The sequence below is a fragment of the Bacillus norwichensis genome (assembly GCF_014836955.1).
Classification (GTDB): domain Bacteria; phylum Bacillota; class Bacilli; order Bacillales; family Bacillaceae_C; genus Siminovitchia; species Siminovitchia norwichensis.
In genome coordinates this window covers 1-57,671 of the sequence record NZ_JACSPV010000027.1, presented here as the reverse complement: position 1 = coordinate 57,671, position 57,671 = coordinate 1, and the positions used below count along the sequence as shown (strand labels likewise).

General features: G+C 40.3%; 45 protein-coding genes. 30 read left to right on the top strand and 15 right to left on the bottom strand.

Annotated elements, in window-relative coordinates; genetic code table 11:
* Nucleotides 1-101: 101 nt before the first annotated feature.
* From H9631_RS14640 to H9631_RS14630, 3 genes are read right to left on the bottom strand one after another with little or no spacing between them, the layout of a single operon-like run.
* Nucleotides 102-2,294, bottom strand: coding sequence for a carboxypeptidase regulatory-like domain-containing protein (locus H9631_RS14640; protein ID WP_191814038.1), 2,193 nt, complete (start codon nucleotides 2,292-2,294; stop codon nucleotides 102-104).
* Nucleotides 2,284-2,604, bottom strand: coding sequence for a hypothetical protein (locus H9631_RS14635; protein ID WP_191814036.1), 321 nt, complete (start codon nucleotides 2,602-2,604; stop codon nucleotides 2,284-2,286). The genes H9631_RS14640 and H9631_RS14635 overlap by 11 nt, the downstream gene beginning before the upstream one ends.
* Nucleotides 2,564-3,145 carry a sigma-70 family RNA polymerase sigma factor gene (locus H9631_RS14630; protein WP_191814034.1) on the bottom strand — a complete coding sequence of 194 codons (582 nt, stop codon included), beginning with the start codon at nucleotides 3,143-3,145 and terminating at the stop codon, nucleotides 2,564-2,566. The genes H9631_RS14635 and H9631_RS14630 overlap by 41 nt, the downstream gene beginning before the upstream one ends.
* A 275-nt stretch (nucleotides 3,146-3,420) precedes the next feature.
* Here H9631_RS14630 and H9631_RS14625 point away from each other — a divergent pair, with 275 nt between their 5' ends.
* Entirely contained in the window at nucleotides 3,421-3,996 is a 576-nt protein-coding gene (locus H9631_RS14625; protein ID WP_191814032.1) for a TetR/AcrR family transcriptional regulator, read from the top strand.
* 102 nt (nucleotides 3,997-4,098) lie between these two features.
* Nucleotides 4,099-6,627: a YhgE/Pip domain-containing protein gene (locus tag H9631_RS14620; protein WP_191814030.1), complete on the top strand. Its 2,529-nt coding sequence runs from the start codon at nucleotides 4,099-4,101 to the stop codon at nucleotides 6,625-6,627.
* A 70-nt stretch (nucleotides 6,628-6,697) separates the two neighbouring features.
* Here H9631_RS14620 and H9631_RS14615 read toward each other — a convergent pair whose 3' ends face one another.
* Nucleotides 6,698-7,483 (bottom strand): HAD family hydrolase, encoded by a 786-nt coding sequence (locus H9631_RS14615; protein ID WP_191814028.1) that lies wholly within the window; start codon nucleotides 7,481-7,483, stop codon nucleotides 6,698-6,700.
* Nucleotides 7,484-7,878: 395 nt separating this feature from the next.
* Here H9631_RS14615 and H9631_RS14610 point away from each other — a divergent pair, with 395 nt between their 5' ends.
* The 10 genes from H9631_RS14610 (at nucleotide 7,879) to dpsA (ending at nucleotide 18,333) form a co-directional block, all read left to right on the top strand.
* Nucleotides 7,879-8,547 carry an aspartate/glutamate racemase family protein gene (locus H9631_RS14610; RefSeq protein WP_191814027.1) on the top strand — a complete coding sequence of 223 codons (669 nt, stop codon included), beginning with the start codon at nucleotides 7,879-7,881 and terminating at the stop codon, nucleotides 8,545-8,547.
* Between the two features lie 91 nt (nucleotides 8,548-8,638).
* Nucleotides 8,639-9,991, top strand: a complete 1,353-nt coding sequence (locus H9631_RS14605) for a TRAP transporter large permease subunit (RefSeq protein ID WP_191814024.1) — start codon at nucleotides 8,639-8,641, stop codon at nucleotides 9,989-9,991.
* A gap of 188 nt (nucleotides 9,992-10,179) precedes the next feature.
* Nucleotides 10,180-11,097, top strand: coding sequence for a hypothetical protein (locus tag H9631_RS14600; protein WP_191814023.1), 918 nt, complete (start codon nucleotides 10,180-10,182; stop codon nucleotides 11,095-11,097).
* Between the two features lie 260 nt (nucleotides 11,098-11,357).
* Nucleotides 11,358-12,509, top strand: coding sequence for an NAD(P)/FAD-dependent oxidoreductase (locus H9631_RS14595; protein ID WP_191814021.1), 1,152 nt, complete (start codon nucleotides 11,358-11,360; stop codon nucleotides 12,507-12,509).
* A gap of 32 nt (nucleotides 12,510-12,541) precedes the next feature.
* Nucleotides 12,542-12,847, top strand: coding sequence for a (2Fe-2S)-binding protein (locus H9631_RS14590; RefSeq protein WP_191814019.1), 306 nt, complete (start codon nucleotides 12,542-12,544; stop codon nucleotides 12,845-12,847).
* Nucleotides 12,837-14,048 (top strand): NAD(P)/FAD-dependent oxidoreductase, encoded by a 1,212-nt coding sequence (locus H9631_RS14585; protein WP_191814017.1) that lies wholly within the window; start codon nucleotides 12,837-12,839, stop codon nucleotides 14,046-14,048. Before H9631_RS14590 ends, H9631_RS14585 begins: the two co-directional genes overlap by 11 nt.
* On the top strand, nucleotides 14,045-14,299 hold the full coding sequence (locus tag H9631_RS14580) for a (2Fe-2S)-binding protein (protein ID WP_191814015.1): 255 nt from the start codon (nucleotides 14,045-14,047) through the stop codon (nucleotides 14,297-14,299). The genes H9631_RS14585 and H9631_RS14580 overlap by 4 nt, the downstream gene beginning before the upstream one ends.
* 23 nt (nucleotides 14,300-14,322) lie before the next feature.
* On the top strand, nucleotides 14,323-15,642 hold the full coding sequence (gene lysA / locus H9631_RS14575; RefSeq protein WP_191814013.1) for a diaminopimelate decarboxylase: 1,320 nt from the start codon (nucleotides 14,323-14,325) through the stop codon (nucleotides 15,640-15,642).
* Nucleotides 15,643-15,722: 80 nt separating this feature from the next.
* The gene (locus tag H9631_RS14570; RefSeq protein ID WP_191814011.1) at nucleotides 15,723-17,429 is read left to right on the top strand and encodes a sigma-54 interaction domain-containing protein; all 1,707 of its coding nucleotides are present in this window, start codon (nucleotides 15,723-15,725) and stop codon (nucleotides 17,427-17,429) included.
* Nucleotides 17,430-17,433: 4 nt separating this feature from the next.
* Nucleotides 17,434-18,333, top strand: a complete 900-nt coding sequence (gene dpsA / locus H9631_RS14565; RefSeq protein ID WP_404801747.1) for a dipicolinate synthase subunit DpsA — start codon at nucleotides 17,434-17,436, stop codon at nucleotides 18,331-18,333.
* 174 nt (nucleotides 18,334-18,507) lie between these two features.
* Here the strand turns inward: dpsA and H9631_RS14560 are convergent, their stop codons facing one another.
* The 4 genes from H9631_RS14560 to H9631_RS14545 form a co-directional block, all read right to left on the bottom strand.
* Nucleotides 18,508-19,833, bottom strand: a complete 1,326-nt coding sequence (locus H9631_RS14560) for a CitMHS family transporter (protein WP_191814009.1) — start codon at nucleotides 19,831-19,833, stop codon at nucleotides 18,508-18,510.
* Between the two features lie 109 nt (nucleotides 19,834-19,942).
* Nucleotides 19,943-20,677 carry a response regulator gene (locus H9631_RS14555; RefSeq protein ID WP_191814007.1) on the bottom strand — a complete coding sequence of 245 codons (735 nt, stop codon included), beginning with the start codon at nucleotides 20,675-20,677 and terminating at the stop codon, nucleotides 19,943-19,945.
* 2 nt (nucleotides 20,678-20,679) lie between these two features.
* Nucleotides 20,680-22,287 (bottom strand): ATP-binding protein, encoded by a 1,608-nt coding sequence (locus H9631_RS14550; protein WP_225221058.1) that lies wholly within the window; start codon nucleotides 22,285-22,287, stop codon nucleotides 20,680-20,682.
* Between the two features lie 762 nt (nucleotides 22,288-23,049).
* Complete coding sequence (locus tag H9631_RS14545; protein ID WP_191814005.1) at nucleotides 23,050-23,874, bottom strand: TetR/AcrR family transcriptional regulator; 825 nt, start codon at nucleotides 23,872-23,874, stop codon at nucleotides 23,050-23,052.
* 97 nt (nucleotides 23,875-23,971) lie between these two features.
* On the opposite strand from H9631_RS14545, the gene H9631_RS14540 reads away from it, so the two are divergent.
* On the top strand, nucleotides 23,972-27,055 hold the full coding sequence (locus H9631_RS14540) for an efflux RND transporter permease subunit (RefSeq protein ID WP_191814003.1): 3,084 nt from the start codon (nucleotides 23,972-23,974) through the stop codon (nucleotides 27,053-27,055).
* 108 nt (nucleotides 27,056-27,163) lie between these two features.
* On the opposite strand, the gene H9631_RS14535 is transcribed toward H9631_RS14540, so the two are convergent.
* The 3 genes from H9631_RS14535 to H9631_RS14525 form a co-directional block, all read right to left on the bottom strand.
* Nucleotides 27,164-29,062 carry an acyltransferase family protein gene (locus H9631_RS14535; RefSeq protein WP_191814002.1) on the bottom strand — a complete coding sequence of 633 codons (1,899 nt, stop codon included), beginning with the start codon at nucleotides 29,060-29,062 and terminating at the stop codon, nucleotides 27,164-27,166.
* A gap of 366 nt (nucleotides 29,063-29,428) precedes the next feature.
* Nucleotides 29,429-30,286 (bottom strand): DUF3298 and DUF4163 domain-containing protein, encoded by an 858-nt coding sequence (locus H9631_RS14530; RefSeq protein WP_191814000.1) that lies wholly within the window; start codon nucleotides 30,284-30,286, stop codon nucleotides 29,429-29,431.
* Nucleotides 30,286-30,783: an RNA polymerase sigma factor gene (locus H9631_RS14525; RefSeq protein ID WP_191813998.1), complete on the bottom strand. Its 498-nt coding sequence runs from the start codon at nucleotides 30,781-30,783 to the stop codon at nucleotides 30,286-30,288. Before H9631_RS14525 ends, H9631_RS14530 begins: the two co-directional genes overlap by 1 nt.
* 668 nt (nucleotides 30,784-31,451) lie before the next feature.
* Between H9631_RS14525 and H9631_RS14520 the strand changes: the two genes are divergently transcribed.
* From H9631_RS14520 to H9631_RS14510, 3 genes are all read left to right on the top strand, one after another.
* Complete coding sequence (locus tag H9631_RS14520; protein WP_191813996.1) at nucleotides 31,452-32,441, top strand: CobW family GTP-binding protein; 990 nt, start codon at nucleotides 31,452-31,454, stop codon at nucleotides 32,439-32,441.
* Nucleotides 32,442-32,481: 40 nt separating this feature from the next.
* Nucleotides 32,482-33,027, top strand: a complete 546-nt coding sequence (dcd, locus tag H9631_RS14515; protein WP_191813994.1) for a dCTP deaminase — start codon at nucleotides 32,482-32,484, stop codon at nucleotides 33,025-33,027.
* Nucleotides 33,028-33,173: 146 nt separating this feature from the next.
* Nucleotides 33,174-34,634, top strand: a complete 1,461-nt coding sequence (locus H9631_RS14510) for a protein adenylyltransferase SelO (protein WP_191813992.1) — start codon at nucleotides 33,174-33,176, stop codon at nucleotides 34,632-34,634.
* Between the two features lie 56 nt (nucleotides 34,635-34,690).
* On the opposite strand, the gene pgeF is transcribed toward H9631_RS14510, so the two are convergent.
* Entirely contained in the window at nucleotides 34,691-35,452 is a 762-nt protein-coding gene (gene pgeF / locus H9631_RS14505; RefSeq protein ID WP_191813991.1) for a peptidoglycan editing factor PgeF, read from the bottom strand.
* Nucleotides 35,453-35,641: 189 nt separating this feature from the next.
* Between pgeF and H9631_RS14500 the strand changes: the two genes are divergently transcribed.
* From H9631_RS14500 to H9631_RS14470, 8 genes are all read left to right on the top strand, one after another.
* The gene (locus tag H9631_RS14500; RefSeq protein ID WP_191813989.1) at nucleotides 35,642-37,744 is read left to right on the top strand and encodes a GAF domain-containing protein; all 2,103 of its coding nucleotides are present in this window, start codon (nucleotides 35,642-35,644) and stop codon (nucleotides 37,742-37,744) included.
* A gap of 24 nt (nucleotides 37,745-37,768) precedes the next feature.
* Nucleotides 37,769-38,152, top strand: coding sequence for a VOC family protein (locus H9631_RS14495; protein ID WP_191813987.1), 384 nt, complete (start codon nucleotides 37,769-37,771; stop codon nucleotides 38,150-38,152).
* Nucleotides 38,153-38,568: 416 nt separating this feature from the next.
* A complete protein-coding gene (locus H9631_RS14490; protein ID WP_191813985.1) occupies nucleotides 38,569-40,041 on the top strand; it encodes an aldehyde dehydrogenase family protein in 1,473 nt (490 codons plus the stop codon).
* Between the two features lie 108 nt (nucleotides 40,042-40,149).
* The gene (locus tag H9631_RS14485) at nucleotides 40,150-41,922 is read left to right on the top strand and encodes a sigma-54 interaction domain-containing protein (protein ID WP_191813983.1); all 1,773 of its coding nucleotides are present in this window, start codon (nucleotides 40,150-40,152) and stop codon (nucleotides 41,920-41,922) included.
* A 159-nt stretch (nucleotides 41,923-42,081) separates the two neighbouring features.
* A complete protein-coding gene (locus H9631_RS22395; RefSeq protein ID WP_225221057.1) occupies nucleotides 42,082-42,222 on the top strand; it encodes a hypothetical protein in 141 nt (46 codons plus the stop codon).
* Between the two features lie 178 nt (nucleotides 42,223-42,400).
* On the top strand, nucleotides 42,401-43,768 hold the full coding sequence (locus H9631_RS14480; protein WP_191813981.1) for an aspartate aminotransferase family protein: 1,368 nt from the start codon (nucleotides 42,401-42,403) through the stop codon (nucleotides 43,766-43,768).
* A 214-nt stretch (nucleotides 43,769-43,982) separates the two neighbouring features.
* Complete coding sequence (nhaC, locus tag H9631_RS14475) at nucleotides 43,983-45,401, top strand: Na+/H+ antiporter NhaC (RefSeq protein ID WP_191813979.1); 1,419 nt, start codon at nucleotides 43,983-43,985, stop codon at nucleotides 45,399-45,401.
* Nucleotides 45,402-45,565: 164 nt separating this feature from the next.
* Complete coding sequence (locus H9631_RS14470) at nucleotides 45,566-46,054, top strand: metallophosphoesterase family protein (protein WP_318246816.1); 489 nt, start codon at nucleotides 45,566-45,568, stop codon at nucleotides 46,052-46,054.
* A 140-nt stretch (nucleotides 46,055-46,194) separates the two neighbouring features.
* Here H9631_RS14470 and H9631_RS14465 read toward each other — a convergent pair whose 3' ends face one another.
* Nucleotides 46,195-47,010 carry a carbon-nitrogen hydrolase family protein gene (locus tag H9631_RS14465; RefSeq protein WP_191813976.1) on the bottom strand — a complete coding sequence of 272 codons (816 nt, stop codon included), beginning with the start codon at nucleotides 47,008-47,010 and terminating at the stop codon, nucleotides 46,195-46,197.
* On the bottom strand, nucleotides 47,011-48,240 hold the full coding sequence (locus H9631_RS14460) for a sigma-54 interaction domain-containing protein (protein ID WP_318246815.1): 1,230 nt from the start codon (nucleotides 48,238-48,240) through the stop codon (nucleotides 47,011-47,013).
* A 204-nt stretch (nucleotides 48,241-48,444) separates the two neighbouring features.
* On the opposite strand from H9631_RS14460, the gene H9631_RS14455 reads away from it, so the two are divergent.
* Nucleotides 48,445-49,557, top strand: a complete 1,113-nt coding sequence (locus H9631_RS14455) for a class II histone deacetylase (protein WP_191813974.1) — start codon at nucleotides 48,445-48,447, stop codon at nucleotides 49,555-49,557.
* A gap of 214 nt (nucleotides 49,558-49,771) precedes the next feature.
* Nucleotides 49,772-51,265, top strand: a complete 1,494-nt coding sequence (locus H9631_RS14450) for a sodium:solute symporter family protein (RefSeq protein ID WP_191813973.1) — start codon at nucleotides 49,772-49,774, stop codon at nucleotides 51,263-51,265.
* A 359-nt stretch (nucleotides 51,266-51,624) separates the two neighbouring features.
* On the opposite strand, the gene H9631_RS14445 is transcribed toward H9631_RS14450, so the two are convergent.
* Nucleotides 51,625-52,398: an alpha/beta hydrolase gene (locus H9631_RS14445; protein ID WP_191813971.1), complete on the bottom strand. Its 774-nt coding sequence runs from the start codon at nucleotides 52,396-52,398 to the stop codon at nucleotides 51,625-51,627.
* A gap of 339 nt (nucleotides 52,399-52,737) precedes the next feature.
* On the opposite strand from H9631_RS14445, the gene H9631_RS14440 reads away from it, so the two are divergent.
* The 4 genes from H9631_RS14440 to H9631_RS14425 all read left to right on the top strand — a co-directional run bounded on the left by H9631_RS14440 (nucleotide 52,738) and on the right by H9631_RS14425 (nucleotide 57,494).
* Nucleotides 52,738-53,784, top strand: coding sequence for an NAD(P)/FAD-dependent oxidoreductase (locus tag H9631_RS14440; protein WP_191813969.1), 1,047 nt, complete (start codon nucleotides 52,738-52,740; stop codon nucleotides 53,782-53,784).
* 227 nt (nucleotides 53,785-54,011) lie between these two features.
* Nucleotides 54,012-55,811: a DUF4153 domain-containing protein gene (locus H9631_RS14435; RefSeq protein ID WP_225221056.1), complete on the top strand. Its 1,800-nt coding sequence runs from the start codon at nucleotides 54,012-54,014 to the stop codon at nucleotides 55,809-55,811.
* Nucleotides 55,812-55,998: 187 nt separating this feature from the next.
* The gene (locus H9631_RS14430) at nucleotides 55,999-56,340 is read left to right on the top strand and encodes a zinc ribbon domain-containing protein YjdM (RefSeq protein ID WP_191813965.1); all 342 of its coding nucleotides are present in this window, start codon (nucleotides 55,999-56,001) and stop codon (nucleotides 56,338-56,340) included.
* 104 nt (nucleotides 56,341-56,444) lie between these two features.
* Complete coding sequence (locus H9631_RS14425; protein ID WP_191813963.1) at nucleotides 56,445-57,494, top strand: LLM class flavin-dependent oxidoreductase; 1,050 nt, start codon at nucleotides 56,445-56,447, stop codon at nucleotides 57,492-57,494.
* Nucleotides 57,495-57,671: the final 177 nt, after the last annotated feature.

Genomic DNA, 57,671 nt, shown 5'->3' with positions numbered 1-57,671 from the left:
AATGAATGGGTATTTAATTATTCTACTTATAAAAAATGAACTGTGGAGCAAGAGCTGTATGTTTCTCTCGCTGACACAGTTCATCAAGCCTAAAGCGTTCTCTAACGTACGTCCTTCACCGCGGCAATAAATTTCTTCATCGCTGGTTTATCAGTTGTTTGCATCCAATGGGACAGTCCTTCATGTTCATTTTTAAAATAGAGATCAAGTCCTTCTTTCAGTTCCTTTCGATAGTGGGGATCTGTTTTACTTTCCTCTTGAAGTGCCTGAACCATTTGAAACCAATCTCTTTTTTCATCGGAAAAAGGGCGTTCCGGGTAGTCTCTGGCTATGGTGAGGGCATGTTCGAATGTCTTTCCGTCATATAATTCCACCGCCAGCCAGCTTCCGACAAAGCGATGGCTTTTATCCAGTTCCATTACTTGTTTAAAACGTTCACTCGCTTCCTTTACTTTGCCTTGCTTCATTAATGCACTGGCATAAATGGCTTGATCGTATTCATCAAGGCGGTTACCAACTGCTGCCTCATACGTATTAAACCATTTGTGAAAGGAATCCCATTGCTGTTTTTCATAATAATAGTCAATAAGACTGAATAGGGCCTGCGTGGAATTCGTCTTTTCCGCATACGCTTGTAAATAAGGAATACTTTCTTCATTCTCCGTTGCATTTGCATCAGATTCGGCACCTATCAATCGAATAATCATACGTAAACTGTGAATGTCATCTGGATCCTTTTCATAATTAGATTGATAGGCCGCCAGTGCTTTTTTCAATTTTTTACTGAGCAATAGGCGGTCTGCTTTCGTCAAGTTGCGCTCCTTTAGGTAAAAGAATGGTAGATTTCCAATCGTATCTTCGTCCAACCGGTAACCGCTGCTGCTTGTGAGCCGCTCCCCATTAGCACGATAAGCGTCAACAGACCAATAAAACTGGCTATTCGTATTTGTAAATGCCAACAGTGATTTGGGGCTTATCGTAGACAAATTATCACCAGAAAATATTACTCCAAGCGGATGATTATACACCTCTTCTATCGGTATATTGATTTGATTGTCTGTAATATACGATTTAAACACGGTACTGACTGAGCCGGAATCAATATCTGCTCCCAAGCTTAATTGGTAATAGTCTGCGCCCTCCACTTTTTCCCAGGAAAAGAGAATGTGTTTATCAGTTATTTTTTGTTGGTTGACCGGAGAGTTAAGTTTGATTAATTTTTGCAAGGTGATGTTATAAGTGATTGTTTTCTTTTCTCCGACATCAAGCCATTCATCCATATTAACCGGCCATGTCCAGCCATTGATTTGATCGAAGCTTAATCCTAAAGCGACTTGATAGCTTCCGGACAGCACCTTAGGAATATTAAAATATCCATCTGTATCTGTTGTGACTTGATATGCTTCCCCTGGTCCAACACTTCTGGAGACTTTTTCTTCTGACCGTAAAAAGACACCTGCGTTTGATACAGGGGAACCATCACTGTATACAATTCTTCCTTTTACTGTATGAATCACATTCCCGCGCTTATCTAACGCGTTTTGTAAACTGTTTTTCATGGATAAAAGCTGTTCATATACATCTTCGTCTATTTGCTTTGCTTTGTATTCTGTTAATGTATTTTTTACTTCTTTGTATGCTTTTTGCAAATGACCTTGGTATATTTCCATTTCTATTTTCTTTTGGTCGATTTCTGCTTGGAGATAGTAATCATCGGGGTTGCTTTTTTCACTTACTTTTTGTAAAAGCTGCTCTGCAGCTGAATAATCGGCTTGTTCCATCATCATTTGTATTTGATCTAATTGAAGCCTTTCTCTAACCCACGAATCTTCCACGCTGGTTCGCTCAATGGCTGATTGTAAAATATCATATGCCTGATCAAGTTGACCGATGCTTTTATAATGGAAAGCGAGAAGTTTGGTCGCAGAAGCATAATCATCATCAATCGGGCTCTTTTTGACATATCTGTTCAAATGTGGAAGCATTTCATCCCAAGTAAACGTTACAGCATGGTCAGGAGGGTTATAATGGGAAAATGAGGGCCCGATGTATACATCAAATTGGTTGGTTATGTGATTTTTAAGCATATAATCTTGAATGATTTTTTGTTTTTGCGAGTCCAAAATCATTTTGCTGTTAAGAGATTTTAACAGTTTTACCTTGGCAGCGGGCTGCCAGTACTCCGCTTGCTTTTTCGCAATATATAGTTGAAGTTGAGGGTTTATGACAAAAGCTATGAATGAGATACTTATCAAAATAAAGACAAGATGCTTCACTTTTATTTTAATTTTCATAGCGAGTCACCATCTTTTCCAAATCATCTTTCCAATATCTATACTCATCTATCTCTACCATTTTGTCCTTTGTCTGTGCCACGTTATCAGGAGTGACATCATTATATTTTATTCCAAATGATAGAATGACTACCACAATGGCAAGCAATGGAAGGAGTGGGAGTTCAATTCCTTTATTCCAAATCAACAGGGCTTTTTGCTTGAAAGAGACTGGATGGAGACGGTTGATGACTTCCTGCTGTTTGGAAAACGTGATATGATTCATTTCCTTATCGAGCTGTTTCTTTAGGGCTTCCTGCTGGTTTTTCATTGGAAATCTCTCCTTTCGTTAACAGACCTTTCAATAACGACCGACCTCGTTTGAGTCTTGATTTGACTGTGTTTTCATTCGTCTTTGTTTGTATGGCAATTTCAGAGATTTTCATTTCATTAAAATAATACAATGTTATCGCTTCGCGGTATTTATAGTTCAATTGTTGAATGGCTTCACTTAAATTGTGATCCAATGCCATTGCAAGCAATGATTCTTCAGGACCTCGAATGGTATCGTCAGCTCTCATTTTTTCCACTTTATCAAAACGAAGAAAAATATTTTTCCAATGCCATTTTCGCATCCGGGAGCGGCATTGATTCAGAACAATGGTGGTAAGCCAACTTTTAAGTTTGTTGGGGTCCTCCAATTGATGAATCTTTTCAAAGATGGTAATAAACGTATCTTGAACAGCTTCTTCAGCTGTGTGATAATCTTTCACAAGCAAATAAGCAGTACGTAATAAATAATCCCCGTATTGATGCATGACTTCCATTAAAGCGTGCTCATCTTTTTCTTTTAATTGATCAACAAGATCCAATTCGGCCGGCCCCCTTCCCAAATGAATTATAATACTTAGATGCCATAGGGGAGGAAAAGGTTGCATAAAAAGTAAAAAACTTTTTTGGGGTTTCAATGTTTGGCTTGCTATGGAAAATTTGGTGTTGCTTTCCTTAGCACCTGTATGTTAGTATGATGAATGTACGAATGACCATAACATTCAAACGGTCATTCTCTTCGTATAAGTTCATTTTAAGAGACGTTCTATATATTTCGGAGTGACAGGCACCTCCCAAAAAAAGAAGGTGAAAAAAATTGACTATTGACCGGAAGCAGCAAATTTTAGAAGCTGCCACAAATTCTTTCTCTTTATTTGGTTATAAGGCTACGACCATGGATCAAATCGCTAAATTAGCCAATGTTGGTAAGGGAACGATTTACACTTTTTACAAGAACAAAGAAGAATTATTTCATGAAATCATTTCTTCATTAATTTATGAAATGAAATTGTCGGTTGAAAAAACGGTAAGTGAAGAGTCTTCTTTTTACGAGAAAGTGGACAGTGCGCTTTTTGCGTTATTGGAATTCCGAACGGATCATCAATTGATGATAAAACTCATTCAGGAAGAAAAGGAAATGGGAACCCCAGCGGTTAAGGATGTGATCCAAAAGATAGAAAATGCGATTGTCCAATATGTGGGGAAAATCGTGCAAAAAGCGGTGGACAAAGGTGAAATCAAGCCATGCAACCCAGAAATCACAGCCTTTGTTATTATAAAGATGTATATCGCGCTCATCTTCGACTGGGAAAAAGCCCATAAACCGCTGGAGAAAGATGAAATATCAAGATTGTTTAAATTGTACTTGTTAAATGGGTTATCCAATAGATAATCCTATATTTTTGGACGTGATTGACCAAGTGAATAAAGTGGTCATAATGGTTTGTTCAAAATGTATATGGGTTAATTGTATTGAAGGGAGAGTATAATCTTTATGGAGAAATCAAGCTTTATATCGGAATGGAAGCAAATTCTAACGAATAAAAGGGTGCTTATTCCCATTATTGCTGTCGCTTTTGTTCCGTTATTATATGCAGGGATGTTTCTTTGGGCATTTTGGGATCCCTATAAATATTTAAGTGATTTACCTGTTGCGGTGGTGAATGAAGATGGCGGAGCCGACTATGAGGGAGACCATTTGGAATTGGGAGAGGAACTTGTCGATAAGTTAAAGGACAATGATGAATTTCAGTTTCATTTTGTGCCCAAAAAGGAAGGTTACCGAGATTTAGAAAACCGAAAATATTATATGCTGATCGAAATTCCGAAGAATTTTTCGGAAAATGCTACTACTTTAATGGATGAAAAGCCGAAGAAATTGGAACTGAAATATGTACCTAATGAGGCTTATAACTTCCTTTCTTCTCAGATTGGGGAAACCGCGGCAAGAGAAATCAGAGCGGAAGTTTCCAAAGCGGTCACATCCACGTACGCCGAAACGATGTTTGATAAGGTTGAAGATGTCGCTGAGGGACTTGAAAAAGCAAGTGATGGCAGTAAAAAATTGGATGATGGGGCAAAAGAACTTGCGGATGGATCTAAAGAGTTAAAGGATAACTTGGAGGTTTTAGCATCCAGTTCCATTGAATTTGAAAATGGAGTGACAAAAGCAAAGTCCGGTTCTGGTGAGCTAGCCGATGGATCCCATGATCTGGCCGATGGAATGAATCAATTGACAGACGCCAGCGGAAAGCTAACCGGTGCATCAAAAGATGTTCAAACAGGTTCTCAGGCGCTCAATTCAGGTATTTCGCAGGTGAACAATGGCCTGCAAGAGATTAATGGGAAAGTGCCGGATTTAGTAGCAGGTACAAGCAAGGTGCAGGATGGTTTGAACCAGCTTCAAAACCAATTGCCGCAGCAGATGGCCGATTCCATCGGCGCAAAAATCGAGGCAAGCAGTGGAGAGATGAATGCCGGATTGGATCAACTGAATCAAGGGATTAATACTAGTTTAAAAAACGAACTAGCCCCTAAGTTATCTTCGGGTGTGTCGTCTGCGGTCTCTTCACAAATTTCATCTGAGGTAGGAGCGGCGGTGGACCAGCTGGAAGGAACCATCGCTGAAATGCAGAAACAACAAATGGAAACACTCTATGCTTCGTTGTTAAAAAATGGTGTTCCTAAAGAAACAGTGGATGGGGTCTTTTCGCAAATGGCGGCAGAATCTCCGTCAACAGAAGCGATTAAGGGACAGCTGCAGACAAAGCTGGGCAATATGGAGGGACAGATCAAAGCAGGCGTGGAAGCAGGTGTTCAGCAAGGAATTGATCAAGCCACTGCCGGAATAAATGAAGGTTTCAACCAATATAAGAGTGAAGTAAATAAAAAACTTGAAGGCTCAACTGCCGGATTAGGTAAAGAAATCCAACAAGCGATTGATCCGGTATTTGATCAATTGTCAAATGGTCTTGGAACTATCCAATCAGGCCAGATTGCACTTCAGGAAGGCGTCCAGAAATTATCAAATGGAACTAAAGATCTGCAAGATGGATCTTCAAAATTAAGCAGCGGCCAAAAAGAATATGTAAATAACATGGAAGTATTTAACCAAAAAATAAAAGAAGCAAATTCTGGCGCCCATCAGCTCTCGGACGGTGCCCATGAGTTAAGTAGTGGAATGGGACAGTTGGCAGACGGCTCATCCAAAATCAAAGACGGGTCGCAAAGATTAGCCGAAGGTTCCGGCAAGCTTTCTGACGGTACAACCGAGCTACAAGATGGAACGACGGAATTACATGAGAAGCTAAGTGAGGCAGCAGATGAAGCAGGGTCTGTCGAGGCTAATGATGATACGTACGATATGATGGGAAGCCCTGTCGATGTGGATAAGGAAGAAGTGAACCCAGTTCCGAACTACGGTACAGGTTTTGCACCATACTTTATTTCATTGGGATTATTTGTAGGTGCATTGCTGATGACAATTGTCTTTAATTTGAGGGATCCGGCAGTAAATCCGCGCAATGGTATTACCTGGTTCCTTGGCAAATTCGGGGTTGTGGCTATCACAGGGGTAATCCAAGCATTATTGGTAGATGCCATCCTTTTATTTGGATTGGGTATTGAAGTAAGGAGTATCCCATTGTTCATTTTTGTATCGATTATTACGAGTCTAGCCTTTATGACTCTAATACAACTTCTGGTTACAACTTTGGGAGACCCAGGTCGTTTTATAGCGATTATTATTCTCATTTTACAGCTGACAACAAGTGCAGGGACATTCCCGCTGGAGTTAATTCCAAGATTTATCCAGCCGCTCAATAGCTTATTACCGATGACATACTCTGTTCAGGCATTCAAGGCAGTCATTTCAAGCGGAGATTACTCATTTATGTGGCAGAATGTAGGAATCCTAGGACTCTATATGCTGGGCTGTGCAGCATTAACGATGGCTTTCTTTATTGTCAAAAATAATGTCAATCATAAAAAAGCACTCCATCAGAATGCAGATGCGTCTATATAAGATTGAAGAGCAGGTATTACAAAATAGTAATACCTGCTCTTTTTAAATGGAAATTAGAATCCAATTAGGCCTATCTCATTTTTTCCAGAACATCATAAAGATCGCTTAATTCACGGATCTCATATGTAGGTTCTACCTCGCTCCGCTCTTTTTCTTCTCTGTTGATCCAAACAGATTTGATACCAGCACGATTGGCTCCAAGGATATCCGTATTTAAGTTATCGCCCACCATAATCGCTTCGTCTTTATCTAATGACATCAGTGACAGGGCATGTTCAAAAATTCCTTTGTCAGGCTTTCCTTTTCCGTAGCCGCCGGAAATGACAATGTGGTCAAAGTATGGCACGAGTTCTGGAGTAATGGTCAGCTTTGTATTTTGCAAATCTGGTGATCCGTTTGTAATGAGCACCAGGCGGTAATCTTTTTTCAATTTGTCGAGCACTTGGAATGTGTCCTCATAAACAAATGGGACTTTTCGACGGTTCTTTGGAAAAAGTTCACTCAACTCAGAGCCGAAATCTGAATCGTCTACGCCCAATTGCTTCAATCCCAATGTCCAAGCGTTTTTGCGATATTCCGGAACAATTTTGCTCAGCTTTTCAAAATCCTCTGTCTCATCAAGGAATTCTCCCCACAGACCTTCAAAAGGATTGATACCAATCATTTGGGTAAAGGGATAAGTTTCATAGGATGAATAGAGCTTTCTAGCATTCTCACGAACTGCTTCTTCCAATTCATCCGGATTTAATCCGCAGTGTTCCTCAGCCGCTCTACATGTAGCAGCAAATGCTTCTTTTACACTTTTTTTATCCCATAAAAGTGTATCGTCTAAATCGAAAAAAATGGCTTTGATCATTATTTTCCCCACTTTGAAATAGTAATAAAATCTACTATCCATTTTACCCATAGAAAAGGTTAAATTCTAGTCCTCCATAAAGATTAAGGTGCAAGTTTATTTTATATTATATAATTTAAAATAATATTTTTTGTAATTTTATAATTCTGGCTATTGTTTTCGAGTTTATTGCTTTGTTTTTTATATGGCAGGGAGTGGCGTGATTTTTGCATATAAAAAATGAAAGAAAAAATGTAATCGTTTTCTTTTCCGATGCATGCCAGGATAAATGGGGCTTACATATTTACGTATTAATTTAAAAGAACAGCAATATCGTAGTGTCAACAACCTATAAATATAACTTGGAGGTGAAGCTGTACCACTCAATGAGTTGTTCGGTTGCGTGGTGTCATAACATGGCTAATGCAAAAATTGGAGTATTAATGCTAGATACACAGTTTCATAGACCTTTAGGGGATGTGGGCAATCCAGATACTTTCTCTTTTCCGGTCATATATAAAAAAGTGAAAGGAGCGAGTATTTCCAGAGTTGTCAGGGAAGGAGACGCTGCATTGATCCGACCGTTTGTTCAAGCTGCAAAAGAGCTTGAGGAGGAAGGGATTAAAGCCATTACGACAAGCTGCGGGTTTTTGGCATTATATCAAAAAGAAATCCAACAGCAATTAAATGTTCCTTTTTTCTCCTCTAGTTTATTACAAATACCATTGGCAGCCATCATTGCAGGTGAGCCGATTGGTGTGTTGACTGCGTCGAAATCTAGTTTAACAGAATCCCATTTAAAAGGAGTGGATGCTCATCAATACCGGACCATTATCAAGGGGATGGACGAGATGCCGGCGTTCTCGGGTGCGATTATAAAAGAAGAGATTGAGTTGGATGAAGAGGTTGTTGCAAAAGAAATGAAACAGATAACGGCTCAATGGATTGCAGAGCATCCGGAATTAAAAGCGATTGTTTTGGAATGTACCAATATGCCACCATACAAAGAGGAGATTAGAAAAGTAACTAATTTACCAATATTTGATATTACGACACTAATGAATTATATCCAGTTGACTATATAGTGTTTGGAATTACATTCCGAAGAAATACTTTGAAAATGCGTTTTTTACAAAAATGAACTGGGTTCGTTCCTATTAAAAAGGGGATAGTCATATGCTTGAAATCGTAATACCGCTGTTGTTGTTATTTATCATCGCCTTGGTAAAGAAAATACCAAAAATCGGAGGGAATATAAAGGTAGCCTTACTTGTTGCGGCTATTTCCTCGGCCGTTATTTCCGGGCTAGGGCCAGGCGAGACCCTGCTGGCGTTTATAGATGGTGTCGATCGTTTGTCTTGGGTAATCATGCTGTCCATTTTTGGTTCATTGTATGCTGAGTCGCAGGTTAAGTTGGGAGCGATGGATACAACATTAAGCAGTCTCCGAGCTATATTCGGAAACTCGCCTAAAGGTTTGATTGCAGCCATCTTCATTACCTTAATCATAGCCGGATCACTGCTTGGAGATGCGATTGCAGCTGCAACGGTTATAGGGTTTTTAGTGATCAATTCTCTTTATGAATTAAAAGTAAAGCCGGAACAGATTGGTATGATTATTTTAGTAGGCGCATCGATCGGGTCCATCATGCCGCCTATCACACAAGGGGTTTTTCTTTCATCTTCTTTAGTCGGCATTGACCCCAGCCCGGTCATTAACATTGCTTATATTACAGTCGGCATTGGCGGCGTGTTGGCTATTTTGGAGTCATTCAGGTTTGTCCGTGGAAAAAAGATGCCCGATCATTTAATGGCGACAAAGTCTGTTTTTGGAATCTTAAAAGAAAAGTGGATGACGTTAGTGCCGCTTGCTGTTCTAGTTGCAATCGTGATTGCCAATACACTTTTTGAGTACAATATTTTTGAAGAATGGATCGTCTTTTCTGCTATTTTGAAGCCGCTGAAGGAAATTCCCATTTTACAAGGAGTTACCTTTCAAGTAGTTTCAGCGATCATTATTGCGATTATTGTCAGTTTTCTATTCCCATCTGTTTGGAAAGAGTCAAAAGAAGTGTTTAAAGGAGGACTATCAAAAGTCAGCCAAACTGTGCAAATCCAGCTTTGCGCTGGAATCATGGTCGGCGTGTTTTACGCTTCAGGGCTGATTGATAAGGTCGCACAAATGACTGAAGGTCTGGCTGCTTCCATGGTGAAAATCGGAGGTGCTTTATCCATCGTAGTTGTTGGAATGCTGACAGGATCGCAGACGACAGCCCAGTCGGTAAATGTCACTTTTCTGGCGCCGATTTTGAAAAACATGGATGTAGACCCAACTTTAATAGCGTTGGGAGCTTCTCATATCGCTGCTGCTGGTCAGAACATGCCTCCGGTTGGACTAACCGCATTCGTCGTTTGCGGGTTGATTGGGGGAATTTTAAACAAAGAAGTAGATCCAATCAAGGTAATGGGGCTGGCTTTGCCGAACTCCTTTTACTTTTTAATTGTTGGGTTAATCGCATGGTTTATTTAACTTCATTCAGCAGAAGTAAGATGAATGCATATTGGTATTCCTATTCAGTGGGGGTTCAAACCCCGGCTGAATAAAGTCAAAGCCTCCGGCGGATGCCACAGATTTTCAGAGGAAATTTATCGAGCGAAAGCTCGATAAAATCTGGGCGCAAATACGCCAAGGCGCATTTGATTCAAAAGCCAAACCTTTTGTATTTGTTAATTACAGGCCTCTTTTCACTGATCGGACCGATTACAAACCTCGGATCTTTGTATATCGTTCATGCCATGATGAAGAAAGTGAAACTGCCAAATGAGTTGCTTGGAAGAGTTTATGTTCGGGGTTTTACGTCAGTTCACACATGGTCACCGTATTTTGCTTCTGTTTTCTTAGTTGTTTACTCACTTAACATACCCATTCATCAATATTTACCGTATGGATTGATATTGAGCTTTTTTCAGATATTGATTGCATACTATTTATTTAGATATATTGAGATGCGGCACATAGAACTGGGCTTTATTGAAAGTGACCGGTATATTAATTATAAAAAATTGTATGAGCTCTTTGCTGTGCTCCTATTGCTAACAGGTTTTATTTTTGTATTTGAGCCATTTGTGACGTTAAATGCAAGTGTTCTTATTTCAATCAGCGTTCTTGTTTTTGCTTTTCTTTGGACGGTTTATTTGAAAATCCCGAAGGAATTTTTAAAAGAAATCAATGAATATCGAAAAAATATTTTTCCCCATAAGGCCAATGAAGTGAGTTTCCTATTAACAGCGGGATTTTTTGGAGTGGTATTGTCCAATACCTCCATATCTGGCTATATCCGTAATGTTTGGGTAAGTTTGGCTCACACTTCAGTGCTTCTTTTGATTTTTATGACAATCTTGATCATTACCTTGCTTTCTTTTGTTGGCGTCCATCAAATGGTGACAATCAGTGCGATTGTAGCAACCATTTCATACGATGAATTGGGTATCCATGCCATGGTGATGGCAATGATGCTGTTAAGTGCGTGGGCTGTTGGAACAACGATTTCTCCAATATCACCAGTAACTACAGCTGTTTCAAGTCTTCTGCAAGAGAATATTTTTAAAATTACAGTACGGTGGAATTTGCTTTAGGCAGTGGTGTTATTATTCATCCACACGATCGTTATATATTGCATTCATATATTTTTACTCAGTTAATGAAGCCCTGCTATTCTCAGGTTGTGGAGATAATAGGGGCTCTTTTTTTACAAAAATTATAATGATGACCTTTGAAAATTACATTTTTTATAAAAAAGAGATGTTAACTCTTTTTATAAGAGGGAAAAACTCTTGGTATGACTTTTGCATAATACACTTAAAATCTTTACAAACCATTTTGAAGGAGGGAGTCAGTGAGCTATAAGGTTATCGTTGCAGGCGGTGGTCTGATTGGGACTTCTACAGCTTACTACCTTGCTAAAGAAGGTGCGGATGTGACTCTGCTTGACTCGAAAGATATTGCTTCCGGCACATCAGGAGCTTGCGACCGAGCCATCATGCTTCAATCAAAAAAGCCCGGTCCAACGCTAGATTTGGCAAAAGAAAGTGCAAAGCTATATGCAAGTCTTGAAGAAGAATTGGAAGCCGATCTGGAATATAGAAAAGACGGCGGAATGATCATTATTGAAACAATGGAAGAAATGAAGGCCATGGAGGATATGATTAAGCGTCAACAGGAAGCGGGTATAGATGTACGATTGATATCTGGTGATGAAGCCCGCGAGCGCCAGCCAGGCTTATCTAAAGAGTTGCTTGGTTCGACTTGGTGGGAGCATGACGCGGAAGTCAACCCATTAAATGTCTCATTTGCCATGGCAAGAGCCGCTCAACGATTGGGAGCCGAAATAAAATTACAATCTCCGGTCACGGGATTGATAGTTGAAAATAACCGTGTCATTGGTGTCCGTATCTCCGAAGAGAAGATATATGCTGATGCGGTTGTGATTGCCATGGGAGTGTGGACGCCGATGCTGTTAGAACAGATAGGAGTAAATGTTCCCATTATTCCAAGACGAGGCCAGATTCTTGTTTCGGAAAGGTTAGACCCATTCCTTAAAAGTAATATACTGAGTGCATCATATATTGCAAACAAATTAAAGAGAAATCATCATGAGGAATATGCCGATCCTTTAGGGATTGGTTTAGCTATAGGGCAAACCTATAGCGGAACATTACTGATCGGTGGATCGCGGCAATTTGCGGGCTATAATACGGAAACATCTTCTGAGATTACTCAGAAAATTGGTGAAGCAGCAGTGCGGGCTTTTCCTGAATTAGCTCAGGTGAGGATTATCAGGGCATTTGCGGGTCTTCGTCCTTATACGCCTGATGGCATGCCTATATTGAGTTCAATAAATGGCCTGGATGGTATTTTTATAGCCGCTGGACATGAGGGAGACGGTGTGGCACTTGCACCGATTTCTGGAAAAATAATGGCACGGGTTGTATGCGGTGCCAATCCAGGTGTAGATATTCGGCCGTTTTCATTGAGCCGTTTCGATTAGTATAACTCTTGTACAGAGGGAGTGAATGCAAGTTGTCCAGTTCCTTTCGCATAAACAGCTTTGAAAAATCAAAAGAAATTGAATTTTATTTTAATAATAAGAAATTAACTGGCTATGAAGGGGAGCCGATTGCGGCTTCTTTACTGGCCCACGGTATTAAGACGCTTCGGACATGTGAAATCACCGGAGAGACTCGCGGAATATTTTGTGGAATCGGCCACTGTTATGAATGTCGGGCAGATGTTGATGGTATCTCAAATATTCGTACTTGTTTGACGCCAAATAGGCAAGGAACAAAGGTTTTTTCACCAAGGGAGAAGTTAAAAGATGAAAGTTGATGCAGTCATCATTGGAGCCGGGCCTTCAGGTCTTACTGCAGCCATAGAATTAGTCCAAAACGGTTTATCTGTTGCTGTCATTGATGAGTATTACCGTACAGGTGGTAGATTGCTCGGACAGCACTACGAAGATCCAAAGGCTCTGCCTAATGAGAGGATTTGGAATGGAAGGGAAATCGCGGAACAATTGGAGAAAAAAGCACGGGATCTAGGAGTGTATATTTTTACCGGTGTGACAGCATGGGCTGTCAGTGGAAAATGGCAAATAAATGTAACGGGGACAAAGGTGAACACGATTACCTCCAAAGTACTATTATTAGCCACTGGTTCAATTGAAAAAGCTCTGCCTATTCCTGGATGGACACTTCCAGGAGCAATGAGCATAGGTGCTGCTCAGACTTTTACCAATCTGCATCATGTAGCGGTTGGAAAAAGAGTAATCATTGTGGGAATTGACCCGCTCTCATTGTCTGTCATGATGGAGATGAAAAATGCGGGCATTGATGTGGTCGGTATGGTCTTGCCGCCGTTGTCGCCAGTAACCGGCATAAAAAATTCGCCCAGACATACGCTGGAGCGGCTCAAGGACGTGGTTGACCTTGCGCCCAATCCGCTTATGCGAATGGCAGGAAGGCTTGCTTTAGGTAGATTTCCCAATCTGACAGCCCGGGCATTGACCTTCAATCTTCTAAAGGTGAATGGTGTCCCTATTCATTTGCGTAAATCTGTTGCGAAAATTGAAGGGGGTAGGCAGGTTGAAGGGGTTACACTTCAATCTGTATCCATAGACGGCCATCCTACCGGGAAAAAGGAACAAATTGAAGTGGACGCGGTTTGTCTATCCGCGGGTCTTTACCCAATGGTTGATCTTGCACAGACAGCGGGATGTCCCATCATTGATATTCCAGAATTAGGGGGGATGGTACCACTGCATGGAGCTGATATGTCCACCCCTGTAAAAGGGTTATATGTAGCCGGGAATATCACCGGAATTGAGGGCGCAAAAGTCGCTATGGCGCAGGGCCAGCTTGCAGCCGCATCCATTTTGGAATCCATGGGGAGGGAAAGCTCCATTTCGGTTACTGAAGCGATGAGGGAAGTGAAGAAAGCACGGGAAAGGTCTCCTCTACGTTTTCTTCCTAAAATTGAAGAAGGACGTTCAAAGATGAACAAGATTTGGGAGAAAGAAGGCATTGTATGAAAAACATGATAATTTGCCGATGTGAAGGTGTCTGTTTGTCGGAGATTTTAAAAGCGATGGATGACGGAGCTAACAGTGTTCCCGGGCTGAAGAAAAGAGTCAGAGTCGGTATGGGCTACTGTCAAGGCCGGGTTTGTCAGCCGATTCTTCGTGATATCATAGAATCCAAAATGGGCAATCAGGCTCCTCCTTTACAGCATGCTCAAGCTCCCGTCCGCCCGGTACTTTTAAGCGACATTATTAAAAAATAAAGTCTTAATTTGGAGGTAAATGGATGTACTTACATGGAACCGCATCAATCAATGATGAAGGCCATCTTGAAATTGGTGGATGCGATACAGTGGAATTGGTAAAAAAATATGGCACTCCGTTGTATGTTTATGATATGGAATTAATCAAGAGCCGTGCTCGTTCTTTTAAGAAGATGTTTGAAAAGTATGGGGTGAAATCTCAGGTTGCCTATGCAAGCAAAGCTTTTTCGTCTATTGCGATACTACAGCTTGTTCATGAAGAGGGGCTTTCGCTGGATGTGGTTTCAGGAGGGGAGTTATATACTGCGGCAGCTGCTAAATTTCCCATCGACAAGGTCCATTTTCACGGAAACAACAAAAGTGAAGAGGAACTTGTAATGGCTTTGGATCATAAAGTTGGCTGCATTGTCGTTGATAATTTTCATGAGCTTCATATGCTGCATTACTTATGTCAGAAGAGGAAACAAACCGTTAATATATTGCTCCGTGTAACCCCGGGTATTGAAGCTCATACACATGATTATATCCTCACTGGTCAGGAGGATTCAAAATTTGGCTTTGACTTGGAGAACGGACAGGCGGAAATGGCTCTGAATTTTTCTCTTGATAGCGAGTACCTGAGTCCGCTGGGAGTTCATTGTCATATCGGATCACAAATTTTTGAAACGATTGGGTTCGTTATGGCCGCTAAAAAAATATTGGAAAAACTAAGTCTATGGAAAAACGAGTATGATTTTATTACAGAGGTTTTGAACCTTGGAGGCGGTTTTGGTATTCGCTATACGAATGATGATACCCCATTGTCTCCGGAACAGTATGTCGAAAAAATGATCATTGAAGTGAGCAAGGAAACGGAAAGGTTGTCATTGCCGATGCCAGAATTATGGATTGAGCCGGGACGTTCACTTGTTGGAGACGCAGGTACTACTCTTTATACAATCGGTTCTAGAAAAGACGTGCCGAATATAAGGAAATATGTGGCTGTTGATGGTGGAATGACGGACAATATCAGGCCTGCTTTATACGATGCAAAGTATGAGGCGGTTCTTGCTAACAGAGTGCTTGATCAGCAAGATGAAGTGGTGTCTATTGCGGGAAAGTGCTGTGAATCCGGTGATATGCTTATTTGGGATTTGCCTCTTCCCTCTCCAGATAAAGAAGATATTTTGGCCGTTTTTTGCACAGGAGCATATGGATATGCCATGGCCAACAATTATAATCGTATTCCTAGGCCACCAGTAGTTTTTGTCGAAAAAGGCGAAAGCAGACTTGTGATCAAACGGGAGTCTTATGAGGATCTTGTAAGATTGGATATGTCAATCAACGAAAAATCTCCCATTTAAGAGTAATAGGTTACCTCCTGTGTGTTAATATGATATAAATTATAAAATTTGTAATGTTACACAGTCCGGGAGGAAGCAGGATGGCTACAGATATTTCAATGTCGGTTTTAATGATTGGCTATCGAAGAGATATTTTGGATGGAATGGCGGATTGGTTTGATAGAGGGATTCTTTGCCTTGCTGGTGTGATTGATCCTCTCGTTGACCAAATTCCAGAAGAGGTCCCGTTGGTTCATTATGCTGAGCAAGTGAATCACCAAGAGATCCACTTCATTCTGATAACTGGAAATGAGGCACCTTATCACCAAGAATTGAAAAATTGGGATAGGAAAGATAGGGTAGTTATTACACCGGATTCAATTTGGATCCTCGAAAAGTTGGCTCGAACAGCAAGTAAAATTCAATCACTAACCGAAAAGCAACAGTTTTATCAAACGATCTTAATGCACTCACATGAGGGTGTACAGTTTGTTGATTCCGAGGGCATTATTCAGTTTATAAACCCTTCTTTTTCCAGAATTACGAATGTTTCGCCTGAAGAAAGGCTTGGAAAGCATATTGAAGAGGTGTCTCCCGGTGGATCATTGAATAAAGCCTATAAAACGAGGGCCCCGGTTTTTAGCTATAAATCAACAAGTGTGGGGTCTAATGTTGAAACGGTCGCCAATGCAGCTCCCATTTTTGTGGAAGGCAAGTTCATAGGGGCAGTTGCGACTTTCCAAGATGTAACTGAAGTAAAGTATCTGACGGAAAAATTGATGGAGCATGAACAAGAACAGCGGATGATTAGTCAGCAATCGAGTGACAGATATGAATCCAAGTATTCACTAGATCATATTATCGGTGAAAGTAACGAAATCAAAGAAGCAATAAACATAGCGAAGAAGGCAGCGCGTACTCGTTCCACCGTTTTAATAACCGGAGAAAGCGGGACAGGTAAGGAGTTATTTGCCCACGCCATTCATACAGAAAGTAAATGCAGCGATAAGCCTTTTGTCACTGTTAACTGTGCGGCGATTCCAGCGGATTTACTGGAAAGTGAGTTATTTGGCTATGAAAAAGGGGCATTTACGCATGCTATAAAACAAAAGCTTGGCAAAATTGAATTGGCCAATGAAGGGACATTGTTTTTGGATGAAATTGGCGAAATGAGCGTCTCTTTGCAGGCCAAATTATTAAGGGTTTTACAGCATAGAGAGTTTGAGAGAATTGGTGGACTGAAGAAAATACATGTAGAATTTCGGATCATTGCTGCCACAAATGCTGATTTGGAAACATTAGTTTCCGAAGGTAAGTTCCGCGAAGATTTATTTTATCGATTGAATGTCATTCGCCTTGAAGTGCCTCCTTTAAGAGAAAGAAAGCAGGATATACCTTTGTTGGTGCAAGAGCTATTGAACGGGATATCGCAGAGAATCGGACTTAGCCCAATGCAGCTTACAGACAAAGGTACCTCTATTTTATCCAAACACGATTGGCCGGGGAATATTCGGGAGCTGGAGAATGTGTTGGAAAGATTGATGAACGAGAGCCCTTCATCTGTCATATCGGATTCCTTGGTCTTAAAACAAATTCAAAGAATACTTGGTCCTTCTTCTGAGACTGGTGACTATTCACAGTCAGCCGCAACTTCACTTTTACCTTTAAAGGATATCGAAAAAGAACATATTCAAAGGACTTTACATCATTTTGGGAACTCATTGGAAAGTAAAAAGCAGGCTGCTCGTTCTTTAGGGATTTCGATTTCAACACTCTATAATAAAATCCGAGATTATCAACTGGAGTGACATTGTGTCAAATGGAAAGGCGGTATTGTCAGTGGGAGAAAATTTGAATCTTTTAATTATCGGCGGTGATCAACGGTACTTGGAAGTCATTGATCAGTTGGCAGCTAAGGGAATTGATATTGATTTAGCTGGATTTGATCAAATGACCTTCTCTCACCCCGCTATCAACAACAAAAAATTGGATCAGGTTGATTTTGAATTAATTGATGCTATCTTGCTGCCATTGCATGGAACAAGTGCTGATGGGGAAGTTGATGCTGTCTATTCAGATGAACCTATGAATTTATCATTCGAGATGCTGAGGCAGACACCGAAGCATTGTGTTGTTTACACTGGAATTTCCAATGGCTATTTAGATGAAGCTGTGAATCAGGCTGGCAGAAGCCTTGTTCGTTTAACTGACCGTGATGACTTATCCATTTTAAATTCAATTCCAACAGCCGAAGCAACCTTAAAGATTGCGATAGAAGAAACGGATTATACCATCCATGGTTCTCAGGTGATGGTGCTGGGATTTGGGAGAACAGGTGTAACCTTGGCCAGACTATTCTCTGCTGTAGGTGCAAAAGTTAGCGTGGCTGCCAGAAAAGATTCCGATTTTGCACGAATCAGTGAAATGGGAATGTGCCCGGTTCATTTGGATCATCTGGCTGATTATATTTCTGAAACGGATATTTGTATTAATACGGTTCCTCATATGATTTTAGATACTGCAGTTCTTTCAAAAATGGAGAGCTCTTCTCTGATTATCGATATTGCTTCAAAGCCTGGGGGAACGGACTTCGCGTTTGCTCGTGAAAAAGGTTTAAAGGCTGTTCATGCCCTTGGGCTGCCTGGAAAAACTGCACCGAAGACAGCAGGGGAGATTGTAAGTGGGGTTCTATACAAGCTATTGACTTCCTGATAGCTTTCTAGTAGATTGTGCCTGCCACATTATGAAAAGTGTGCAGGCAATTTTAATTAAATAGAGGAAGGAACCCCTTAATTATAAGGCCGCTTGCTGATCAGTTGATCTATAACGCTTAGATAAAAAACACGGCAGAACAGATCATCATAATCTATTCTGCCGTGTTTTTGATTAGACAGAGATGGTTCCCATTATAAAGGCTATGATGACGAGAGCTATACTTATACCCCACATCCATAAGAAGGAATAGCGAATATGTTTGCCCATTTCCACACCTGCAAGTCCAATGGCAAGCCATAGTGCTGGCGAAAATGGGCTGACGAATGTTCCGACAATATTTCCAATAATCATGGCATATGCCATGGATATAGAAGGTATTCCAAACGTCACCCCAATTTGTTCTGCAACCGGAAGCAGTGCAAAGTAATAGGCATCTGTACTTAACAACAGATCAAACGGAACTCCCAAAATCCCTAAGATCAAATGAAGATAAGGTGCGATAAATGAAGGGAGTATATTGACCACATCTTCTGCAATCGAATTGAGCATACCCGTTCCGTTCAGTATTCCCAAAAAGGAGCCTGCTGCCAAGATGATGGTTGCCATCGTTAACGCATTTGGTGCATGCTTTTGAATTGTTTTATTCTGGTCATTTGCTTTTTTGAAATTAAGTGGAAGAGCAAGGCAGACCCCAATCATGAAAGCTAACCCAGCCGGGATGATTCCGGCAACCAGCACCCCAATGACTGCAACCGTCAATAGAACATTTAGCCAGTATTTCTTTGTTTTTGCAATTCCTGTCTTGCCGTTTCCCTGGCGGTCAAATAGAACTCCGTCCTCCTCTTCGAAGGCGATAGCATCTTCAATACTTCCATAACTCTCAATGATTCTTCGTTTTTCTCTCATTCCTAAAAAAACAGCTAGGGCAATCATTAAAACTATCCCAATGACTTGGATGGGAATCAGAGGTCTCCACAGTTCCGTGACATCTACATTCAAAACGGAAGCAGCACGTCCGAGTGGTCCTCCCCACGGAATCATGTTCATAATACTTGCACTGCCGCCGATTAATAAAAGAAGTAAATAAGGACTCATCTTCATTTGCCGGTAAATGGGCAATAATGCAGGAATCGTTATTAAAAATGTTGACGCGCCAGAACCGTCAAGTTGTGCTATCGCTGCAATTAGCACGGTACCGACACTTATTGTAATAACATTTCCATGGGTTACCGCTATCATTCTATCTATGATTGGATCAAACAATCCGGCATCTTGCATAATGCCAAAAAATAAAATAGCGAAAATAAACATAACAGCTACTTGAATAACAGATATGAGTCCATCACTGAAAAAATTGCCAACTTCCGTGATTTTAAATCCCGCTACGAGAGACCCAATAAGCGGGATGATTACTAGCGGGATGATTGGTGTCATTTTGCCCTGAATTAATATTAAGACAATGATCAAGATCGTAGCGAAGCCAATGATGCTTAGCATGCGTATACCCCTTCCTTTAGATAGCGTTTACATTTGTATTTTGAATCTATTTATCTTTTACAAATTAGCAAAAAAAGAAAAGGATATATATATTTGCTTCATTTATCGTTTAAAGATTTTTTTCTGCATTTTGTTCATATTGTTTTCGATAAATATACTGTCTTAAAGGTCTTCCAACACTGCCATAATGTAACATAGCTTCCGCTTGATTCGTTGATACTAAATATTCCATATATCGTCTGACAGTAGACCGGCTCATACCTAGCGATTCACTGATATCTGTAGCTGTCATAGCCTCATAAGTATCATCTTCAAGGAATCCGATAATTTCATGGAGTGTAAGCGGGTCGATTCCTTTCGGTAATTGGGATGGTTTTTTTTCTTGTGAGCTTGCCAATGAAGTCATGCGAAATAGCTTATTTACTTCTTCCTGATTGAATGATGCTGAACGGTTGATTTGATCTTGAAATGTTGCGTAGGAATATAAGGATTGACGGAACCGATGTTGATCCACCGGTTTTATAATAAAATCGAATGCACCTGCACGCCTTGTTTCGACAATCGTTCTTAGGTCATTTGCCGCTGTAACAACAATAATATCAATGGATGGAAAATGATTTCTTAAGCTATAAAACAGAGTTAATCCTTCCGTGTCCGGAATATAAATATCAAGTAATATTATATGTGGTAATTGTTCGGAATGACTCAAAAAGTTCTGGGCTTCTTCACTGGATTTGGCTATATGCTGAACATGGAACGATGGAATTTGTTCCACCAGATCTTTATGAATCCCGGCAATCCAAAAATCATCTTCGATGATAAGGACGTCTATTTTTTGTTCCATTTCTACATCTCCCTTTTTGGTATGACAAGTACAAACAGTGCACCACCAAGTTCGCTTCTCTCAAACATGATTTCACCGCCGACATCATGAAGCGCTTTTTTGCTTAATGCTAAGCCCATTCCTCTTCCAATTTCACTTTTAGTGGAATAGCCTTGATCAAATAACACTTTAGCTGCCTCCGGTGTGACACCGGGTCCAGAGTCTTCAACTTCAAAGTAGAGTTCCTTTCCTCTGTCAGAGAAATATATAGATATTTCCCGCATCTTCGATTGTGACAGTTTAATAGATTCAATGGCATTTTCAATAACATTTCCTAAACTCGTTAGTAAGGCCGTTCGCTTTCGACCGGTAAGAGGGTGCGCCAATAGGCTGTCTTCCTGAACCGTGAAAATTATTCCGGATTCGTTTGCCTGGTTATACTTTCCTTGCAACAATCCGTGCACTAAAGGGTCTGCTACACGGTCTGCGAGGAACGTAAGCCAATGACGTTGGGTTTCGCTCTCTTGTTTAATAAAGGCTTCCGCCTGCTCAACTTTATCCAACTGGATCAAACCTAAAATAGTATATAACTTATTGGAAAATTCATGGGCTTGTGCTCGTAAGGTATTTGCATATTGTTTCATTTGATGGAGTTCTTTTGTAAGGTGTTCAATGTCGGTTTTTCTCCGAAAGGTTGCTACTGCCCCAGTAAATTCTTCATTTTGTATCGGTATTCGGTTTACCAATACAACTGTGTCGCCGAGTAACATCTCCTTGTCCATTTCAATGTCTGTCGCTTTCATATGTTGAAATAAAAGATTGTAAGTTAATTGATCTACTTCCTTATTCGCTGTAAGCATCTGTTTTGCTGCTTTGTTGACCATTGTGGTTTCTCCGTGTTGATTGATGGCCACAATCCCTTCTTTGGTTGATTGTAAAATAGCTTCCTTCTGTAATAGTAATTCCGATATTTCTTCAGGTTCCATATGAAAGAGCAGACGTTTTATATAAGTGGAAATACCGATTGCACCGATTATTCCCAATATAAAGACGAGAGAGATATAGAACCAAATGGTATGTTTCTCTGCGTTAATAATAGCTTCCACATTTTCATTTAAAAAACCAACTGATACGACGCCAATAATTTGGCCATCTTTATTGATAATGGGTACTTTACCGCGTATAGCAGGACCTAAAGAGCCTGTTTGTTTGGTGATATATGATTCTCCATAATGAAGAGCCCGCTCATTATCGCCTCCCACCATTTTCTTGCCGATACGTTCCTTGACAGGGTGGGAGTAACGAATCCCATCTTTATTTCCGACCACAATATATTGTGCATGAGTAGCCTGTTGAATTGGGCTCACGATTTCCTGGATCTTACTGGTTGGATCATCCAGCTCAAAGGCTTTGATAATATCATCCATTTTCGCAACAGAGGAAGCAACACTAAGAGCTCTTTTGCCTATTTGATTTTCAATCGTCTTGGAAACTAGTTGATTTATTAATATACCTAGTACAAACAGAATGCATATAAGCAGAAAGCTAATCAACAAAATCATTTTAATATGTAAATTGAAAAATCGTCTTTTTTGGTTACGATTTGGAATTGCTTTAGTTGGTCTGGCCAAGTTGAAAACTCCTTCAGTGTTAAGGTCTGCTGATAATATAGCATTATAAAAATATATATCAAAAGGAAAATGTCATCCGGCGGCTCTATGCTTATATGAAGGAACAGAAGGGCGGTTAAAAAAGTGAGAAACGTTGGAAACGGAGAAAAGCCAGCTGAGTCGGACGGGATTGATTTGAATTTGGGCATATAGAACAAATCCAATTACATTGGCTAAGTGTTTTTTCACTAAAGAAGAGATTAATCAATTACTAGTTGAGTACAGGGTGAATTATTTTTAACCATACAATTTTTAACTTCATTCAGCAAAAGTTTCCTACTTCTGTAAGTGGTGAGATGAAGGTGTGTTGGTATTCCAGCTGAATAAAGTTAAAGCCCTTGGCGAATGTCACAGATTTACAGAGGAAATTTATCGAGCGGACCTCGATAATTACGCCAAGGCGCATTTGACGTTTATTTTTAAACAGGCAATCAATTTTCGAAAAATGGATATTTGTATCCCTTATATGATTTTGGAGACTGGCATTCTTTCAAAAATGGAGAATTCTTTCCTGATTATCCGGATGAATGGACTTCGTGTTTGCTCGAGAAAAAGGTTTGAAGGCTGTTCATGCCCTTGGGCTGCCCGGAAAAACTGCGCCGAAGACAGCAGGGGAGATTGTAAGTGGGGTTCTACACAAGATATTGATTTCCTGATAGTTTTCTTAGTAGATTGTGCCTGCCACATTATGAAATGTGTGCAGGCATTTTTTAAAACAGAAGCTCAAAGCTCCCAATACCGCCGAAGTAAATAAGAGAGCCATTTACAGTGAGGGTTTTTCCAAATGTTTTCCAGCAAACCCTTCACAATGGCAGCGTCGAGGGATGGCTCTACTAGGTGCTCTTTTAGTAAGATCAGTGATTCCTTTTCAATCGAATCGGTTATTTCTTCCATTATCTCTTCCATCATTTCAAGGAGTTGTTCTTTCGTTATCTCCTCGGTTGCTGGAGGCATCTGGGCCATCTCTTTTGTAACAAAGGGGATGGTCGTATGTTTCGCAAGCACATTTGTTTTCTCAACAAGCGATTGTGCTAGCAAGTCCAAATCAACCGGCATTTCACTGAATAAAAGAATTTGTGAATAAGTGTTCAAAAAACCTTTGATACAGTAGATCAAATCATATTTAATCTTTTCGATTTCCTCGCCATACAATCTTTCTACGATGGCTAAAATCCCTTCCTCGAGTGCTCTGTCAAAGGATTGCATTTTATTTACAAATTTTTCATCGAGTGTATGCATCTGTTCCTTAATAAAAATCTTAGCGAAGTCCGAATGTTGTTGAGAAGAATGAAACATTGCAAGATAAAAATCATATAAAAGCGTTTTAGTTTCTGAATTTTTGACCAGGTAGTCAATCTCTGATAAATCCTGCATTGAAAAATGATCAAACAACTCTAATATCAATTCGTCCTTAGATTTGAAGGAAAGGTAGAATGCTCCTTTAGAAATACCGCAATGTTCTGTTATTTGTTGGACAGACGTAGCTTTAAATCCCTGATCTGCAAAAAGCTCCAATGCCTTTTCCATAATTAATTGTTTTTTTGCCATGTTATTGCTCGCTCCTAGGATATTCATTGACAAATGACCAATCGGTCATTATTATAAGGAACTGTAAGGAAAAAGTCAATTTGAGGCAGGTGTAATTGTGAACGGATTAGTTAATTTTGTGTTAAAGAATAAACTTGCAGTATGGCTTCTTACCATCATCATTACAGTTTCTGGGATTTATTCAGGAACTCGGATGAAAACGGAGACGATTCCGGATATTTCCATTCCTTTCTTAATGGTGACAGGTGTATATCCTGGAGCAACTCCTGAACAAGTGATGGAAGATGTTTCCATGCCAATAGAAAAAGCGGTAGAAGGCCTTGACCATGTAAAAGCAGTTTACTCAAATTCATATTCCAATATGTCGAGTATTCAAGTGGAGTATGAATATGGAATCGATATGGACGAGGCGAAAAGGGAATTAAATTCAGCTTTGGATAATGTTGAATTGCCGGAGGGGGCAGAGGAGCCGACAACATCAGCTATCAGCATGAACATGATGCCGGTTATTGCCCTTAGTGTAAGCAGCTCAAAAGAAGACATTGTTGAACTAACGTCGACAGTGGATGAAAGTTTGCTGCCGAAAATCGAAAAACTTGATGGTGTGGCATCAGCTACCATCACTGGTCAGCACATTGAAGAAGTAGATCTCACGTACAACAAAGCGAAGATGGAAAAATTGGATTTGACAGAAGATAAAGTCAAAGAAATGATCCAAGCGAGTAACATGGACGTTTCATTAGGGCTTTATGAGTTTAAAGAGGGAGAGCAAGCAGTTTCGGTTGATGGGAAATTCATGACTGTCAAGGAATTGAAGGATATGTTAATTCCTATCACTCCGACTGCCGACAATCCATCACCATTTGTGAAGCTTGGTGATATTGCGAAGATCAAGACGGTCGGAAAAGTTGAATCGGTTTCCCGTACAAACGGAAAAGATGCGATAGCGATTCAGATTGTCAAAGACCAGCAGGCGAACACAGTTGATGTTGTAAATAAAGTGAAGAAATTAATCAAGGAAGAAAAGTCGAAGTATGATGCTCTTTCCATTGACGTCACGCTTGACCAAGGAGAGCCGATTGAGGATTCTGTGGCAACGATGATTGAAAAAGCGTTGTTCGGCGGATTGATTGCTATATTAATCATCCTTCTTTTCCTCCGAGACTTTAAATCAACACTCATTTCGATTATATCGATTCCAGTATCTATTTTCATGGCATTACTGCTATTGAACTGGATGGATATTACGTTGAATATTATGACGCTTGGTGCGGTTACGGTAGCGATCGGTCGGGTTATTGATGATTCGATTGTTGTTGTTGAAAATATTTACCGGCGCCTGCATTTAAAAGAGGAAAAACTGAACGGTCGTGCTCTTATACGTGAAGCGACCATTGAAATGTTCAAACCAATTATGTCCTCTACATTAGTAACAGTTGCCGTATTTGCGCCGATGATTTTTGTTGGTGGTATGGTCGGTGAATTGTTCATGCCATTTGCTTTGACAATGGCGTTTGCTCTCGGTGCTTCGTTGCTTGTAGCAATCACCATTGTGCCTGCCCTTTCACATTTCTTGTTTAAAAAGAAATTATATGGTGAGAAAACTAAGAAAAGCCATAAGGGGCCGGGCAAACTAGCAAACTGGTATAAAAGCTCTCTTAATAAAGTGCTTAACCACAAAATCATTGCGTCAGTACTTGCGATTGCTTTATTAGTAGGAAGTTTGGCGTTGACGCCACTCATCGGTTTTAGCTTCTTAGGCAGTGACGAAGAAAAGGTAATGTATTTAACGTACACGCCAAAAGCAGGGGAACTGAAAGAAGACACGCTGGAAAATGTTAAAGCTGTTGAAGATAAAATGCTGAAACGTGATGACATTGACATTGTTCAAGTGTCCATCACAGAAGCTGGGGATCCTTCCGCAGTAATGATGGGCGGCGGCTCAGGCGGTGCCTTAATGTACTTGATTTTTGACCCGGATATGGAAAACTTCTCGGAAGTAAGGGAAAAAGTAGAGAAATATGTAACGACACTTGATCAATCAGGAACATGGAAAAGTCAGGACTTCTCATCAATGTCTGGCTCTACCAATGAAGTCAGTTACACCCTCTACAGCGAAAATTTAGATAAACTGAATGAATCGGTACAGCAGGTAGAAGACATTATGAAGGACAACGATGGGTTGAAAGATGTTTCTGCCAGCTCCGAGGGAACTTTTGTCAAATATACGTTCCGAGTTGAACAGGCTGAATTGCTGAAAAAAGGTTTGACAACAGGTCAGATTGTAATGATGTTAAACCCTCAAAATACAAAAGATGTATTAACGACGGTAGAAAAAGACGGAGACACTTTAGATGTCGTTGTTCAACAAGAACAAGCGGCTCAGCCGGAAACTGTGGATGAGCTTTTGGATAAGAAAATTCCAACGGCAACGGGTGATACAGTACCGCTTGCAGATCTTGTCAAAGTGAAAAAAGGATCTACGTACAATACACTCGACCGCAGTAAAGGTGAATACTATGCTACGATTTCAGGGACAGTTAAAGGCGATGATATTTCCAAAGTAACTTCCCAGATTGGTAAAAAGGTAGATAAGCTGGATCTGCCAAAAGGCGTAACAGTCGATATTGCCGGTGTACAGGCAGACATGGATGAAACATTTACTCAGTTGGGCATGGCTATGTTAGCTGCGATTGCTATCGTATACTTCATCCTTGTTGTCACTTTCCATGAAGGTGTGGCGCCATTTGCTATTTTGTTCTCACTACCATTTACTGTTATTGGAGCTTTTGTCGGCTTATATCTAGCTGGTGAGACGATCTCGGTCTCTGTGATGATGGGGCTACTGATGCTCATCGGTATTGTTGTGACGAACGCCATTGTTTTGGTCGACCGGATTGTCCGTATGGAACGATCTGGATTGGAAATGCGTCAGGCTGTATTGGAAGCTGGAGCAACGCGTCTCCGCCCAATCCTGATGACCGCAATTGCTACCATTGGGGCGTTAATCCCATTGGCACTAGGCAATGGCGGCGGAGGCTTGATTTCAAAAGGTCTTGGAATCACGGTCATAGGCGGTTTGGCAAGCTCTACCTTATTAACTTTAATTGTTGTACCAATTGTATATGAAGTCTTGTCTAAACTATTTAAGAAAAACCGCAAAGAAATAGAAGAGAATTAATGAAATTAAGAGTACCTTGACTAAGAAGGGGGCTGTTCAGAAAGTCAGTGAAAACTGATTTTCTGCAACAGCCCCCTTTTGATAAATGAGGCACTATCATCAAAATTTTTATTTACCATTATGATCATTTATGGATTGATCAATCAGATTCGTTAAAGCTTCAACCCCTTTTGGTTCCAGATGGACACCGTCCGCTGTAAAGTATTCTGGATGATTAATAGCCGTAGAATACCAATCTACCATTGTAATATTGTCATTGTCCCTTGCCTTCTCATATAACGCATCGTTTACTTTGCTTTCCCATGGACGTGGGACACGTACAGTTATTAAATAAATATGAGCATCCGAGAAAGCATTAAGCAATGTATCAATTTGACTGGTGGAAAAATATCCATTTGTCCCCAGCTGAATAATGACGGCTTTATCTGGGTGATTAAACGCTGCGTAACCGGGCGCCAAATTAGCGGCTTGTGACACTTGTCTTCCAACTTTTGCATCAATCGTAATGGTGGGGTAAATTTTATGTAAACTTGGAGCAATATCTATCATGACTGAATCTCCAATGCCTAGTATTCCTGTATAAGCTTTATTTGCTGTTAAGTTTTCCTCTTTCTTAGGCTCATTGCTCTGTTCAATTTTGGGTGCTGATTTTTTCTCGCTACTTTGGTCAGCGGAATCTTTCTCCAATGTATGGCTTCCCTGCTTAGAAACTTTTTTGCTGGAAGGTCGATCATCATTTATTTTTACTTGAGCCGGATAGGACTTTATTGACTCTTTCTTCTCTTCGCCTTTTACCACACCAGTTATACCAGCAGTAAACATCAAAAGGATTAATGGAATCAGTACAGTTGAAACTTTTCTAGCTAAAGGAAAGCTTCTCCAATTGATTATGTTAATCGCAAGGTATTGCCTAAAGAAGGGACGGAATCCATTTTTTCGAATGGGGGTTTCAATAAAACGATATGAAAACTCAGCTATGATCAATATGATGGCTAATTGTAAACCAACACGCCAAAATACGGGCTTCCCTATTTCTTGAACAGGGGTGCCCAATACCGTCACAGGGTAATGCCAGATGTAGATTCCATATGATCTTGAACCAATCCAACGGAGAGGTTTCCAAGAAAGTAAATTCCCTAAAAAACTAGCTGGATGACACACACAGGCGATTAGAATGGCTGCATTTATACATACGAGTAACAGTCCTCCTCGATATAAAAACACTTGGTACTCGTCCACCAAAAAAATACAAATGATAAAGATACCAAAAGCAATCATACTTGTGATATTTAGCGTATTGCTAAGCCCTGCAGAGAGTTTTTTGGACGAGAGTCTTTTCATTGGCCAAATAAGGGCAAGTGAACAGCCGATTAGCAGTTCGAATAAACGGGTATCTGTCCCATAATAGACGCGACTAGGATCAGTTCCAGGGTGATATAATATGCTCATTAAAATTGCAGAACTTAAAGCTACGAGAAAGACGGCAATAGAAAGCTTACTCCGATTTTTAAATATAGATAGTCCAACAGTCAATGCAATGGGCCAAATGAAATAAAATTGTTCTTCAATTGCCAGTGACCATAAATTTTTCAAAGGTGAAGGGGAGCCAAAAATATCAAAATAGGAAAGCTTATGAAAAATGAACCACCAATTGCTTGTATAAAAAATCGAAGATATGGCATCTCCGCGTACAGTATTAAGAAGCTCCCGGTTAAATAACATCACCCAAACGAGAACAGTCATAATCATGAAATAGGCAGCTGGAAGTAAACGGCGAATCCGTTCAAACCAAAATTCTCGCAAGTTTAATGTTAAGTGATTTCCTTGTATCGGTAGAATCGTAGATGTTATTAAATAACCGGATAAAACAAAGAAAATATCGACCCCAAGGAATCCTCCTTTAGCCCAACTGAAGTTAAAATGATAAGCTATGACAGTTAGTACTGCTAAAGCTCGGAGTCCATCTAATCCGGGGATATAACGGCGGTTTGGTGTCTTGCTTAACATAAAAATTCCTCCAATTAACTGTACAACTTCATGTTGATGGAGATGTTTCGAACCTTCGCTTCATCAATAGGACTGTTCTAATTGAAACGAATTTGAAAAAGTGACTTCTCCAGTTAATAGACGTCTCTATCTGATCATTTTGTTTCATGGAAAAAGAGAAAATTTAGGCCAAACTTTTTTATTTTTTTGAACGTCTAATGTTTAAAGGGCTGGGAGATACATTTAAATCTGTTACAAAAATACATTGAAAGGAGGACTGGCTCTTTACCCGCATGGACTATCGATGCGGAATATCTGTAATATAAACAAACGCCCTTTCTTCCATACAGAAAGGGCGTTTGTTTATAGAGTGCTCATGTCCCGGTTTTAGTGAATGTATCTGTCTCCAACGAGCATGTCTGAAATCACTTCTGTTGGAATTTTAAACTCAACAGCTCCCATATATCCCGGGGCCACTTCATATTCATCGAATGAAATCACTAATTTATAATCGTCAGTAATATAAAACTGTTGATTTGGATCAATTTTAGTAAAAGTCTCCTCAGGCATGTCTTCATCTGTTATAAAATAAGCTTTATTAGGGTCATCCTTCATCTGCTGTTTCATCTGTTCTTTAATGTTTTCGCTGATGACATTGACATACTGATTATTTTTAAACAAACTCTTCAGAGTGATTAGCACATGGTTCTCTTTATCAATGGAAACATACTGATCTTGAATATATCCCGATGCTTGTGTTCTTTGAGTGGTACGGCGAATAGATAAAATAACGGGCGTATCCGTTACCTTTTCATAATCACTATCAATTGAAAAATGTCCCTTTTTAGAGGCTGATGAATGTGTGAATTCTTCATACAGCTTTTTGCTTTCTTCTATATACTTTTTATTTAGATTGGACTCAAGTGATTTATTGTCAAGACCTGTAACGGCTGGAGTTTTAACATTAATGCTGGAATTGTCCTTTTCTTCCTTGAACTCGTGGAACGTGATTACTTCTATGATCTTTTTGACAAAAGGAACTTTAGACATAGCGTTTGCTGCGTCCGGACTAAAGTTTACTGTTGCAATGAATAATAGAGCTGCAGCAGTTACACCTGCTGGCCATATATATAAAGGTTTCCTTTTTTTCTTTTTCTGAAGTGCTTTAGTAACAACAGCATCTAACTCTTTTGGAATGGGTATATCTTTATATGCTTCTCTTAAAGTCTCTAATTTTTTATCCATTATATGAAATCCTCCTCCGTAATTGAAATGCGCAGCAACTTTAATCCCCTGTAAAGTCGTGTTTTCACTGTGTTAATGTTTTCATCTACAATTTCCGCAATTTCCTCTAATTTTAAATCCTCAAAGAAGCGCAGAATGATAACGGTTTTATATGGAAGTGGCAATTCATCTAAAGCGTTATGAAGATCGATATCCTTGTATGCATCTTCTTTTCCAGCACTTAAAAACTCAATGGTTTGATCGTCGGCTAACGTCAATTTCTTTTGTTTTCTTAAAAAGTCGATTGCCGTCCGAACGACTATTTTATAAAACCAACTTTTTATGGATTCAGGATCTTTGATTGTCTCAATGGAAACAAGCGCCTTTTTAATCGACTCTTGAACGATATCTAATGCATCTTCTTTATTTTTCACATAACTGAATGCTAAACGATAGAAATCTTCTTTATGATCATTAATACAATTGACGAATAGTTCATGCGCATCATTTTTCTTCATTTACCTTCAAAGAGCTCCTTTTTAGAAATACATTTTATAAACTGTTACAAATTATAGACGAACAAGTGTTATAAAAAAGTTTGCTTAGAAGAAGATTTTTTATCCTAAAAAGTCGGTTAATATGTTCGTTAGGAAGGTCTACTCCAAGATCGAAATAAATGGTATAATCAAATCGTAATGATTACGATTTTCATTAAGGAGAGTGGAAGATGAGCTTCAACGGCTTTTATAAATAAATAGTGCTTAATCATGCAACATACTGAAGAAATCTCAGAGAATTAGATTCTCTATAAGATTCAACATGCGGGGATGTTATGACGCTATACGCTTGATCTTTCCTATATAGGTGAGGGGTGCATTATTAGTATGGCTTTTTCCTCCATGTTTACAGCGAGCGGAAAGAGCTGCTCCCTAATAGAGTTGGAAGAACTGAATCCTACAAGGTATAATGGCGCGTTAATGCTGTGGCAAGCATTTCAAAAATGAACTTCATTCAGCAGATGTCTCCCACTTCAGTAAGGTGAGATGAATGCATATGTATTACGCCAAGGCGCATTTGATTACAACAAAGGATGCATCACCCTTTATGTCTGAGAATGAAAATAAGGGTCATAATAATAAATAAATCGTAATGATTACGATTTTCAATAATAAAAAGGAGTGGTTATATGCATGGACTTGCATCATCTAAAATTCCTGTCACTATTTTAACAGGTTACTTAGGGGCTGGGAAAACTACGTTGTTGAATAGAATTGTAACGGAGAGGCATCAACAAAAAATGGCCATTATTATGAACGAATTTGGGGAGGTCGGGATTGATAATCAGCTTGTAGTAAATTCAGAAGAGGAAATGATAGAGATGAACAATGGCTGTATTTGCTGCAAGGTAAGAGGGGATTTAATAAAAATTTTGCGTAGCTTGGTATTTTCCATAGAACAGGGAAAAGTTCGTTTTGACAGGGTTCTTATTGAAACAACGGGACTGGCAGATCCGGCCCCGGTGGCACAGACTTTTTTTATGGATCGTGAACTTTCCGAGAAATTTGAAGTCGACAGTATTGTAACAGTAGTGGACTGTAGACATGTATCCCGTCATTTGGATGATAAAGATGAAGCACAGGAACAAATCGCTTTCGCAGATGTTGTAGTTATGAACAAATTGGACTTATTAAAAAGGGATGAGTTACTGCCTTTAGAGAAACGAGTTTCCGGGATCAACCCAACAGCCAAAATACTCTACGCAGAAAACTGTAAATTGGATTTAAATGAGGTATTAGGTATTAAATCGTTTGAGTTGAACCATAAGCTTGATCTTCATCCACACTTATTGGAAGAATACCACCATCATCATCATCATGACGACAAGATTTCTTCTGTTTCGTTTGTGGAGGAACGCCCTTTGGATCGAAGTAAGCTAAATCGTTGGATGAGTTATCTAATACAAGAAAAAGGGGAAGATCTTTTAAGGTATAAAGGTATTTTATATGTTGACGGTGTGGAAGAACGGGTTGTATTTCAGGGATTGCATATGCTCTTTGCCGGAAAGCCAGACCGAAAGTGGAGAGAAGAGGAAGTTAAGCGCAGTCAGCTTGTTTTTATTGGAAAGAATTTAGACAAGAAGGAATTGAAGAGGCAGTTTAGAGCTTGTTTAGCATAAAAATGCTTTCGTAGGAAAAAGAGAGAGGAGATCAATTGGAATGATCCTTTCAGGAAAAACAATAAATAGCAAAATCAAGAAAGGGGATCTAATCATAGATCCGTTTGATAAAATCAGTGTTCAGCCGGCGTCGATTGATTTGAGAATCGGAAGCCATTTTCTGGCCATCGATGAAAATCAAAATTCTTTTCTAACTTTGGATAAACAAGCAAGATATCGGGATATCCATGTTGAAAAGGAAGGCTCCATCATTATTCAGCCTCAGTCCTTTTTACTCGCGACAACAGTAGAGTACATAGAGTTACCACCATCATTGACAGCCTTTGTAGAAGGGAGAAGCTCTATTGGCCGGCTGGGTTTATTCATTCAGAATGCAGGTTGGGTAGATCCTGGGTTCAAAGGTCATATAACACTTGAGCTTTTTAATGCAAATCAGGCTCCTATAAAATTAGCGGTTGGGAGAAGGGTCTGCCAGCTTGTGATAGCAGAGGTTGATCAAGAGGCAAAACCGTATATAGGAAAATACAAAGGGCAGCAGAAGGCAACGGCGAGCAGAGTCTACTTGGATAGCGAAATCCTCTCTTGATACGATGTTTTTATAAAATCAGAAAGAGGCAGGCGATCGTTTCACGGGTGCATCTTTATCTGGGAAGGGTATAATACATGGACACCCGCAGACATTAAAAGAATCCATTAGTTTAACTTTTTACCAATTGGAAGAAAGGAGATACCATGACTAAAGAAACGGGATGGAACTTTGACAATAGTTATGCTCGCCTGCCGAAAATGTTTTTTTCTAGCATTAATCCAACTCCTGTAAAATCACCGGAATTAATCATATTGAATAATCCATTGGCGGAATCGCTGGGGGTGGACCCGGAATGGCTAAAGGGTGAAGACCGCTCGGCAGTGTTTGCAGGGAATGAAATTTTGGAAGGGGCAGAGCCGCTGGCTCAAGCTTATGCGGGACATCAATTTGGGCATTTTACCATGTTGGGTGATGGCCGCGCGGTGCTGCTAGGAGAACAGATCACACGTGAAGGGGAAAGGTTCGATATTCAGTTAAAGGGTGCTGGGCGGACGCCATATTCCCGCGGCGGCGACGGAAGAGCAGCACTCGGGCCGATGCTTCGCGAATATATCATCAGTGAGGCTATGTACGCATTGGGGATTCCCACAACCCGAAGTTTGGCAGTTGTGACAACAGGGGAGCCGGTATTGCGGGAAACAAAGCTTGAAGGGGCTATTTTGACACGCGTGGCTGCCAGCCATCTGCGCGTCGGGACTTTTGAATATGCTGTTAGATGGGGCGGCGTTGAAAAGCTTCAAATATTGGCTGACTATGCCATCCAACGCCATTATCCAGAGATTAATGATGACGAAAACAAATACCTTTCTTTTCTTCAAGAAGTGATTAAACGTCAGGCCGCGCTTATCGCGAAATGGCAGCTTGTCGGTTTTATTCACGGAGTCATGAATACCGATAATATGGCTATCAGTGGAGAAACAATTGATTATGGTCCTTGCGCTTTCATGGATACTTACGATCCGGAAACAGTATTTAGCTCGATTGATCATCAAGGCCGTTATGCTTACGAAAATCAGCCTTTGATTGGCGGCTGGAATCTAGCGCGGTTTGCTGAAACTTTACTGCCGCTACTGCATGATGACAAGGAAGAAGCAGTCAAATTAGCACAGGAAAAGGTTTCTGGTTTTAATGAGATATTTCAATCCCACTGGCTTGCAGGAATGAGAATGAAGCTGGGGTTATTCAAGAAAAAGGAAAAAGACGAGGAACTGATCCATGGTCTACTCAGCCTGATGAAAAAGCATCGTGCTGACTATACGAATACTTTTAGGACTTTAACCCGTGATCAATTGGATGCAACAACTGATCTTTTTAAATCTGCGGATTTCATTCAATGGGAGCAGCGTTGGAAAGAAAGGTTGGCACAGCAAGAGGAATCGAAAGTTGCTTCATATGAATTGATGAGAAAAAGCAATCCCGCGTTCATCCCTCGAAACCATCGGGTGGAAGAGGCGCTGGAAGCGGCGGTCGAACAAGGAGATCTAAGTGTAACAGCTCGTCTGTTGGATGTGCTGTCCAGCCCTTATGAATATTCAGTGGAAAAGGCCGAATATACAAAAGTGCTGGAAACAAACATCCCCTACCAAACCTTCTGTGGAACATAAAGGGGGTCAGACCCCTTTCTTTCAGTGACGCGTTAATACACTGGGGGTCAGACCCCTTATTTTTTTCTCATAATGAAGCTCATATGCCTTCCAGCATTTTTGTCCTGGCGATAGGAAAAGCCTTCCGGACTCAAATAGGTGCAGGTACGGTCCACGGCAATCTGTTTTTCTGGTATTCCCGCTAGTTCACATTGCTTTTTCACCGTTAATTGATTATCAATATGGTATTTCCGAGTTTGCTCGTTATAGTGAATAAAGTCATCAGCATAGCCTAGATTCTTGAATTTTACATACACATCTTCATCGACTTCAAATTTCTCCTGACTTAATGCTGCCCCCATTTGGATATGAAAATCTTTCGGCTCACATTTTTCAACTTCTATTAAGTGCTGAAATAATTTTGAAGTGATCTCTTTGACGGTGCCTTGCCATCCTGAGTGGATGGCACCAATGAGTCCCTTCGCTTCATTATAAAAAATCACTGGCACGCAATCCGCTGTAAAACTGCACAATACCAAATTCGGTTCATATGTGTATAGGGCATCTGTATGAGCGATGGCTGTGTCCAACTGTCTAGCCCCGTGTCCTTTTTCAGCAAGCGTCACCTTGTAAAAATTTGAGGAATGAGTTTGATTGGCACAAACGAAATCATCCAATTCGCAATCTAGGAATTTAGCCAGCTTTTTTCGGTTTTCCAGTACATGAGCAGCGCTATTACATACGTGTAAAGCCATGTTATTTTCTTCAAATTCTCTAGGGTCCCTCATGGTCATTCCCATTAAAAACTTCTCAGTATCCATGTATAGTTTGGTTTTCATATCATCACCTGTTTTTAATATATGTGAATAATCAATTGTTGTATAGAGGGGTGCTATCATGATTGATGTTTTATTTTTTCCAAATGTGCTTATCAACATCATGAAATCCATGTAAAATATGGGTAACGCTACCAGACTTTTATATGATTGATAGAATTGTTTTTAACTTTATGATTGGAGACTGGACAAATGGTAAGGGAACAGACGAGTTATTCTCGCCTTGCACATATAACAAAAATCATCAATACCACATCAAATCTGCAAGAAGTGCTAGAGTATGTCATTAAGGCTATATCAGAAGAAATTGTTCAATGCAACGCAGTCGGGATATTTTTGCCTCACGAAGATGGAACCTTTAAGGGGTTTGCAGGAAAGCCTGAAACAATCAATGGCGTAACGATCGATACCCTGATTATTGATCCCAAAAAGGATTTGCTGGTTAAAGAGTTGATTGAATCGAAAAAAGCGATTTATATTCCTGATACATCAAAGGACGATAGGCCTAATCCAAAAGCGGTCAACGATTTTAAAATCAAATCTTTGCTCGCGCTGCCCATATCCTTTGAACAGGAGCTATTTGGCTTCATATTTTTATTTGATTATGGAGCTCCGATGAACTTAACTGGTTTGGCTATTAAAAGTGTCGAAGCCTATGTTAACATTGCTGCCATCGCCATTCAAAATGCAAAACATCTCAAGCAGAAGGAGGACCTGCTTGCCGAAAATCAGTTGATGTTGGGCATGCTAAGGGACTTAACAAAATGTTCTTCTATGGGGGAATGTCTAGATATCTGCTATTCATATTTGGAAAAAATTCTAGGCAGCCATACGATTATTAATGCATGCCTTTTTGATTCACAGGACAGAAAAATCAATCCTGTGATACCGAGCAACAAGGAGACCGAAATTAATTGCAATTGTATGAAACAAAGATTCGAAGGAATTATTCAAGATGTGATTCGTACGAATAAAACGATCTATATTCTAGATATTATCAAAGACGAAAGAATTCAGCCTGAAAGCTGTCAAGGCTTTTGTATCAAATCATTGCTGGTGATTCCCTTTGTTTCACTGGGGGAAGTGTTGGGAGCTATTGTTGTAGCTAATCGAGAGCACAAGCCTGAAAACATTGACCGATTTATCCAGTTAGCTCAATCTATTGTTGATGCAACCGCCCCGGTCTTCTCGAATCTGCGACATCTAGGACGGCTTGAAGAAATAGTTGAGGAAAGAACGAAAGAACTGGCTAAGGCCAATGAGAAAGTAGTCAGCGTAATCGAAGGAATTACGGGCGGTTTTTTTGCACTGGGACAGGATTGGAAAATTACTTACATCAACCAGCATCAATTTTTACCACGAAATAAAACGGCAAAGGATGTGCTTGGAAAAAACATATGGGAGGTCTTTCCGGAAATAGTCGGAACTGTAATGTATAGGGAGCTCCACCGGGCGATGTCCGAGCGGCTTGCTGTACAATTTGAGCTCTGCTCTGTTTTTGAAGACCGCTGGCACGAAATCGTTGCCTACCCTTATGAAGATGGAATCTGTTGCCTCTTTAAAAATATTACAGAAAAAAAGAAATTTGAGAGCGAATTCAAACGCTTATCGAGCTTGGATCTAATCGGACAAATGGCCGCAGGAATCAGTCATGAAATCAGAAATCCGATGGCAACTGTGCGAGGTTTCCTGCAATTGTTAAAGTTGGATAATGATCTTGGAAAGCAGGAACATTACTTTGACATTATGATCGAAGAGCTTGACCGTGCGAACTCAATCATTACGGAATTTCTGTCGATGGGAAATACCAAGACTTCCGATATGGAACTCCGTGATTTAAATGCCATCATTATTGACATGACTCCTCTAATGGAGGTTGATGCGGTTACTCAAAATAAAATGATTGAAGTGCAAACGGAAGATGTTCCGCAATTGCTTTTAAATCATAACGAGATACGACAATTAGTTATGAATATATACAGAAATGGACTCGAAGCGATGGAAGAGGGGGAAACTCTCTTGATCAGAACTTTCAAAGAAGACAATTCTGTTGTTCTTGCTGTTCGCGATCAAGGAAAGGGCATTAGTTCTGAGGTCATGGAAAAACTAGGAACCCCATTCTTCACGACTAAAGATAATGGGACTGGCTTGGGACTAGGTGTGTGCTACGCCATAGCTGCCCGTCATAGTGCAAAGATTGAGATTGAGACAGGTGAGAGTGGCACGACGTTTTTTGTTAAATTTAATTTCGAACAAGCCCTTAATGAAAGCGTTCATGTTTCGGAGGAAAATTAGGAATTTGAAAGGAAGGGAAAAAAATTGATTAACAGAGTTGGCCAAATTATGCTGTATGTGAATGATCAAGACGCGGCATTGCAGTTTTGGACGGAAGAAGTTGGTTTCATTGCAGTTTCTGAAGAAGACAATGGCCAAGGGATGAGGTGGATTGAAATAGCTCCTACAAAAGATGCAGAGACAAGTCTTGTTCTGCATAATAAGGAATTTATTGGAAAAATGCAGCCGGAGTTAAATCTCGGAACCCCTTCGTTAATGTTTTTATCTGAAAACCTTGAACAACTGTACAAGGATTTTGCGGATAAGAACATTACAGTTGGCGAAATGGCCGTAATGCCTTCTGGAAAAGTGTTTAATTTTGCTGATAACGAAGGAAATTACTTTGCAGTCATGGAAAAAAGTAAATAATATAGCGCTATTCCTAAGCATTTCCTGAAAGTAACAATTAGACTTCAGAGAAGTGCTTTTTAATTCTTTAGGAGGTTATTGGAAATTATAAGATTCTATTCCTGATTTATCAGATTGAGTTGCGTCCAGCTCTAGCGCCTATCGACCAGCAGATTTTGCTACCACCTCCTGCGATAAGTTAACCTTACGGGACGTGGCGACATTCGGCATCCAGGGCTTGTCACCCCTAAACGCTGTCTTCCCCATTTTCGGCTTAGCCTGTACGTCGATGAACAGGCGCTTGCGCTTTTGTTCATTACCTCATCAACAGAAATTATCTTTTTTACTTGTCGGGGCCAAAATAGATATTTACATTGTTCTTGGCATATAAATTGCATCATATTTCTTATGAGAAACAAAAAAAGGGAGGAATATGTGTGATTTACCTACAAAATTATATTAATGGAAAATGGATTGACGCTGAAAATAAGGAAAGTAGGGAGATTTTTAATCCAGCTACTGGTGAAGTGATCGCACATGCTGCAGATGGAAATGTTGAAGACGCTCAAGCGGCTATAGAAGCAGCTAGACAAGCTTTTGACAGCGGAATTTGGTCTAAGCTGGCTGCAACAGAGAGAGCTGCCTATCTTTATAAAATTGCTGATAAGCTTGAAGAAAGTGCTGAAGAGATTAGCCGTTTGGAAACATTGGATAATGGAAAACCACTTCGTGAAACCCAATTTGATGTTGCCGACGCGGTCGATTGTTTCCGCTATTATGCGGGAATGGTCAGCAAGCCGGATGGTGTCACGTATCAAGTGTCTGATCCCATGCAGGCCTTGGTTGTGCGAGAACCAGTCGGGGTTTGTGGGCTCATCGTTCCTTGGAATTACCCTCTTTTAATGGCTGTATGGAAAATAGCTCCTGCTTTGGCGGCAGGCAATACCATTGTTTTTAAGCCGTCAGAGGTTACTCCTGTAACCGCAAAATGGTTGTTTAAAATTATTGAACAGGTAGGAGTCCCTGCAGGGGTAGCAAACATGGTGATGGGACCTGGGAAAACAGTAGGAAACCAAATTGCTGAAAGTCATGACGTAGACAAGGTTTCCTTCACCGGAGGGACAGCTACTGGCAGGAGCATCATGAAAGCGGCTGCAGGAAATATCAAGAAGATTTCCTTGGAGCTTGGTGGCAAATCACCGAATATTATTTTTGCTGATGCTGATTTTGAAGCTGCTACTGACTATGCCTTGTTCGGAATCTATGCTGGTGCAGGTCAGGTTTGTTCAGCCGGATCAAGACTATTGGTCGAAGATAGTATTTATGACCGATTTGTTGAGGAGCTGGTGGAGCGAGCGAAGAAGATCAAGGTTGGCCCAGGCAATGATCCGGAGACGGAAATGGGGCCGCTCGTCAGCCGAGAGCATATGGAAAAAGTGCTTAGTTATATCGCAATTGGCAAGGAAGAAGGCGCTAAGCTGTTATGCGGCGGCCGCCAGCTCAAGGAAAACGGATTGGAAAAAGGGTGCTTTGTTGAGCCGACTATTTTTGGCAATACCAGACCAGATATGAAAATTGTCCGGGAAGAAATCTTCGGTCCTGTCCTTGTAATACAGAGGTTCAAGGGTGAAGCGGACGCTGTTCGCCTTGCTAATGATACGGACTATGGACTGGCCGCAGGTGTTTTTACAAATGACGGAGCAAAGGCCATGCGTGTGATTAAGAAAATCAGAGCCGGAATTACATGGATCAATTGTTATCATCCGACTTATAACGAAGCACCTTGGGGTGGATATAAGCAGAGCGGTATCGGCCGAGGGCTCGGTACTTACGGGTATGAGGAATTCACAGAAGTAAAACAGATTAATATTAATCTCGAAGTAGAGCCAACTGGATGGTTTTCCAATTAACGGATAAAAAGGGGACATATTTTGTCTCCTTTTTGCTTTCCAACCATTCAAATGATGATAACAGCTACAGTATAATAAGAATAAATAAAAAGGATGGTTCAAAGCAGAATGTCTCATTTACGATTGATACAAAGCACTGTTCAAGGAATTGCAGAAGCCATTACAGCGGCCATCGGTATCGAAGTCGAAATCATCGATGAGCAATTGAGAATTGTGGCAGGAACAGGTCGATACCGAGAAAAAGTAGGACAGATGGAGGAAGACGGAGATTTAGATTCTGGCTATATATACAGCCAAATCTTAAAAAAAGGAACCGAGTATATTGTGGAGGATGCACAAAGCAATCCATTTTACCATGCTGTTGAAAATGAACTGGCGGAAGTATGTTGCCCGATAAAAATAGACACGCAGATTATCGGGTTAATTGGCATGGTCGCTTTTACAAAGGAACAGCAGATGGTGATGCTGCATAATAAAAATAATCTACTTGTCTTTTTAAGAAGAATGGCCGATTTGCTTTCCAGTAAAATAGCAGAAACAAAAATATCCGATGAGCTTAAAATAATTGTTGAGACGAGCCGTGACGGGATTGTTGTAGTAAATAAGCGGGGAATGATCACCCTCTGCAATCATTCAGCGGAACAGCTCATTAATATGGAAAGAGACAATCTTATTGGCCAACATTTGGACACCATCTGGCCAGAATCCCCTGTTTTAGCCGCGTTGGAAACAGGAGAAGGATACGCTGACCAGGAGGAGTTTTATAAAGGGAAGTCGGGACGGGCCAAGGCCATGCATTTTTTTACAACTGTTAACCTTATTTTTAACAGGACAGAGGATAATGGCAGACAAGTAACTGGAGCTGTTGTGTACTTTCGCGACATCGCCGATGTTCGCAAAATGGTTTATGAAATAACCGAAAGCAATGAGCATTCTTCCTTCCAGGAAATCTTGGGAACAAGTGGTAAAGTCAAAGAGCTGAAGCGCCAAGCTGAAAAAATTGCCCCTAGTAATTCCACTGTACTGATTACAGGCGCAAGTGGAACAGGAAAAGGCCTTTTGGCGAAGGCTATTCATTATGCAAGCCCAAGAAAGAATAAATCAATGATCATGGTAAATTGTGCAGCCATCCCAGACACGTTGCTAGAAAGCGAGCTGTTTGGGTATGAGGGCGGTGCATTTACTGGCGCAAGCAAATCCGGGAAAGTCGGAAAGTTTGAGCTGGCTCACGATGGAACAATATTCTTGGACGAAATTGGGGACCTGTCCCTTCATTTGCAGGTCAAGCTGCTTCATGTGCTGCAACATCGGGAGATTGAAAGAGTGGGGGGAACAAGGGTAATCCCCATTGATGTACGAGTAATTGCAGCGACCAATAGAGATTTAGAGCAGATGATGCAAGACGGAGAGTTTCGGGAGGACCTTTATTTCCGTTTAAATGTCATTCCTATTAAGATCCCGTCTCTGTTTGAACGGAAGGAGGACATCCCGCTGTTACTTCACCATGCTCTCCAAAAATACAATGACTTGATTGGCAAGAAAATTAGAGGATTTGAGCAGGAAGCGATGGAACTGCTAGTTTCCTACCAGTGGCCGGGTAACATAAGAGAATTGGAAAATGCAGTGGAATATGCGGTGAATATTGAAACAGACCACTTAATCTCTAAACAAAGCTTGCCTGGAAGAATTTTGCGTTCCTACAGTGGAATGGGAAGCACTTCATTAAGAGAACAGCTTGATGTCTATGAGAAGCAGATCATAACGAAGCATTTACAGGAAAACGGTTATTCGGTCCAAGACAAGAGAAAGGTCGCGGCTATACTAGGTATCAGTGAATCTACTTTATATAGGAGAATAAGAGAATTGGGGATCGTTAAATAGTTGTCAAAAATAACAATTAATTTGTCAAAAATGACAAATTAAGCGTTTACGGGCGTAGCGCCCGTTTTTTTATTTTTTGTTTTAAGTAAAATGACATCCTCGTTTGTCAAAAATGACAAATTACTGATGGAATTCATGATGAGCCTTTGTGGCTAAAGCATGTTAAAAAAAGATAAATATATTTTCAAGCTATCTTTGATGAACGGTCCCTGGGGCTTAGGTGTTATCGGCGAAGCCATCAAACAGGATGATCAGTGTAAGGGAAGCGGCAGGATGGGGCAGCTCGCAATGCTCTATTAGACGGCTGTAAGTTCAGATTAAATTTCAAAAGTCAAACGTTGCTAAAAGTAATGAGCCTGTGCCGAAAGCAGTCGCCCCCGAAAATCTTCCTCCTAATGAGAAGGAGCCTATGCTCTTTTAGTTGGCATGCAAATTGCTTTATATATACTGACATCGAAAATTCAGGAGGATGAAATACATGGAGATCAACAAAGAGAAGCTAGCGCAGCTACTGGAAAAGGAATTGGAATTATTCGAGAAGAAGCATCCAAAATCCAAGGAATTATTTGAGCAGGCGAAATCCAATTATATTGATGGTGTACCAATGAATTGGATGGTAAAGTGGGCTGGAAGTTATCCAGTTTTTGTAAAAGAGGCATCTGGGGCTTACTTTACTGATGTGGATGGAAATAAATTCATCGACTTCTGTCTTGGAGATACTGGTTCCATGACTGGTCATGCACCAGAAGGGGCAGTACCAGCCATTACAGAGCGCATTCAAAACGGCGTTACGTTTATGCTTCCTACAGAGGATGCCATTTGGGTCGGGAAAGAGCTGAAGAAGCGTTTTGGTCTTCCTTATTGGCAGGTGGCGATTTCCGCTACGGATGCTAACCGCTTCTCACTTAGATTGGCTCGTCATATCACGAAGCGCAAGTATGTTTTAGTATTCAATTATTGCTATCACGGTACGGTTGATGAATCTTTCATTACTTTGGAAGATGGTAAGCTTTCCAGCCGAGCCGGTAATATCGGCCCACAGGTCGATCCGACAGAAACGACAAAAGTAGTGGAGTTTAATGACATTGAAGCTTTGGAAAAAGCGCTCGCACCGGGGGACGTAGCTTGTGTCTTGGCTGAGCCAGTCATGACTAATATTGGAATTATTCACCCTGAACCAGGCTTTTTAGAAGCCTTAAGAGAGATAACAAGACGCACTGGTACATTGCTTATTTACGATGAAACTCACACAATGAGTGCTGGACCTGGAGGCTATACGGGAGCACACGGTTTGGAGCCGGACATGCTGACAGTCGGAAAAGCGATTGGTTCAGGAATTCCGACAGCTGTTTATGGATTCAGCGAAGAGGTAGCACAGCGTATGAAAGGCTTGATCAGCTTGGAGGATTCCGATACAGGCGGTATTGGCGGCACACTTGCAGGAAACGCACTATCGATGGCCGCGATGAGAGCCACAATGGAAAATGTCCTTACGGACGAATTTTACGAGCGGAATATTTCACTAGCGGAGCAATTCTCTGCTGGAGTCGAATCAGTGATCAAGGAGAAAAACCTCCCTTGGATTGTCAAACGTCTTGGCTGTCGAACAGAGTACTGGTTCCGTGAGACTGCACCAAGAAATGGTGGAGAAGCTGCTGCGGCAGTGGATTTTGAACTTGACCGATATATGCATCTTTATGCATTGAACCGTGGAATTCTTATGACCCCATTTCATAATATGGCTCTTATTTCTTCTCAAACGAAGGAAACAGATGTTGATTATCATACGCAAATTTTCCGTGAAAGCGTAGAATCATTGCTTGAAAGCTCCGTCGTGCAGGCTTAGTTGCTTTCTGAATCTGCGTCTTGGCGTATCTGAGCCCAGATGTATCGAGCTTAAGCCCGATACATTTCCTCTGAGAGTCTGTGGCATCCGACGAAGGCTTTAACTTCATTCAGCCGGGGTTTGACCCCTACTGAATGGAATACCAATACGCATTTATCTCACCGCCGGAGACTTCTGCAGAATAAAGTTAAATAATGATGAAAAGAGGAGAGATATGAAAACAAAAGAACCAAGGAAGCCAACCTTGTTAGTTGCGCTGATCCCAATTGTGTTCATGATGTTAGCTCTGTTGGTTGGTATCTTTTTTCTTAAGCTGGACCCGCAAATTCCTCTCTTGGCCAGTGCGATTGTAGCTACGGTTCTAGGCTTAAGCTTGGGTCACTCTTGGAAAGATATTGAAAAGGGAATGCTGAAAACAGTCGTACTGCCTATTCAGGCGATTTTAATCTTGATGGTAATTGGGGCCTTGATTGGCTCCTGGACATCAGGAGGGGTCGTGGCTTCTATGATTTATTATGGTCTAAAATTATTGTCACCGACTTTTTTTCTAGTCGCCGCCTGCCTTATTTGTATGGTTGTTTCCGTTTCATCCGGAAATGCCTGGACATCTGCAGGGACAATTGGAATCGCTATCATGGGTATGGCGGAAGGATTTGGAATCAGTTCAGCAATGGCGGCGGGCGCTGTCATATCAGGATGTTACTTTGGAGATAAAATTTCTCCGATGTCTGAAATGACCAATTTGGCTGCAGGAATTACCGGATTGAACCTCTTTGAACATATCCGGCATTTGCTGTATACAACAGTTCCGGCCATTACGATTGCCCTTATTATCTATACTATTATGGGCTTTACCTTGACACCAAAAGGATCGCCGGACCAAGTAGCGATTTTGCAATCCCAGCTTGATGGCATATTCGTCATTTCGCCTTGGCTGCTTCTCGTGCCACTGATTGTCATAGTGCTGCTTACGCTAAGAATACCAGCTATCCCAGGTCTGGTAATTGGAAGTCTCATGGGAACGATATGCACGGTGTTCATACAAGGCTCATCATGGACTGACGCTTTGAATACATTGTATTATGGACATGCCGCAGAAACGGGTGTTGAAATTTTGGACAGCCTGCTGAACAATGGTGGCATTGAATCCATGTTTTGGACCATCTCCTTGATCATGATCGCTATGGCGTATGGGGGCATCCTTGAGGTGACCGGAACGCTAGAAACAATCGTTGAATCTTTAATAAAAATGGTCAAATCTACAGGTCATCTGATTGCAACCACAGTAGGTACTAGTGTGATGACAAACATACTGGCATGCGATGCGTATCTTGCGATGATTTTCCCTGCACGAATGTATGCATCGGAATATAAGAAGCGAGGGCTGCATATCAAAAACCTCTCTCGGACGATTGAAGATGGGGGGGCAGTTACATCACCGTTGGTTCCGTGGAATACGTGTGGTGCCTTTATGTTTGCAACATTGGGTGTGCACTCTTTTTCTTATGCACCTTTTGCCTTTTTCTGTTTTCTTAGCCCAATGATCGCTATTATCTATGGCTTTTTGAATCTGAAAATTGAATATCTTCCAAAGGATAAGGCGGAGGAAGTGGAAATGCCTTACGCAAAATGATTTTGGAAGGAGTTGCTTGGAGAGTGAGCTTCGCCGCTTTTTCCGGGCAGCTCCTTTTTCATAATCTAAAAGGTTATTTGTTAGAGCTATGATGAGTTATGCTGAAAGGTAACTAGCATTTCATGGATGCTGGTTTTGACGGAGAACTTCAGTAACAAGGAGCGGTGCAATTGAAAATCGTAGTGACATCAGATACACATATTCCCGGAAGGGCAAAAAGGCTGCCAGCACCTCTGTTGAAAGAGTGTGAAACTGCGGACTTGATTATCCATGCGGGTGATTGGGTTTCAATGGGAGTTTATAGAGAGTTGTCGAGTTATTCCAAGGTTGTCGGCGTGTATGGCAATATAGATAGCGATGAGGTTCGGGCACATTTTCATGCGAAGGAGCTTATTGAAGTGAACGGTTTTACCATTGGAATTGTCCATGGACATGGCGAAAAACAGACAACCGAAAAGCGCGCCTTAGAAGCTTTTGAAGAGGCGGACATCATTATTTTCGGACACTCCCATATCCCCATGGTTCGCTATTTTAAAAAAACTATGCTGATGAATCCCGGATCTCCTACTGATAAGCGGAGAATGCCTTATTATTCATATGGTCTTTTGCATATTGATGAGGGAATTCGGGCTGAGATTGTGTTGTTTGACTAAACGTTGAGAGAGACGCAAAAACATATGTCAGAGCGTCAAGTCCAAAGAGAAAATGTAGTGCTAGAGCAGGAGCCATCTTTTATAAATCGGCGGCTCCTGTCTATATGGAGGAAAAATAGGCTGAGATTTGCTAAAGGGTTTTATCTGGATTCATAAGGTTTACATAGCTTGCTCTTTTTAAAATAGCTTAAATTCCTATTTTCAAGATATTTCATGGACAAACTTTCTCGTGTCTTATATACAAGTGATAAGTCGATACTTTCAATAATAACCTTTTCTTGATTATCTATTTTATTTAAATAATCACCATAAGGTGAGATAATGGCACTTTCACCAAAATACACAGATTGATCTTCCAACCCGACCTTATTAACGACAGCTAAAAACACTTGATTCTCCAATGCTCGCGCTCTCATCATAATTTTATGATAGATTTGATAAGGGACAACATGTGCTGATAGGACAATAATCATTTCGGCACCATTAAGAGCATATATTCTAGACATTTCGGGGAAGCCAGCATCAAAAGTCATCATCAAAGAAATTTTTCCGTCCTCAATTGTAAACAAAGGGCCATCATTTCCCGCAGTGAAAATATCTTTTTCCCACTCAAATAAATGAACTTTTCGATAAACGCCTTGTACAGTTCCATCTTTTTGAATAAAGGCTGCCGAATTAAAATACTGGTTCTCTTGTTTTTCAGGAAAACCAATAACGATTCCTACTTCGTTTTCCTTCGCTGCTTCACATAATTGCTTCAGACTTGGTCCCTCCAGCGGTTCAGCTAAATCATAGACATTTTCCTTAAGGGCGTATCCAGTTAGAAACATTTCCGGGAAAACAATCAAATCGACGGCTTTTTCCTTACATTCTCTCATGGTTTTGATAGCCGTCCTAATATTATCCTGCTTGTTCATAAATGAACTTTTCAATTGTGCCAAGCCGATTGTTAACAATCAAAGTTCTCCTTTCTCCCGTAACTCCTTAACCTTTCTGGCAATTGTAGATTGGTTCACTTGGAGTACCTCCGCTACTTTATAAGTGTTTCGATATACGTTATATGCATTTGATATTAAAGCATTTTCAGCTCTTTTCTTTGCCTCTTTTAAGGACAAGAAAGGAGGCGAGTAAGATTTCTGGCTGAGTTTGTTATTTGACAAATTGGAAATGCTCTCAGGCAAATCGTTTAATGTAATGACTTCCTCTTCGGAAGTAATGAAGAGACGTTCGATCATATTTTCCAGCTCTCTTACGTTGCCGGGCCAATCATACTGATAAAACGCATTCATTACATCGGGAGTAAATACTTTTTGCATTTCATATTTATCTCCGAACGTATTTAAAAATTGAGTGATTAAGACCTGTAAATCTTCTTTTCTTTCTGATAATGGAGGTATCTGAATGGGTACGACATTTAAACGATAGTATAAATCCTCTCGAAATAACTTCTTTTCAACCATTCCCTCAAGATCTTGGTTAGTTGCTGCTATGATTCGGACATCTACTGGAATTGATTCAACTGAACCAATGGGTCTTATACTGTTTTCCTGGATTACCTCAAGTAGTTTTGATTGAAGATGAAAAGGGACTTCTCCTATTTCATCCAGGAAAATCGTTCCGCCCGAAACCGATTGAAAGATTCCAGGCTTTCCATCTTTATGGCTCCCTGTAAAACTTCCTGCTGTATACCCAAATAATTCAGCCTCAATCAATGTTTCGGGAATCGCACTGCAATTTACTATTGCCAATTGTTTATTTGACCGCTGGCTGTATTGATGGATCAGTTTGGCGATATGACTTTTTCCAACACCTGTTTTTCCAAGAATGAGAACTGTTGAATCTACTAAAGACACCTTTCGGACAAGCTCCATGACAGCTTTCATTTTTTCAGACTGAAAAGAAAGCTGTTTGTTATTCCCCTTTCTTAAGCGCTCAGTCGATATGTTAGAGGAATGTATAGCTGAAATGCCCAAAAGTTTAAGGTTCTCTTTCTTGATAAGAAGGAAGGGGATTTCTTGTATTCTAATAACTTGAGCTGTACTTTCTTTTAAATGTAAAAAATGTTGAGCTACTTCTTTAAAAAACTCTCCTTTTCTTAGAGTTTGCGATATATATGAATCAATTTTATCTTTGTTCTCTTCTTCAAATTGAACAATTGACCAGGAAGCCCTCTCATGAAAAATCACAATGTTCCTCCTCTCTTCAAATGCAAAAAAACATTTTAATGTTATATTGCATTTGAAATTTAGCGGTTTTTGCTGAAAAAACATTTTGAAAATGCATATTTTCATTATTGTAATTTCAAAAGGTTAATAAATCAATACTTTTTAAATTGGCATACTCTTTGCAATATATAAATAGAGCAAAATGAATGAGGAGGAATCAAATTTATGAGAACAGCATTGATTTGGGATGAGAGGTATAAAGAACATGATATTGGCAAACAGAAATACATTTCTATCGATGAATTCGAGATGGATTCTGGCCTAGCTTTTGAAAACCCTTACAGGCTAAGTCTTGCTCATGAACTTTTGGAAAAAACAGGGCTGTTAAAGGAAATGGTTTCTTACGGACCTGATTTCGCCACCGCTGAAGATCTTTTAAAGGTCCATACAACTGAAATGGTTGAAAAAGTTAAAAAGGCCAGCAAAAACAAGATCAATACAGAGGTGGGAGAAGCTGCTGTATCCTCGCCGGGCTCCTACGAAATTGCGCTATTATCAGCAGGAGGAGCGAAAAAAGCAATCGATGTGGTATTTGAGGAACAAGATATTAAACAATCTTACGCATTGATTAGGCCTCCAGGACACCATGCGACAAGGACTAGCCCGATGGGGTTCTGCTTATTTAATAATGTTGCTATAGCAGTCGAGTATGCAAAAGAAAAATTTGGATTGGAGAGGATTTTAGTCCTTGATTGGGATGTACATCACGGGAATGGGACACAGGATATATTTTATCAAGATTCCAGTGTTTTCTTTATCTCTATCCACCAAGATAAAAACTACCCCTTGGAAGGAGGAGAAATAACCGAAACAGGTGAGCTCTCAGGTAAGGGATTCAATATGAATATCCCTCTTATTCCCGGCTGTGGGGATCAAGAATATATGGAGGTTATTGACCAAGTTGTTACACCTGCAGTTCATACGTTTAAACCACAGTTGATCATAGTATCCGCCGGGCAAGATGCTAATATATATGATCCATTATCCAGAATGATGGTTACCAGGGAAGGATTTAAAAAGATGACGGAAAAGATAAAGGAACTGGCCGCAATTCATTGTGACAGTAGATTGGTCGTTGTACAGGAGGGTGGATATAGTTTGCCTTATTTTCCAATTGCTACACTTGGAGTCGTTGAAGGATTATTAGAAAAAAGTCTTTCATGGCAGGCCGAGATAGAGAAACTTCTTCCGTATTCCGATTTTAATCCAGTCATTGACCCTATATTAAATGAAATTAGAAAGATGTTCCCTACAATATTTAAGGAGTTGAAAGTTTAGTGAGGAGAGGAACAGTCACACTTATTTTTTTCTGTTCTATATGGGCCGTATTAAGTACTATCGTTTTTCCGCCATTTTTTAGATTCTTTAACAGAATCGATCCATGGGTGATAGGTCTTCCTTTCGTTCAATTTTGGATTTTGCTCGTTGTTCTAGCAGTTTGTATCCTACTTACTATTTGGTACAAAGTCGAAGAGAAGAGAGGAGAACTTGAATGAATGCATTAATCGCAATTGGAGTGATTATCGGGTTCTTCATTATTAATGCAGTTATCATCAAGCTTGCTCATAGAAAACAAGACTCTCTTGAAGAATTCGCTGTTGGTGGCAGGTCGTTTCCTTGGTATTTGAGTATGTTCGGGTTTATTGGAGCATGGTATGTTGGGGCCATGTATACTGGATGGTTTGCTGACTCAGCCAATCTAGGTTTATTCGCACAATATTTGGCACTTTACTCCTTGGGTTCAATGGTTATGATGTATACAATTGTTCGTCCAGTTTGGATTTGGGGAAAAGAGTACCAACTTGAAACAAATGCGGACCTTGCAGAGCTGAGATATGGAAGTAAAAAATTCGGTACTTTTATTGCCATTACAACATTTTTATTTTGGAGCCCATGGTTGATCGTTGAAATCAAGACCATTGGTTATCTCATCTCTGCCGCCACATATGGAACGGTTTCATTTAATCTGGGACTCGTGTTAGTGAGCTTGTTTGTTATTGTGTATTGTTGGCTTGGTGGAGCACGGGCAAGTGCTGTCGGGGCCCTTGTTCAAGGAGTATTCTTTACAATTGTAGGAACAGCCCTCGTTTTATATTTAATGTTTCAGGCATATGGCGGTATTACACCAATGTTTAAGCAAATAGCCGAAGTTGCTCCAGAGTTATTGGTTATTTCAGATAGTGTCGGTTATGGAACATGGAGTTCGGCAATTATCATTGGAGCGTTAGGTGGTATGATGATGCCAGGTGTATTCATTCGCATGTATATGACAAAGAACGTAACGGAGTCTAAAAAAGCAGTATTAATCGTTCCTTTCATCGGAGCAGTATTTACCATTTTCTTATTATGGCTCGGTCTTGGTTCAGGGTTGCTGACCGGTTTTCCGGAAGATGCACAAAGCGGAGCATTCTGGATTGCAGATCAGTTTGGAGGGCCTGTAGCATTAGGGCTTATGGGAGTATTCGCATTGGCCGCTAGTATGTCAACGATAAGTGCAGCAACCCTTACAGCGGCAGTAATGATAGGGAAAAATATACTTGCTCCTTTGAAGCTTTCCAGGGAACAAACATTAAGAGTTTCAAAAATGGCCACATTATTTGTAGGGTTAATTGCTATAGGGATAGCCACACTAGAAATAGGCCGCTTGGTTTCTATTATTCTTTATGTTTATGATTGTATTGTTCAAGTTGCGGTACCAATGGTTCTCGGTCTTTTTTGGAAACGAGGAAATGTATATGGCGCATTCATTGGAACGGTTGTAGGTATGTTAGTTGTTTTAACTGCCGGCATATTCCCTTGGCTAACTAATTGGGCTGGCAGCTGGTCTGCCGGAAGTGTCGGATTATTATACAATCTAATCTTATATGTTGTCGTTTCTTTATTAACGAAAAAGCAAGAACATGTAGAAGGCTTATTTGACACCTTAGCAACCTATTCTGGACAAGAAGTTGAGACGGAGGAAAAATCAAGCCTCAAAGCGCTATAGGCTTAACATACGGTAGAAAATACTTTGGCTATAGTTATAATTGTTTGAGAAACAGCGAGTATGGACTAGCCTGATGGTGTCAATTCTCTTAAAGGAAGTTTCTTAACAGCTTGAATGAATAAAGCCTTGGGTTCTTTAGCAAAGAAACTAGAATTGAATGCCTCTGAGGATAAGAAAACTAAAAACTGACCTCAAGATAATGAAATCTGTCGCCTCATTTTCGTAAAGAATTGGGCAAAGTATTAGCCGTTGAGCATCCCTTCGTTTGATCTTAGTATTATGACCTGATCAAGAAGGGATGTTTTGTGATTTACGTTTCCCATAGGTAAACACTATTTTATCAACGAAAAAGAGAGGAATTAACTTTTATTCTCGTATAACCAATGAAGCGCCCGAATAAAGTATTTAGAGAAAAAAAGATCATCATGAGTCCCCTCAGGGTTTAGCTCAAATAATAATTTTGATTCTAAATAGCCTTCCTCGATAAATTCACGATGTGCCTTTTTTGTATAGTCCACCATATGAGCTTGAATTGTATCTTTATAGATTCCCTCTAATTCCCCAACGTATAAATACAGTTGATGATTTTCCCGATTAACAGTTGGTTTGATATAAGTGTGTTCTTGACGATTGACTTGTTTTCCTTGAATAAATTGCAATACATCTTTATACCAAAAAGAGGCGGATAATGAAATATACTGATGAAACACTTCCGGATAATAATAAGAAGCGAAAATAGAAACCAGTCCGCCAAATGAGCATCCAGATATTGCCGTATGCGAAGGTGCTGGATTTGTAGCATAATGAGCATCTATATAAGGTTTTATTTTCGTAACAACTGTCTGCAAGTAGGCTTTGGCTTGCCCGCCGAACATAGGGGTGTGCGGTGCAAGAGATGGCGCTGCCCAAGGAGTATAGTCATTGTGCCGATCATTGGGTTCAATTCCGATAATAATAAGCGGTTCAATTTGGCCCGAAATGATTAAATGATCAATATAATCCACACATTGAATGGCAGTGTCTCCTCCATCATGCATATAAATAGTCCGGTATTGCTTGGTGCTGTCATATCCGGAAGGTAATATCACACGAATTTCGTAATGGGCGATCTTCTCAGAATGAAATAGAATCATGTACATTCCTCACAATCAGTGTTTATTCGTTTTCCCAATTTCGGTAAGGATAATATAAAATTGTGAACATAGTTGAAAATGATTCTCAGTATCAATATAATCATAATATACGGTTCTTTATTTTGGAAGAGCAATCACTATTTTAAAACCTACTAGCATTTGGCAAGGGATATAACAGGTTTGCTCTATATTCGGTTTAAGTGTAGTCATGCACAATTAATTTTTTATATCCAACTGTTTTAAGATTTTTATGGTTTGCAGAAAAACTGTAGAAATTAATATTAGGAGCTTAGGCTTCGGAGTATTCTTGAATTCAATTTATGAAAAGAGGTTTATAAAATGGATGAGCAAATGTATGATGTAACGATTATTGGAGGGGGACCAGCAGGACTTTTTTCTGCTTTCTATAGTGGCTTGAGGGAAATGAAAACTAAAATTATCGAATTTCAACCATATTTGGGCGGCAAGGTACACGTTTATCCCGAGAAAATGATCTGGGATGTAGGAGGGCTTACGCCCATCTCAGGCGAGCAGTTAATTCATCAAACGATTCAACAGGGTCTAACATTTGATCCAGAAGTTGTTCTGGGTGAAAAAGTAGTGTCTATTGATAAAGATAATAGTGGTCATTTTGTTATTCAAACTGCCTCAAATCAGAAGCACTATTCCAAGACAGTTATCGTAGCAGTGGGCGGCGGGATATTAAATCCGATAAAATTAGAAATCGAGGGTGCAGAACGTTTTGAAGTGAGCAATTTGCACTACACTGTAAAATCACTGGAACGTTTTAAAAACAAGACAGTATTAATTTCGGGTGGCGGGAACGCTGCTATTGACTGGGCAAATGAATTAGAGCCAATTGCCAAGAAGATCTTTTTGACGTACAGGAAGGATCAATTAAAAGGACATGAAGCTGAAGTCACTCGATTATTCAATAGTTCAGTTGAATGTTTATTAAATACAACGATTGAAAAGCTAATCGCGGGGACGAACCATGAAAGTATTGAGAAAGTGGTATTGGTAAATTCCGAAGAGGGAAACAGAATTGAGCTTGATGTTGATGAAGTGATCATCAATCATGGTTTTGAACGAGATAATGAATTAATGTCCAATAACGGTCTCAATATTAAATTGAAGGACGATTACTTCATCTCGGGTACTCCAATGAGTGAAACGGCTGTCCCAGGGCTTTTTGCTGCAGGAGATATTTTATATCATGAAGGAAAGCTTCATTTAATTGCAGGAGCATTTCAGGACGCAGCAAACGCAGTGAATAAAGCAAAGCAATTTATTATGCCGGATTCAGATGAGACCGGTAGAGTATCCTCACATAATGAGCTGTTTAGGGAGAAAAATCGAGAGCTAGTGAAGCAAGCTATGCGATGAAAAACTGAACGACTGATGAACAAAAGCGAATCAAGGAGCTTTCAATTTGGTAACGGGATGCAGTCCTAGGCAAATTGAAGCTCTTTTCTTTTATAATAAGAACTATGTACAGTTTCTTCATTTGGTAGTAACATCAAGGAAAGGCGGTCAACTTCTCATTTAAACAGGCTTTTGTGAATAACATAAAAGAAAATCTATTCCGAATAAAAAGGAAAAAGGTGATGTTGATGAATGTGGTCAAGAGCTTGAGGGAAAAGCTGATGGGTCTAATAGAGGCCGTCAACCGTTATCCATTGACGATGGTTTTTCTACTGGCAGCAGCTACAGTAAATATGAATATGATTAACAATGAGGTTGAAAATTATTCGAAATATCTGTTCACTTTCGTGATTGGTGCACTGTTGAGTGTGGTGGCCCAACAAATATTTGAACGCTTTTTTACGAGAATAAGTGAACGACTCCTACTTATGGGGGCATCAGTAATTTTAACAGCTGGATACTTCTTTGCCATTCGGTCTGCATCCACTTTCAACATGGAAATGGGAACAAAAACGAGTGTTGTCATATTTGCACTGATGATGGTATTTATATTGGTTCCTTCTATCAAGAGTGTGGTTACGTTTAATCAAAGTTTTATGTCCGTGTTTAAGGCGTTTTTTATTACGGTTCTTTTTACAGCTGTGATTTCAATCGGCCTTAGTTCCATTTTACTAGCTGTGGACCAACTTTTATTCTCACTGGATTATAAAGCTTACGAGCATGTTCTGAATATTGTTTTCTCTTTGTTTGCTCCTATTTTCTTTCTGTCTTTTACCCCTCCTTATCCTGGTAAAAAGGATGCCAACAGGATAAAAGGAGACCAGGTCCCTCAAATGGATCAGGTGGCAAAAGCAGTCGATACGCCGAAATTGTTGGGGATTTTGATTTCATATATTATCATTCCGTTGACCGCCATATATACAGTGATTCTTCTTGCGTATGTCCTTCTGAATATCAGTGGTGATTTCTGGACGAACAATCTACTAGAACCGATGCTTGTTTCATATGCCGTCACGGTTATTTTGGTGTATATCCTGGCAAGTAACTTGGAGAATCAATTTGCAGCTCTATTTAGAAAAATTTTCCCGAAAGTGTTAATTCCGATAGTATTGTTCCAGACGATTGCTTCCATTTTGAGAATTGGAGAAATGGGTATCACATATGGACGATACTATGTCATCTTGTTCGGCGTTTTCGCTGTTATCGCGGGGGTGCTTTTTAGCTTTTTTCCTATCCGGAAAAACGGGGTAATAGCGGCTGTTTTAATTGTTTTCTCCGCGATTTCCATTGTCCCGCCTATAGATGCTTTTACAATAAGCCGTGAAAATCAAATGAATCTGTTGAAAAGTACACTGTCAGAAAACGGAATGCTTGAAAACGGGGAGATTATTCCAAATGCGGACATTTCCACTAAAGATAAGAAAACTATTACAAGAACGGTTAGTTATTTGGACAGCATGGATTATATAGATGACATTGACTGGTTGCCGGATAAGGTTTTTCACTATGAGAATTTTAAAAATACCTTTGGGTTTAAGGAAACGTATGATGAAACGAATGAAGAAAAGAATGATAACCAATACGCAAACTTAGATTGGGAGCGAAGTCCGGCTTTGAATATCGAGAATTACGACCGAATGGTCAATCTCTATATTGACGGCTACCAAAAGTCAAAAGATGCTGGAGATGTCATTCCGTTAAAATTAGATAATAAAAATTACAAGCTTAAGAACCTGGTTGATGAAGAAAGTATTTTCCTGATTCTGGTGGATGAAAGTAATCAGGAGCTTATGCGATTTGACGCGAAAAAGGCTTTTGAACGCATAATTAATAATCAGAAAGAGTTGAAAGGGGAGAGTTTATCCGTAAAGGAAGCTACTGTGACTGAAGAGAATGATGCGGTTAGGATGAGCATTGTTGCTAATCATGTTGGTTACTACAATTCTCGGTATGATGCTGATTTATATGTATTCATTCAGATAAAATAGGAAGTTCAAGAAGCGTCTCCTGTTGCTGTGTTGCTGAGTAATTGGGAGGCGCTTTTAGCCAGCTTTTTTGGAACACGATTCCTTTACGGATAGAGAGTCACAGATCTCCTTGTCAATAGGTAAAAACTGTGACAGTATATGGATGTTAGGAACATGGTACTATATAAATGAAAATGGGGGAAATATAATGTCTAATTTGCCAAACTGCCCAAAATGTCAATCGGAATATACATACGAGGATAGAGATGTTCTGGTGTGCCCGGAATGCGGAAATGAGTGGAAGGCAGGAGTGGAAGACGAAAGCGGTAATGACCCACAAGTGGTGAAAGATGCTCATGGAAACGTGCTTCAGGACGGTGATACTGTTACTGTTATCAAGGATCTAAAAGTGAAGGGAAGTTCCTCGGTTGTAAAAATAGGGACAAAGGTAAAGAACATCCGTCTCGTTGAAGGAGATCACGATATCGACTGTAAAATTGACGGATTTGGAGCTATGCAACTCAAATCTGAGTTTGTTAAAAAGGCATAACGATAGTTAGGTCCCTTCCTCGGGTCAAATAACTTGTGTAATTAAAGTTGATACTTCAAAATAAGTATATTACTTTTTGTAACCTTTACTTGGAGGAATGCCCAATGGAAATAGGTATTACAACGTTTGTAGAAACCACTCCTGATCCGAAAACTGGAAAAGTAATCAGCCACGCAGAGAGATTGCGTGAAGTGGTTGAAGAGATTGTTTTGGCTGACGAGGTGGGATTGGACGTGTTCGGTGTAGGGGAGCATCATCGGGAAGATTTTGCAGCGTCGTCACCAGCCATTTTGCTGGCCGCTGCTGCTCCTCAGACGAAAAGGATCCGGCTGACTAGTGCAGTTACCGTGCTTTCTTCCGATGATCCTGTTCGTGTATTCCAAGACTTTTCTATGCTTGATGGGATTTCAAATGGGCGCGCGGAGATCATGGCTGGACGCGGTTCATTCATTGAGTCTTTTCCTTTATTTGGTTATGATTTAAAAGATTACGATGAGCTGTATGAGGAGAAACTTGAGCTGTTGTTGAAGATACGTGAATCCGAAAAGGTGACATGGAGAGGCGGACACCGTCCGGCTATTGACAATCTTGGAGTATATCCGCGGCCAGTGCAAGATCCTTTACCTATATGGATTGGAAGTGGAGGAAATACTCAATCCGTCATCAGGGCCGGCATTTTGGGATTGCCGCTTGTTCTTGCCATTATCGGAGGCAGGCCGGTACAGTTTGCTCCTTTAGTGGAAATTTATAAAAGGGCAGCGGCCCAGTCAGGGCACGATATTACAAAGCTTCCGGTTGCTTCGCATTCACACGGATTTGTAGCTGATACAACAGAAGAGGCCGCGGAGAAATTCTTCCCATCTACCCAACAGGTAATGAATGTACTTGGACGAGAAAGAGGATGGGGCCATTATAGCCGGGAAAGCTTTGATGCAGCGAGAAGCCCGGAGGGAGCATTGTATGTAGGCGATCCGGAAACTGTTGCCCAAAAAATTATCCATCTTCGTAAAGAAGTTGGAATTACCCGCTTCATGATGCATGTTCCACTGGGTACAATGCCTCATGATCAAGTGATGAGGTCAATTGAACTTCTTGGAACAGAAGTGGCGCCGCTTGTGCGCGAGGAAGTAAAGAAGTGGGAAATGGAGGAGTAGTAACAAGGCAGTTCCTTTTTTAAGGAGCTGTCTTTTTTCGTCTATAAAAAATGAATAATAGAACTATTTGACTATTGGAAAATAATTTAATATATTGTACCACTAGCGTTGCATAAACGATGTTTTAATATTCTGTAAGTATACCTTCCTGAAAAACGCTAAAAAAAGCAAAGCCTT

Coding starts and splice junctions, on each gene's coding strand:
- H9631_RS14445 (WP_191813971.1), bottom strand. CDS start 52,398: ATGATTCTATTTCATTCTGAGAAGATCGCCCATTACGAAATTCGTGTG.
- H9631_RS14610 (WP_191814027.1), top strand. CDS start 7,879: ATGGCTAATGCAAAAATTGGAGTATTAATGCTAGATACACAGTTTCAT.
- H9631_RS14450 (WP_191813973.1), top strand. CDS start 49,772: ATGAATGCATTAATCGCAATTGGAGTGATTATCGGGTTCTTCATTATT.
- dcd (WP_191813994.1), top strand. CDS start 32,482: ATGATCCTTTCAGGAAAAACAATAAATAGCAAAATCAAGAAAGGGGAT.
- H9631_RS14480 (WP_191813981.1), top strand. CDS start 42,401: ATGGAGATCAACAAAGAGAAGCTAGCGCAGCTACTGGAAAAGGAATTG.
- H9631_RS14585 (WP_191814017.1), top strand. CDS start 12,837: ATGAAAGTTGATGCAGTCATCATTGGAGCCGGGCCTTCAGGTCTTACT.
- H9631_RS14580 (WP_191814015.1), top strand. CDS start 14,045: ATGAAAAACATGATAATTTGCCGATGTGAAGGTGTCTGTTTGTCGGAG.
- H9631_RS14615 (WP_191814028.1), bottom strand. CDS start 7,483: ATGATCAAAGCCATTTTTTTCGATTTAGACGATACACTTTTATGGGAT.
- H9631_RS14545 (WP_191814005.1), bottom strand. CDS start 23,874: ATGGCAAAAAAACAATTAATTATGGAAAAGGCATTGGAGCTTTTTGCA.
- H9631_RS14605 (WP_191814024.1), top strand. CDS start 8,639: ATGCTTGAAATCGTAATACCGCTGTTGTTGTTATTTATCATCGCCTTG.
- H9631_RS14555 (WP_191814007.1), bottom strand. CDS start 20,677: ATGGAACAAAAAATAGACGTCCTTATCATCGAAGATGATTTTTGGATT.
- H9631_RS14530 (WP_191814000.1), bottom strand. CDS start 30,286: ATGGATAAAAAATTAGAGACTTTAAGAGAAGCATATAAAGATATACCC.
- H9631_RS14635 (WP_191814036.1), bottom strand. CDS start 2,604: ATGAAAAACCAGCAGGAAGCCCTAAAGAAACAGCTCGATAAGGAAATG.
- H9631_RS14620 (WP_191814030.1), top strand. CDS start 4,099: ATGGAGAAATCAAGCTTTATATCGGAATGGAAGCAAATTCTAACGAAT.
- H9631_RS14640 (WP_191814038.1), bottom strand. CDS start 2,294: ATGAAAATTAAAATAAAAGTGAAGCATCTTGTCTTTATTTTGATAAGT.
- lysA (WP_191814013.1), top strand. CDS start 14,323: ATGTACTTACATGGAACCGCATCAATCAATGATGAAGGCCATCTTGAA.
- H9631_RS14570 (WP_191814011.1), top strand. CDS start 15,723: ATGGCTACAGATATTTCAATGTCGGTTTTAATGATTGGCTATCGAAGA.
- pgeF (WP_191813991.1), bottom strand. CDS start 35,452: ATGAAAACCAAACTATACATGGATACTGAGAAGTTTTTAATGGGAATG.
- H9631_RS14560 (WP_191814009.1), bottom strand. CDS start 19,833: ATGCTAAGCATCATTGGCTTCGCTACGATCTTGATCATTGTCTTAATA.
- H9631_RS14425 (WP_191813963.1), top strand. CDS start 56,445: ATGGAAATAGGTATTACAACGTTTGTAGAAACCACTCCTGATCCGAAA.
- H9631_RS14535 (WP_191814002.1), bottom strand. CDS start 29,062: ATGTTAAGCAAGACACCAAACCGCCGTTATATCCCCGGATTAGATGGA.
- H9631_RS14455 (WP_191813974.1), top strand. CDS start 48,445: ATGAGAACAGCATTGATTTGGGATGAGAGGTATAAAGAACATGATATT.
- H9631_RS14500 (WP_191813989.1), top strand. CDS start 35,642: ATGGTAAGGGAACAGACGAGTTATTCTCGCCTTGCACATATAACAAAA.
- H9631_RS14440 (WP_191813969.1), top strand. CDS start 52,738: ATGGATGAGCAAATGTATGATGTAACGATTATTGGAGGGGGACCAGCA.
- H9631_RS14520 (WP_191813996.1), top strand. CDS start 31,452: ATGCATGGACTTGCATCATCTAAAATTCCTGTCACTATTTTAACAGGT.
- H9631_RS14435 (WP_225221056.1), top strand. CDS start 54,012: ATGAATGTGGTCAAGAGCTTGAGGGAAAAGCTGATGGGTCTAATAGAG.
- H9631_RS14430 (WP_191813965.1), top strand. CDS start 55,999: ATGTCTAATTTGCCAAACTGCCCAAAATGTCAATCGGAATATACATAC.
- H9631_RS14485 (WP_191813983.1), top strand. CDS start 40,150: ATGTCTCATTTACGATTGATACAAAGCACTGTTCAAGGAATTGCAGAA.
- nhaC (WP_191813979.1), top strand. CDS start 43,983: ATGAAAACAAAAGAACCAAGGAAGCCAACCTTGTTAGTTGCGCTGATC.
- H9631_RS14525 (WP_191813998.1), bottom strand. CDS start 30,783: ATGAAGAAAAATGATGCGCATGAACTATTCGTCAATTGTATTAATGAT.
- H9631_RS14510 (WP_191813992.1), top strand. CDS start 33,174: ATGACTAAAGAAACGGGATGGAACTTTGACAATAGTTATGCTCGCCTG.
- H9631_RS22395 (WP_225221057.1), top strand. CDS start 42,082: ATGTTAAAAAAAGATAAATATATTTTCAAGCTATCTTTGATGAACGGT.